The organism is Anabaena catenula FACHB-362, from assembly GCF_014698735.1.
Lineage (GTDB): Bacteria > Cyanobacteriota > Cyanobacteriia > Cyanobacteriales > Nostocaceae > Anabaena > Anabaena variabilis_A.
The window spans coordinates 1-57,671 of the sequence record NZ_JACJTQ010000017.1; the positions used below are offsets into that span (position 1 = coordinate 1).

Genomic DNA, 57,671 nt, shown 5'->3' on the forward strand with positions numbered 1-57,671 from the left:
GGCATCTCTAACGCTTATTTTAGCGTACCAGCCAGCTACCTTTGCATTGGGGCATCTCACTTTTAAAAGCAGTGGCAGTAACACTTTAGCTATTTCCGGAGATGTCTATTAAATCTGATTGTGAATTCTTAGAGTTTAACAACGCGGTCAAATAATTTGGCAAGTGACATCAAAAATCGGGATGACTGGATTCGAACCAGCGGCCCCTTCGTCCCGAACGAAGTGCGCTACCAAGCTGCGCCACATCCCGCTATAAATATGACAAGTTAAATACAGTATACCACAATCACCAAAAAATAACAAATCTTCTATCTTTCACAGGGGTCTTTGCTTGCTAGGATTAGATGTGTAGAACTTCAGTGGTAAGAGTGGATTGTGACTGTAAAACCAGACTGGTTGCGGGTAAAAGCGCCTCAGTGGGAGCGCGTTGGTAACGTTAAAGAAATTTTGCGGGATTTAGCCCTCAATACGGTTTGTGAGGAAGCGTCCTGTCCGAATATTGGTGAGTGCTTTAAGGCTGGTACTGCTACATTTTTGATTATGGGGCCAGCTTGTACCAGGGCTTGTCCTTATTGCGATATTGATTTTGAGAAAAAACCTCAACCATTAGATCCTACCGAGCCGACGCGACTAGCCGAAGCTGTGCGGCGAATGCAACTTAATCATGTGGTGATTACTTCTGTCAATCGTGATGATTTAGCGGATGGTGGTGCATCTCAGTTTGTACAGTGTATTACCGCAGTTCGCAGCGTCTCGCCCAATACTACGATTGAGGTGCTGATTCCTGATTTATGCGGAAATTGGGATGCACTGGAAATCATTCTGAAAGCTGCACCAGAGGTACTCAACCACAACACAGAAACGATACCACGTTTGTATCGTCGGGTACGTCCTCAAGGTAATTATGAGCGAAGCATGGAATTATTAAAGCGAACGCACCAAATTGCTCCCAGCACCTATACCAAATCCGGTATTATGGTGGGCTTAGGTGAAACTGATGCTGAAGTTCGCCAAGTTATGCAAGATTTGCGAGCGGTGAATTGTGATATTTTGACAATTGGGCAATATCTCCAACCTAGTCAAAAACATTTGCAAATATCCGATTTTATCACTCCAGAAAAATTTGCAGATTGGAAAGCATACGGGGAAGAACTAGGTTTTTTACAAATTGTTTCTTCGCCATTGACAAGAAGTTCCTATCATGCGGAGCAGGTTAGGGAATTAATAGAACGCTATCCCCGATAAGGGGGTAGGGGAGCAGGGCGCAGGGGGCAAGGAGCAGGGGGCAGGGGAGCAGGGCGCAGGGCGCAGGGGAGTGTCAATACCTGTTGTCTTTTACCAATGACTAATGACCAATGACTAATGACCAATGACCAATGACTAATTCTAAAATCGAAAATCCAAAATCTGTTGTTATTCTGGGTGCTGGTGCTTGGGGTACAGCCTTAGCAAATTTGGCACAGATAAACGGTCATCAAGTGTGCTTGTGGTCGCGTCAGGGTTCCCAGACTTTAGAAACAGTTTTATCAGATGCCGAAATAATCCTATCTGCTATCTCCATGAAAGGAGTGAGTAGTGTAGCCGCTTTAGTCAAGTCTTTCCCCTTATCTCCAGAGACAATTTTTGTCACAGCCACAAAGGGACTAGAACAGCAAACTACGCGCACACCGTCGCAAATTTGGCAAACAGAATTTCCTCATCATCCAATAGTTGTGCTGTCTGGTCCAAATTTATCTCAAGAGATCGAACAGGAATTACCAGCTGCAACAGTAGTAGCCAGCAAAAATACAGCTGCTGCCCAAATGGTGCAACTGGTATTTTCTTCCAATCGGTTTCGTGTGTATACGAATCCTGACCCCGTGGGTGTAGAACTGGGGGGTACAATCAAGAATGTTATAGCGATCGCGGCTGGGGTATGTGATGGACTGCACCTAGGAACCAATGCTAAAGCGGCTTTAGTCACCCGTGGCTTGACAGAAATGGTTCGCATTGGTAACATCTTTGGTGCAAAGACGGAAACATTTTACGGTTTATCGGGTCTAGGGGATTTGTTAGCCACCTGCAATAGTCCCTTAAGTCGCAATTACCAAGTTGGATACCAGTTAGCTAGTGGCAAAACGCTCACAGAAATTCTCGCCGCTTTACCAGGAACCGCTGAAGGAGTGAACACTTGCCGGGTTTTGATGCAAATATCCCAGCAGCAAAATATCCCTATCCCTATTACTGAACAAGTTTATCGGTTACTTGAGGCTGAGGTGACACCTCGAGAAGCACTGGATGAACTAATGTTACGAGATATCAAGCCAGAATATAACCTATAGAGTTAAAGCTCTTGCCAAGCTACTCTATCAGCATTATTTCGTAACTCATCTCAGGCCATGACCAAATAATCACTAAAAAAAGTGTTAAATCGTCAGGAAATTACCTCCCTAGTCGTGTAAATATAACTATGTACTTTATAAACAGCAAAATTACTAGGAATATGTTTATACCGGGTTATAAAAATAACAGCTGATTTGGCTTGGAAATGTAATGTTAACTCAGTAATTCCTAATTTACAGCCTAGTACCGCTTTGCAGAATTCGTAATTCTTAATTACTGTTCTGTCAAGGCTTTAGACATTTCAAATGCGTGACTGATTGACGCGGCGCTGTAATAGCTGTAGCTCAAAATAGCTATTGGTTAAATCAAAAAACTATAGTTGCCGATCAAGTAAAATGTAGCAAAAATAACCAGTACAAAAATTAGCAAAAAATTGTACTGTAAAAATCAACAATGTTAGTTCATCGTGAATTACGGGAACAATAGCAACAGTTGATTAGCTGACCGTAATTTTAGCTGACCGTAATCTATTGTTACCTGGAGCAATTAAGACATTATGCCAGCAACATCTTTTTACACAGATGCCGCCTACGATTCCCAAAAGTCTAGACCCACATTAGACTCTGATCTAACTATTGATGACAGCAATTTGTCGCTAGATGATCTACAAGATCTGGAAATAGCTGCTGTTGATTCTCATCATGCTGCTAACAACAACCGTAGGAGTACAGACTTAGTACGTCTATATCTTCAAGAAATTGGTCAAGTGCGGTTATTAGGCCGAGATGAAGAAGTTGCAGAAGCCCAAAAAGTACAGCGATATTTGCGGATACGAATAGTGCTTGCTAACGCTGCTAAGGAAGGTGATGCTGTGATTGCCCCCTATCTTCGGTTAATCGAAGTTCAGGAGCGGTTAGCATCTGAATTGGGACATCGTCCGTCTTTAGAAAGGTGGGCGACTACTGCTGGTCTGAACTTAGCAGATCTCAAGCCGACTTTATCAGAAGGTAAACGCCGCTGGGCAGAAATTGCTAAGTTGACGGTGGAAGAACTAGAAAAAGTTCAGTCCCAAGGACTTCAATCTAAAGAACACATGATTAAGGCCAATCTGCGCCTCGTGGTTTCTGTGGCCAAGAAGTATCAAAATCGTGGCTTAGAATTGTTGGATTTAGTCCAAGAAGGCACTCTAGGTTTAGAGCGAGCCGTAGAAAAATTTGACCCCACTAAGGGCTATCGTTTTAGTACCTATGCTTATTGGTGGATTCGGCAGGGAATTACCAGAGCGATCGCCACTTCTAGCCGCACAATCCGCTTACCTGTTCATATTACAGAGAAACTTAACAAAATTAAAAAAGCCCAACGTAAAATTGCTCAAGAAAAAGGTCGCACTCCTACCTTAGAAGACTTAGCAATTGAATTAGATATGACCCCTGCCCAAGTCAGGGAAGTTTTGTTGCGTGTACCTCGATCCGTTTCTTTAGAAACCAAAGTCGGCAAAGATAAAGATACTGAGTTGGGCGAATTGCTGGAGACTGATAGTGTTACTCCAGAAGAGATGTTGATGCGAGAGTCTTTACAAAAAGATTTGCAAAATCTACTAGAAGATTTAACTAGCCGTGAGCGTGATGTCATCCTCATGCGCTTTGGTTTATCCGATGGTCATTCTTACTCATTAGCTGAAATTGGCCGCGCCCTTGACTTATCAAGAGAACGTGTACGGCAAATTGAATCCAAGGCTTTGCAGAAGTTACGCCAACCCAAACGCCGTAACCTGATCCGCGACTATTTAGAGTCTCTAACTTAGTACCCGATACAGAAGGTGAAAAGCTGGTGACATCAGCTTTTGCTACCTTTCTGGATTTAAGTTAATTTTGGCGATTTTCTACTAGAGCAGGTAACTCTTAACTGCTAACAGGCTAGAAAGTCTTTTGGAATATGGTTTTTATTACCAGCTGATATCAATACGCTAACTAGCAACGGCTATCATTATCAAATTTTAACCTTGAGGTTTGAGATTGTCACCGGACAACTGACCAAATAGCAAATATTATCAATAAGCTGTGATTGTTGCAAATCCAGCCGAAAATTTGCTATATTCTCAATTAACAGGCTTTGTTGAGAAAATTTAGTATGACTGTCTACACAACTGGTTCACTCAAGGCAGAACTAAACGACCGAGGCTGGCGTTTAACTCCACAGCGAGAAACAATTCTACACATTTTCCAAGAACTTCCGCAAGGTGAACATTTAAGCGCCGAGGATCTTTATCATCGCTTAGAAACTGACGGTGAAGGTATAAGTCTATCAACTATCTATCGGACTTTGAAGTTGATGGCGAGAATGGGGATTTTACGGGAACTAGAACTGGGTGAAGGGCATAAACATTATGAACTTAACCAGCCCTACCCCCATCATCACCATCACCTCATTTGTGTCAAGTGCAACGCTACTATTGAGTTCAAAAACGAGTCAATTTTAAAAATTGGCACAAAAACAGCCCAAAAAGAAGGGTTTCACCTACTTGACTGTCAACTGACAATTCATGCAGTCTGTCCCAAATGCCAAAGGGCATTAATGCCGCTTTAGCACCGAGGTGGGATAACTAGATAAAAACCCTCTGGGTCTCCGTGTCCGCACTAATTATAAGTATTCAAGCAGACACGATATAATCAGTGAGTTGGGGAATCATCTGCCACGTTTAAGCGAATTTAATGGGAATGAAGCAGTATTACTGGAGGAAATAAAGTTTGTTTCATCAGCTTTTTAACTTTTTGTAACTGGATCAGCTATTTCTGCCGTACTGTGCTAAAAGTTGCCACTGATGATATCACCGGGGCTAACGCCATAGAATTCTTGGGCGCGTTTCATTGCTTTTTTGGTGTCTTCTGCCATGATGCCGTTGATTGGGCCTTTATAAAAACCTTTCTCCTGTAGTCGCATTTGAACTTGCAAGACACTAAAATCGCTTTTGGGTGAAGTTTTGACTAAGTTATGTAACTTAGAGCGAGTAGCAGTTCCAGCAATGCTGTTGGCTTCTAAGTGATGATTTTTTTGAAAGCGACTAACAGCATTTGCTGTGTAGGAACCATAGTAACCATTGGGTTGTCCGTCTAGATATCCAGCTTTGATTAATTGTTCTTGGAGAATTCTGACGGCTTCACCGCGATCGCCTAAACTGAGTTGATCTCGATTAATTTCCTGTTGGGAAGTATCTTCTCCACTTTCTGCATTTACTGGGGGTAATTTGGCCAGTGTAGTCGGTCCAACAACACCGTCAGAGTTTAACTTATAAGCTTTTTGGAATCGCATGACAGCTTCCTCGGTAATCGGACCAAATATGCCACTAGGATTCCCAAAATAAAAACCAGCAATTCGCAAGCGTGCTTGTAAAACTTTCACATTTTCACCTTCATCACCTTTAGTAATGAGGTTAGGATTTTGGCGCTTGTTAGTTGCTGAACGAGGAGTACTGTTTGTGGTTCTTTGCGTCGGTGCTGTAGCTGTTTTAGTTTTTGTACTCCCTGGCTTTTTCTGCCAACTTTCTAATTTTTGCCAAGTTTTAACTTCAACAACACCATTCATCGGTAAACCCACAGCTTTTTGAAACTGTCGGACAGCATCTTCTGTGGGAGAGTCATAGACTTCAGTGATGGGATCTCGATAAAAACCTGCTGTGTTTAACTTTTGTTGCAGATTTTTGACAGAAGGGCCTTGATCGCCTTTTTCTAATGCCAAAACGCTACCAACAGCACTGAAAATAGAGAGAATTAAAACAAGGGGAAGCATATACTTCCAAGCCTTGCTAGAAAGACGTTTCCAGTCTGGTACGGTTGCTGGGTGAAATAGAGAAGCTAATTCACCAAATTCACTATCTTCATAGGCAAAAGCTAGGTGCAAATACGCTATATTTTCCATATTTGTTTCCTACACCACTTTATATTTCTTCAATTGCTGCTTCAGCTTGATGTACTAGGTTTCGCAAATCGTCCAATGTCTGTGTGCTGACATCCTGCCATAAACCGCGCTGATGTGCTTCTAGTAGCCTTTCGGAAATATCACGCAACGCCCAGGGGTTCTTTTCTTGGATGAATTCACAGACAATTGGATCTTGTAAATATGCCTGGACGATGCCCTGATACATATGATCTTCTACACATTGAGCGGTAGCATCGTAGGCAAATAAGAAATCTACCGTCGCGGCCATTTCAAATGCACCTTTATAACCGTGACGCATAACTCCGGCTATCCATTTGGGATTAACTACACGAGAACGATATACCCGCGCAATTTCTGCTTTGAGTTGGCGGACTTTTGGCTGGCTGGGAATGGAATTGTCACCAAAATAGGTTTGGGGATTTTTCCCTTGGAGAGAACGCACCGCTGCGGTTAAGCCACCCTGAAATTGGTAATAATCATCAGAATCGAGTAAGTCGTGTTCCCGATTGTCTTGATTGTGCAACACAATTTGCATTTGCTTCAAGCGTTGCTCAAATGCTGCGGGAGAAGAGGCAGGGGAGCAGGGAGCAGGGAGCAAGGGAGAAGAATTGTCTTCTGTAAACTGACTAGAAGAATAAGCGTAAGAACTCCAATTCATGTAGGCGCGGGCTAAATCTTGATCATCTTGCCAGTTTTGGGAGGCGATTAAGCCTTGGAGTCCTGCACCGTAAGCACCTGGTTTAGAACCAAAGACGCGATATTGCGATCGCTCTTGTGCCGCTTCTAAACTTAAACCCTCTTGAGTCCATAAGTCAGTATCTTGACGAACTGCATCTGCTAAGGGGTTTTCTGCTGCGGGTTCATCTAATGCAGCTACGGCTGTTACAGCTTGGGAAAATAAATCAATCAAGTTGGGAAAAGCATCTCGGAAAAATCCCGAAATTCTTAAAGTTACATCCACACGGGGACGACCCAAAATAGATAAGGGCAAAATTTCAAAATCTACTACTCTTCTGGCTGCACCATCCCAAACAGGTTGAACACCGATTAAAGCCAAAGCCTCGGCCATATCATCACCACCCGTCCGCATGGTAGCAGTTCCCCATAATGATAAACCTAATGTTTTGGGATATTCTCCATGTTCTTGGGTGTAGGTTTCAATTAAGGTTTCGGCTGCGTTTCTGCCGATATCCCAAGCGGTTTCTGTGGGAATGGCGCGAATGTCAACGGCGTAAAAGTTTTTCCCTGTGGGGAGGACTTCTGGCCTGCCGCGTGTGGGTGCGCCGGAAGCAGCACTGGGAATGTATTTTCCATCAAGTCCGCGTAAGAAGTTGGTGATTTCTTCGTCGGTTTTTTGCAGTGCGGGGAGGAGTTTAGATTCTATCCAATCAAGGGTAGTACCGAGTACCGTTAGCGATAGCGGGGCGTTTAGCCCGTACCGAGTATCGAGTGTTGAGTTATTAGTAATAAGTTGTTCTACTAAAAAGGCGGCTTCTTGTTCTAGGAGTTCTACGACATCGCCGATGATGCGGGAAGAGTTTAGTCTCTCGCAGAGGAGGACACTTGCTTGGGCGGGTTTCCCGACTTGTGCAAAGTGTCCGTCGCGCAGAGACGCAGAGAGGGTTTGCGGAGGGGTGAAGGGGGTTGAAAAGTGGTCGGTGAGGGGGTCTATGTCTAAGCCCCATTCTTGGGCTATGGCGCGGGTAATGCCGATAGAATGGCGGTTGGGGAGGCGAGCGATCGCTACTATTAAGTCTCGCAGTTGTGTACCTTGCGGACATTTACCGAAAATGTGTAAGCCGTCGCGGATTTGGGCTTCTTTGAGTTCGCACAAATAGCCATCTAGGGAATTTAAGATTAAGGTTTCAAAGTTGACGATGTCTTTTTCGTCGGTAATTCCTAAATCTTTATAGAGATTTTCTTTGATGACTAGTTCCTGAATGCGATCGCGTATTGTTGGTAAACGGGTAGGATCTAAACTTTCGGCTTCGTAGTATTCATCAATTAAATTTTCTACCTGTTGCAAGGGGCCATATAGTTCAGCACGAGTCATTGGCGGTGTTAGATGGTCAATTATTACCGCCTGGGCGCGACGTTTTGCTTGAGAACCTTCTCCAGGATCGTTGACAATAAATGGGTACAGGTGCGGCATTGCCCCAAAAGCTACTTCGGGATAACAAGTTTTAGATAAGGCAATACTTTTACCAGGTAGCCATTCTAAGTTTCCATGTTTGCCGACATGAGCGATCGCATCAGCCCCAAAACAACTGGAATTTTTTTCCCGTACCCAATAGTAAAAAGCTAAATAAGCGTGAGTTGGTTCTAAATCTGGTGCATGATAATTCAAACTAGGGTCAAGATCATAACCCCGTGAAGGCTGAATACCTACAAATACATTGCCAAATTGAATCCCCGCAATAGGTAAAATCTCCCCCTCCTCTGCGACCTCTGCGCCTCTGCGGTTCGTTTCTCCAAATAACCCCCAACGCTCACTAATACCTTCCTGCACAGCCTCTGGTAAAGTGGCAAAATACTCTTGATATTCTGTTGCCGAAAGACTTTGCTGTACTGCTTTCCAATCTCTTCCTTCTGGATCATTGGTAACGCCAGATGTGAGAAGTTGAATTAATTCATCTCCTGTAGCTGGGATATCTCCCACTTCATAACCAGCTAACTGTAAAGCTTTGAGAATTTCCACACAACTGGCGGGAGTGTCGAGTCCTACGCCATTAGCAAGGCGACCGTTGGTGTTGGGGTAATTTGCTAAAATTAGGGCTATACGGCGTTCTTGGGGTGGTTTAACTCTTAATCGAACCCAATTAGCTGCCAGCTGTACGACAAACTCAATGCGATCGCTTACCGGTTCATAAACTACCACATCGGTTTCTAAGTCATGATTGCGAGTTTGCAAAGTTTTAAAAGACACAGCCCGACTAATAATTCTTCCGTCTACCTCTGGTAATGCCACATTCATCGCCATATCACGGGGTGTCAAACCTTGTGACTGTGACTCCCACTGCTCCACGGAACTAGCGCAGAGAATTACCTGTAAAACTGGTACATCTAATTTTTCCCAAAGTTCGATTTGCGGTGTTTCTGTTTCCAACCGCGCTAGGGAAAAACTGGTGGTATTAAGTAAACAATCAATATGCTGTCCATCTTTCGGCTGAAACAACTCATGCAACTGTTCGCTCACACCAGGTTCACGCAATGAGGATACAAACACTGGCACAGGTTGTAAATTTTTTTCCACCAAAGCCGCACATAAAGCATCAATAACCTTGGTATTTCCCGCCAAATAATGAGCGCGGTAGAACAAAATACCAACTTTAGAAGGTGACAGGTGAGCCAGCGCGGTCTTGGGGGTTTCCCCCATGAGCGACTGGCGAACCCCGAAGGGGTGACAGGTGACAGGTGACAGTGTAGAAGAAGTAGAAGAAAACTCTTCCTCTACTCCCCTGCTTCCTGCACAAGAGCCTCCCCACTCATACATTCCCACACGAGGAACAGGTTGTGGTGGTGGGGGATTAAACGAGGTAGACAAGGCTGTATCAGCGATAAATTGGAGGGCGTTCAGGAAATTTTCTATACCACCTTCCTGAAAGTATTGCCAAATTTGGTTAACAATTTCTAAAGAAATCGTAGATTTAGAGATTAAATCAAGATCAAGTCCGTCGTCTCCTGGCATTACAATAAGGGTTGTACTATTACGTTGCACAATTTCTTGTACCACTTCTAAGCCATAACCCCAGTAGGAACTTCCTCCAATTAAACGGAGAACGATCACTTGGGCTGATTCTAATACTTGTTCAGCATAAGCATCTATACTTATTTGTTGCTGTAGTTGTAATAGGTTGGCTACTCTAATTTGTGGAAATTGGGCAGGTAATTTTGTAACGGCAGCTGCTAGGGTTTGAATGTCGGTATCGGCAGCCGTGATTAACACGAAAGGTGATGGGGTTTGTTCAAGGAAAATTAAGCCTTCCGACTGATTCCATCCCCCTGGTGTGGCACTTATACGATGCATAATTCTCTTTTACCGTTTTACACTGTTGGTTAGTACACAATCAAAACAACTTCTCAATCCAGCATTTAGCCCCTCTCACCACATTTTTGAAAATGCTTATTTCTCCTGATTTGGGCTTTTCTCGAACCTTTCCTTTAAGTGTATTTAATCAGCTTGGAGAATTATTACAGCAAATGGTTCAGGCGGTAGAAAGTGATGCTTTAGTGCTGACAGAAGCTGTACTGGTTCGGATGAAACTGCCTGTAGAGTGGCAAGGGCAAAGGTTTAAGCTGGTGGTTTCTCATGGATTTAATGCACTGTTGGTGGGAACCCAAAAGCCAGGGAAGCAAGAAATTGACTCAGCCCTAAATGCTAGTTTGACATTTAATGAAGAAGCGATCGCTTCTTTTGTCTCGAAATTGGGAGATTTGTTTGGCTGTAACTCCTACACATACCAAAATCTTCAACACTATCGGCAACTTCTTGCTCCTAATGATGTCACGCTCCAAAGTAAATTTACTCTGTTATTGTTAGAATATTTTCTCCCTGATTTCAACCCAGATTTAACAGCACCGGCAAGTTCAATTCCTCCAGAGGATTTTAGTTGTCAGTCGGTGGAAAACGCCTTGAAAAAACAGATTGCTCAGGAACGTCTGTTGAATCAAGTAACAACGCAAATCCGCAAAAGCCTAAATTTGCCAGTAATTATGGCTACGGCAATTACACAAGTACGTGAATTTCTAGAATTAGACCGATTAGTAATTTATAAATTTGAGCCGCTTAAAGTCAAGGCTAAACATACACAAGATTTAGTCCTAAGTTCAGTTAATTCTCAATTTTTAGAACCAGATAACCACAATGGCTGGGGTTGTATAGTTTATGAAGCACTGGCTAAAGACAATATTACCTCAGTATTAAATTATCAAGAAAAAGACTGCCTGACGCGCATTTCTCACTGTTGGGAAAAGTATCGTCAAGGTTTTATCTTAGCTGTTGATGATGTCGAAAAAACCTATGCACTGGAAGAGTGTTTATTAAATTTTTTAAGGACAAAACAAATTCGGGCAAAATTGGCAGCCCCGATTATGTTTGAAGAAAAACTTTGGGGGTTATTGATTGCTCACCAGTGTCATGTTCCCCGTGAGTGGCAGGAAAGCGAAAAAAACTTGTTAAATTCAATTGCAGAACAATTAGCGATCGCTATTCATCAAACTGAGCTAATGCACTCTCTGCAAGACGCTACGCGAATACTCACACAAGAAAAACAAACTCTGGAACAACGAGTTATTGAACGAACAATGGCATTGCGGGAGGCACTACTAGCTGCTGAAGCTGCAAGTCGTCTCAGAAGTGAATTTCTGGCTACAATCAGCCATGAATTGTTGACACCTTTAACTTATGTGATTGGGATGTCTTCGACATTATTACGTTGGCCTTTGGGTGAGTTAAGTCAACGACAACGGAATTATTTACAAACTATCCATGATAGTGGCGAACATTTATTAGAAATGATTAATGACATCCTCGATTTATCGCAAATTGAGGCTGGTAAAACAGTATTAAATATTTCTGAATTTTCTTTAATAAAAATAGCCGAGAATACCATAGAATGCTTATTAGAAAAAGCAACCAGCGAAAAAGTCACTCTTAAACTCGATTTACAAATTAACCCTTTGCACGATCATTTCACAGCCGATTCGGGAAGAATAGAACAAATTCTTTGGAATTTATTAACTAATGCGATCAAGTTTACCCCAGAAAGTGGCAGCGTCACTTTGCGTTTGTGGGTTGAAGATGACACTGCTATCTTTCAAATAGAAGATACTGGAATTGGCATACCAGAAGATCAATTACCACTACTATTTGAGAAATTTCAGCAACTGGATACACCCTATCGTCGTCGTTACGAAGGCACAGGAGTTGGTTTAGCTTTAACTAAACAACTTGTAGAACTTCATCGGGGTCGAATTGAAGTAGAATCTACTGTAGGTATGGGTTCAATTTTTACGGTTTGGATACCAAATCAATTAAAATAATTCGTAATTCGTAATAGAGCCTAAGGCTCCCGTAAGGGATAAGTAATTAAGTTCTATAATGGATATTTTATAGCAATTCCCATTCAAGTGAGGTGCAGAAAGAATTAACCGCAGATGGACGCAGATAAACACAGATAAACACAGATAATTTTGTACTTCATTAGACTAGGAAACGCTATAGACTCGGCCTCACATAATTCCTGCTTGTTAATTGGCTATTGAATTAAACTTCCAGAATTTGTTAAACAATTAAAAATCAAAAATGACTAATTTACAAAAAGGATTAATTGTTTCCTGTCAAGCACCTGTAGATTCTCCATTACATGATGCTTATGTGATTGCTGCAATGGCACAAGCTGCTGTTAATAATGGTGCTGTTGGCGTGAGAATTGATACGCCAAATCATATTCAAGCTGTTAGAGAAAAGGTACAAGTACCAATTATTGGACTTTGGAAACAAGTAATAACTGGTTCTGATGTTTACATTACACCACAGTTTCACCATGCTGTTGCTGTGGCACAAGCAGGTGCAGATATTATTGCTATAGATGCAACTACCAGAAATCGTCCTGGTGATGAAAAATTAATTGATATTATTAACCGTATTCATCAAGAATTGGGTAAACCAGTTATGGCAGATGTGGATACATTTGCAGCAGCAAAATTAGCGGTTGATGCTGGTGCTGATATCGTGGGAACTACTCTTTTTGGCTATACCGCAGAAACTAAAAACTTCTCTCCTCCTGGTTGGGAATTACTCAGACAGATAGTAGAAAATTTAGATACTTTTGTAATTTGTGAAGGCGGTATTTCTTCACCAGAAATGGCAAGAAAAGCTTTAGATTTAGGTGCTAATGCTGTTGTTGTTGGTGGGGCAATTACTGGCATTGATTTATTAGTTAAAGCTTATAAATCAGCACTATAAGCTATTTCCATATAATAGAAATCAACCCATATTTGGCATGACAGGAACTAAAAAATTATATTCAGTTAACCGATTTCATCTCTATTTCATCTAGGGTTGTCATATTTAGAGATGAACCGTATTTGGCTATTAATGATGGTTACTTACTCTCCAAAACTAACCCTAAAAACCAGCTTACCAACATCACCGCTATTTAAAACGGTGACAGAAGCGTTAGGTAAAGTTCCCATTGTTCGGTTAAATCGAATTCACCCCAGTTGTCAACATCATCATCTCTATTTAAAACTAGAATCTTGTAATCCCGGTGGGAGTATTAAAGAAAAAAATGCCGCTTATTTGGTGAATGAAGCCGAAAAACAAGGTTTATTGCTGCCAGGAGGTACAATTGTTGAATCTAGTTCTGGTAACTTTGGGATTGGGTTAGCAATTGTGGGTGCAACCAAGGGTTACAGGGTGATGATTGTCATTGATGCTAAAACCCCTGTAACAATGCGAAGAATGCTTACTGCTTATGGTGCAGAACTTGTCGAAGTCCCTCTGAGTGCTGCTGATGCTCAAGGTTCGATGCAGGTAGCAAGAATGACAAAAGCTCAGGAATTAGCTACAAATATTGCTGGTGCTTGGTATCCTTGTCAACATAAAAATCCCAGTAATACTGATGCCCATGCCCTGTGGACTGCGCGGGAAATTGAAGCTGCTTTTGGTGGTGCGCCAGATGCTATAGCGATTGGAGTCAGTACAGCCGGACAATTAGGCGGTATCAGTCGCTATTTTAAAAGGTATTATCCCCAAACGAGAATTATTGGTGTTGATGTAGCTGGATCAGCAATTTTTGGTACACCCAGACACCCCTATAAGATGACTGGACTGGGTTTATCCTTCGTTCCCCCCAATTTTGACCCGCAAGTGTTAGACGCTGCTTATAGCGTTGATGATGCTTTAGCGTTTTCGGTTTGTCATGCTTTGGCTAAACAGGAAGGAATGCTTTTAGGTGCTTCCACTGGTGCAATTGTAGCCGCAGCGTTAGCGGATGCCCAAAGATTTACTAAGCCTCAAACCATGTTACTGCTTAATCCTGATCGGGGCGATCGCTATCTGGAAACAGTTTACAATGCTGATTGGTTAACAGAGCAAGAAATAACCATCCTCCAAAATACCAATTTAACGGCAGCAATTGCTAATCTTCTACCTGTACCACTTGATATTGTCGGTAGGAGTCAAGAGTGAAATTACAAGAACCTCAATCTCAACCAATTAGTTTAGGGACTTTATGGCGGGAATTTTTGCCTTTATCCCTGAGTGATGTGACTATGGCTTGTGGTGATCCGATGATGACTACTACATTAGCTCATCTTCCTGATGCTCAAATTAACCTTGCGGCGGTAGGTATTGCTAAATCTTTGGCGATATTTTTTGAAAGTCCCATTATTATGATTCTGCACGCTGCTAACGCTTTAGCTGGTTCTCAAGATTCACGCAAAGCATTGTGGCGGTTTACATTATTGGTAGGTGGAGGACTAACTTTTCTCTTGAGTTTGTTGGGACTACCCATTATATTTAACTTTGTGGGTGTGAGTCTGTTGGGCATACCATCAGCAATGTTAGTTACAGTTAGTCAAGTATTATTACTAATGGGTGGTTGGCCGTTTGCGATCGCTTGGCGGCGTTATTTTCAAGGATTATTAATTTATCATGGTCAGTCTCGCGCTGTTGCTAAAGCCAGTATTTTCAGGTTATTCACATTAGCAATAGTTCTGACAGCCGGATTTTTATTACAAAGATCTGGGGGTATAATTGCCGGATTTGCCCTTATAAGTGGGGTGATCGTCGAAGCTATTGCTGTAACAATTTTTGCTCGTCGTAGTGGGGCAACTTTACCACCACAAATAGAACAACCTAACTTACCCCGCAATTTAGCACAGGTGTGGAAATTCTATTTACCCTTAGCTAATTCTATGATGGTGGTTTGGGGAGGAAGGGCGATATTAATTAGCATTCTAGCCCGCGCCCAAGATGCCACAATTGCCATTGCTGCTTGGTCTGCGGCTTGGGGGTTAGTTCTGGTAATTGCCAATTCTACCCGCATGGTACAGCAAATGGTGATTAAATATCGTCATCAAGTAAGCGATCAACAACTACTGACTTTTGCTATCAGTGTGGGTGCAGCTTGTTCTACCTTATTGTTATTGATGAGTTTAACACCGATAGGCGATCAGATTGTACAAAGTTTTATCGGTAATGATCTCACCCTTGCTAAAAGCATTAAACCAGTTCTTTTAATCTGTACAATTGTGCCATTATTTGTAGCTTTGCAAAATGCAACTCAGGGGTTTTTAGTCAGTGAAAATCGCACAGGTCATGTAAATCTATCTACTTGGTTAGGAACAGGAACTTTATTAATAATTGCTAGTTTTGCTATTAATAAAGGTATGAATGGCGCAACATCCGCCGCTATTGCTATGATTACATCTATGTTGGTAGAAATTATTTGTTTACTTTGGAAACGAGTAGCAAAATCATAGTAAATGTACTGCTATGATCTACATGACTTTGCACTTCTAATTTGCCTTTGTGAGTTTGGAAAATAGCTAAACCTAATCTCGAACCACCCGTATTAATAGAAGGATCTGCATTAATCATTTTCATCTTCAACTAATAACAACAGCATAATTACATAATTAAAAATTGTTTTTTGATCTAGTCAGTAGTTTACAAATTCTCAATATATCGAATTTCATCGTTTAAAAATTAGCATTTGATTACCAACAACTGGACTACGTGCTACAAGCTTATCTTGAAAATCAATAATTTCTAAATGACTGAAATCTAGTTCTTGAGAACGTTGAAATATATCCGCTGCTAGTTTATCTTGTTGGGATTTTTCCAGATCATACCAAACATCACTAATCTTGATAGTTAAATCACTGGTACGGAAATTAGCTTGAATAGATTTTATCAGTTTAGAAGAAATGTTTTCACTTGCGCTACGTGTTAAAGGAATACTAATTTCTGAAAACTGATTTTCAATAGCCGCAATTAAAGCTTGCTCTGGTGTTAATTCTATAATTGGTGTTGGTGTTGGTGTGGGTTCTGGTTCTGGTTCTTCCGTGGGTGCGGGTTCTGGTTCTGGAATTATTGTGGGTTCGGGAATTGGTTCGGGAATAGTGGTAGGAATTGGTTCTGGGGAAGCAGTTACAGTTGGTATGGGTGCGGGAACTTCCTCAACTGAGGGAAGAGTTGCTACTTCAACAGGTTTAGAAGTAAATAAAAATGCAGTTGTTCCTACTATTCCCACAGTAATTACCGCAAAAATTCCTGTCAAAACTGTATCTGACAAATTATTTGATATATTTGATGGTAAAAATAAACGAAATGTCCTTAAAAATCCATCCCACCCGGACAGTATCCTTTGTAAAAAATTGGGCTTCTTCTCCGCAGTTAGAGTCTGTTCAGTCTCCAGATTTTCCACAGTGGTTTCTAAAACCCCAATCGTTCCCCTCAAAATTTGGATAATTGTTGTCTTCCAAATTGGCTGATTTATCTGGTATTCTTGTTGAGAAGGCTGAGTTTTTGCTTCATTCCTTTGTTTTCTTCGGTTGTCTTGTGACATGGAACTTTCCCTCAAATTAGTGAATCAAAACACACAAAAAATTTTTTGACTATAATCGTTTATTGTGCCATTTATGGGATTTCTTGATTTATGAAACTCAACCGTCGTCAATTTTTATTTTTAAGTGGAATAACTAGTATTACTTCTGGATTTCTTACTTGGAAGTTAGGAAATCAAAATTCTGAAAATATTCTGGCAGAATCAGTAATTGCTGCTACCCCAGATAAAAAAGATTTATTATTACGTTTTGTATCTGTGGCTGATACTGGTACTGGTGCTAGAGGACAGTATTCTGTAGCTAAAGCCATGAATTCTTATCACCAGAAAAATCCATATAATGTAGTAGTTTTAGCTGGTGATAACATTTATAACAACGGCGAAATTGAGAAAATAAATGCAGTTTTTGAACGTCCTTATCAACCTTTGCTGAAAAAAGGTGTGAAATTTCATGCTTGTTTAGGTAATCATGATATTCGCACTGATAATGGTGTTCCCCAAGTGAAATATGCTGGCTTTAATATGAAGGGACGTTATTATACGTTTAGTCAAGATAAAGTTCAGTTTTTTGCTTTAGATACTAATGGTAATGCTGATTGGAAAAATCAGCTAGTTTGGTTAGAGAAAGAATTAAGTTTGAGTAAAGCTGATTGGAAAGTTGTGTTTGGTCATCATCCGATTTATTCATCTGGTCAGTATGGGAGTAATTCAAATTTTATCAAAATTTTTACTCCTCTGTTTGAAAAATACAATGTTCAACTTTATATCAATGGTCATGAACATAATTATGAACGCACTCGTTCTATTAATGGAACTACCTATTTAATTTGTGGTGCTGGTGCGGGTAATCGTCCTATTAGCCGTTCTGAGTTGACTGAATATTCGACTAGTAATTTGAGTTTTGCGGCTTATGATGTGTATGCAGATAGAATTGAGGTGAGTGGTATTGGTGTTGATAATCGTGTTTTTGATCGGGGTGTGATTAAGTTGAGGAGTGTTTAGATATGGAGGTTTTTTCTCACGCAGAGGCGCAGAGGCACGGAGAGGAGGAATGATTGAGATGTGTTTAGGAAATTAATGGGGTTGAAGTTATGAGAGTTAAGCAGCTTAAAATGCAATCTTTTCGCGGTATTGGTGATTTGACGTTGGATTTTGATGAAAAAGAACCAACGGTGCTTGTTGGTATTAATGGCGTGGGTAAATCGAGTATTCTGGATTGTCTTGCTATTTTGTTGTCACATATGATAAGGGAAATTTTATATTTTTCAGAATCTAACTCTTCCCGAAAAGGAACTTACAAAACTATCCGGAAAAGTGATTATTCATTTTTGGGAAACAACAATGAATCTAAAAAAGCTATTCCCGGAGAACCAGAACTTGAAAATCGGTTTTTTAATGAACAAGATATTACAAACGGATCTGAAAAAACCAATAATCAGATTGAAATTTTACTGGAATCAAAAATATTTGAAATTGGTCTTTCAAAAAATAAAGAAATTAATGATAAAGAAAATCATCATGAAAATACAGATTTAAATTTTTTTAAAGATATAAAATATCGATGGAAAAAAAATCCTGAATCTAACATACCTTTAGCAGTTTATTATTCGGTAAACCGTGCTTTTGTTAATGTGGATTTAGAAATTATTGATATTAGTTCATTCAAACAAATTGATGCTTATGATCAAGCATTTAATGGTATAAAAATAGGGTTTCATAGATTTTTTCAATGGTTTAGGTCTGTAGAGGATCTAGAAAGCGAAATGTTACGAGATAACCGTGACTATCGAGATAAGCAATTAGAAGCTGTAAAAAGAGCTATATCTTCATTAATTCCCGAATTTTCTAATTTGCGTGTACGTCGTTCTCCAACTCTCAGAATGACTTTACAGAAAAATGGTGAAGAACTCATAATTAATCAATTATCTGATGGTGAAAAATGCTTATTAGCAATGGTGGGTGATTTAGCCAGACGTTTAGCAATTGCTAACCCAGGTTTAGAAGATCCACTTCAAGGTTATGGTGTTGTTTTAATTGATGAAATTGAACTACATTTACACCCAAAATGGCAAAGAGAAATTATTCCGGCTTTAACCAGAACATTTCCAAATTGTCAATTTATTGTTACCACTCATTCACCCCAGGTAATTAGTGAAGTAAAACCTGAAGGAATTTATGTTTTAAAGAAAACAGATAATGGTGTTATTGCTGTGCGTCCTGAAAGTTCTTATGGTAGAGATAGCAACCAAATTCTAGAAGACATAATGGGTGTTACCAAACGTCCAAAAGAATTTCAAGATAGTCTACATCAGTTATTTCAATTAATTGAGGAGGGAAATCTTGATGCTGCTAGGCAATTATCTCAACAGATTGCTGATATCATGGGAGAAAGTGAGCCAGAATTAGTAAAAGCTCGTGTATCTATTAAAAGAAAAGAGATTTTAAAACGGTGAAATATATCAATAAAAGTGAGGAACCAAAAAGTTTTACTGCTTGGAAACAACTAGAAAACAATGACTGGAAACCTAGCTGGAATAATTTTAGTAAACCTCAAAAAACTGACGTGCATAATTCATTGTTACAAGAACAAGGTCATATTTGCTGTTACTGTGGAAGGTTAATTAATATTGATAGTAGCCATATTGAACATTTGCAGCCAAGAACAACTTATCCTAAATTATCTCTATATTATACAAATTTACTTGCATCATGCCAAAAAGATACTGTACCCAAACAACCTTTACATTGTGGTAAGAAAAAAGATAAATGGTATGATGATAAATTAATGGTTTCACCACTAGATATTAATTGTAGTGATTTTTTTAGATATACAGAAGATGGACAAATTTTATCAACAGAAAACCCAGAAAAAATACTTGCCGCTAAAACAACTATTGATAAACTTGACCTCAATATTGATAAGTTGCAAAAAATGCGTCGTGGAGCAATAGAAGCAATTTTAGAAGGTTTAGAATATCTTACAGATGATGAGAGAGAACTACTACTCCAAGGCTTTAGTCAACCTAATGAAAATGGTCATAATGAAGAGTTTTGCGCTGCAATAGTATATATCCTTAAACAATATATTTAATTCTTAACTGATAATTCTATGATTCTTGAAGCTGCGATGCTTAATGTTAAACCGGGAATGGAGTCTGATTTTGAATCTACTTTCAAAAAGGCTTCTTCTATTATTTCATCAATGCATGGATATTTATCCCATGAACTTCATAAATGTATAGAAGTCAAAGGCAAATATTTATTACTTGTTAAATGGGAAACTTTAGAAGCTCATACTGTGGGATTTAGATGTTCTGCTGAGTATCAAGATTGGAAGAAACTTCTCCATCATTTTTATGACCCATTTCCTACTGTTGAACATTTTGAGGAAATTTAGAGTCAATATCATGATCAAGTTTATAATATCGTCCTAGTTTCAAAAAGCATCTATCTGTTGAAATTGAATATTTTTAACTCCAAAAATTTCTCAAAAAGCAAATAAACGACAAATATATCAGTAATTATTCTATAATTCAAATAAAGAAGCGTGAACAATATTCCTCTATTTCCGTCTTTGTTTAAAATAAACCTACAAGCAAAATTCAGGGTTTGCAATTAAGATAATGAATGTTTTACTTATATATCCTCTGTTTCCAAAAAGTTTTTGGTCTTTTGAAAAAACACTGGCTTTGTTAGATAGGAAGGCGATGTTACCACCTTTGGGCTTGGTGACAGTAGCTGCTATTTTACCCCAAGAATGGAATTTTAAGCTGGTAGACCGGAATATTCGCCAAATCACAGAAGCAGAATGGGCTTGGGCGGATTTGGTGATTTTGTCAGCAATGATTGTCCAAAAAGAGGATTTACTCGCACAAATTCAGGAAGCAAAACGACGCGGTAAGCGGGTGGCTGTGGGTGGCCCTTATCCGACGGCGTTACCCAACGAAGTCACAGATGTGGGTGCAGATTATTTGATTTTGGATGAGGGAGAAATTACGCTACCTTTATTTATAGATGCAATTTCCCGTGGTGAGTCTTCAGGGATGTTTCGTTCTGGTGGTGAAAAACCAGATGTCAGCACCACTCCTATTCCTCGTTTTGATTTGCTGGAGTTTGATGCTTATGCGGAAATGTCGGTACAATTTTCCCGTGGCTGTCCCTTCCAGTGTGAATTCTGCGATATTATTGTCCTCTATGGTCGCAAACCCCGCACCAAAACACCGTCTCAACTCCTCGCCGAACTTGATTATCTCTACGAATTAGGTTGGCGACGCAGTATTTTTATGGTAGATGATAACTTCATCGGTAATAAGCGCAACGTCAAATTATTCTTGAAAGAACTAGAACCTTGGATGGTTGCACATCACTATCCTTTCTCCTTTGCAACAGAAGCTTCCGTTGATTTAGCCCAAGATCAAGAATTGATGGATGCAATGGTAAGGTGTAATTTCGGGTCTGTTTTCTTGGGTATTGAAACCCCGGACGAAGAAAGCCTCGCTTTTACTCAAAAATTCCAAAATACAAGAGATTCCCTCAGCGAAGCGGTATATAAGATTACGCGCTCAGGGTTGCGAGTTATGGCAGGTTTTATCATTGGATTTGATGGCGAAAAAACAGGCGCTGGGGCGAGAATTGTGAAGTTTGTGGAACAGACATCAATTCCCACCGCTTTATTTAGTATGCTCCAAGCCCTTCCTGATACCGCATTGTGGCATAGATTGGAAAAGGAAAACCGACTCCGCAGTAAATCTGCCAATATCAATCAAACCACATTGATGAATTTTGTCCCCACCCGGCCTTTAGCAGAAATCGCCAGCGAATATGTAGAAGCGTTTTGGGAACTTTACGAACCATCACGGTTTTTAGATCGTGCTTACCGACACTACCGCATTTTAGGCGAAGCAACCTATCCGAAAAAGGGCAAAGGTGCGAAAAAGCCATTGAATTGGAAGGTATTACGGGCGTTTTTGACTATTTGCTGGCGACAAGGTTTATTACGTAATACCCGTTGGCAATTCTGGCGTAATCTGTGGAATATGTACAAGCATAATCCAGGTGGTATCAGTAGTTATTTAGCTGTTTGCGCTCAAATTGAGCATTTCTTGGAATATCGTCAGATTGTGCGCGATGAAATTGAGGCTCAAGTGGCTGAGTTTTTAGCAGCAGAGGCTCAGGTAAAGCTGGAAGAGGAAAGAGCGCAAGTGTTAGTTTAGGTAAATCTTGCCGCAGTTAGAATAACCACCGTAGTATTCATTCTGCGGCTAATAGCGACTTTTCACACTGTCATCTGTCCCCTGCTATATAGCATTTCCTAGTCTAATGAAGTACAAAAATATCTGCGTTTATCTGCGTCCATCTGCGTTTAATTATTACAGCTTGTACCTCATTTGAATGGTAATTGCTATATAGGGCTTGCTGAATAAATGTAAAATCTAGATAAATCAAGGGATTCAGGGGTAAAAAAGGTTAAGTTGGTGCAAGGAATAGACATTTTACCCATCAAAAACTTATCACTTTTCCGCCAAAGCAACTATTCAAAAGCTGCTTCTAATTCTTCCTCCTGACTCCTGACTCCTGACTCCTGACTCCTAACCCCTAACGGAAAGACTTTTTCAGCAAACCCTATATAACTAATTCATTCCACTCTTTGCAATTGTGCTACTCTGGGGTCAATAATTTTCTGTCCTAAACTAGCGAATTTAATCGCCACAGATATCTTATTTCCTGCTCCAAAAACGTGGGTGATTTCCCCAATTCCAAAGGATTTATGTAATACTCTTTCTCCTACTTGCCAATTTTTTGTAGTGTTTTGGTTGCTAGTTTTTGCAGGTGTCGTTTTAGTAAAAGAGCGACTAACTTGGTTTTGAGTAGTCAATAATTCTGTTGGTAATTCGTCGAGAAATTGCGATCGCATTGCGGGTTCTCTGGAACCATACAACCGTCGTTCTCTCGCGTGGGATAAAAACAAACGTTCTTGAGCGCGAGTGATACCCACGTAACACAGACGGCGTTCTTCTTCCAATAATGACGGATCTTGTAGAGAACGATAACCAGGAAATAATCCCTGTTCTAACCCTACTAAAAATACTACCGGAAATTCTAAGCCTTTGGAAGCGTGTAATGTCATTAAGGAAACTACTGTTTTTCCTTCCTTTAAATTATCTAAATCAGAACTCAGGGCTGCACTTTGTAAAAATGCCTGTAAAGAAATATCTTCTCCTTCATTTTCTTCTTGAAATTGTAATGCAGCATTGTAAAGTTCCTGAACGTTTTTGACTCTATCACTAGCTTCATCTGTACCTTGATTTAGCAAGTCTTGGATGTAACCAGAATCTTCTAATACTCCTTGAACAATCTCAGTAACTGGAACTTGGGAAATTTGTTCTTGCCATTTTTGAATCAATTTACCAAAGCTATTCACAGATTTTGCAGAACGTCCAGCTAAGGTATTTACTGATGTTTCATCGCTTAATATTTCCCACAAAGTTGTCCCTAGTTGCTGGGAAGCATTCATCAAAGCATCAATAGTAGCTTTACCAATACCGCGACGAGGGGTATTAATAACTCTTAATAAACTCACTGTGTCGGCTGGATTATTAATTGCTCTTAAATAAGCGACAACATCTTTGATTTCTTTACGGTCATAAAACTTCATTCCTCCTACTACTGTATAAGGAATTTGATATTTAACTAACAAGTCTTCAAAAGGTCTAGATTGAGCATTAGTGCGATAAAGTATGGCAAAACTACCCCAATTTAATTCAGGATTTTGATGTTCTAATGTACGGATTTGATTAATAACAAATGCAGCCTCTGCCATTTCTTCATCGGCTTTATGGAAATATATTTTTTCGCCTGTATCTCTTGTGGCTTTAAGAATTTTATCAATCCGTTGGGTATTGTTTTCAATCAGTTCGTTAGCAGCTTGGAGAATATTTTCACAAGAGCGATAGTTTTCTTCTAACTTCACCATTGAGCGGGTATCATCATCTGCTAAACCATCACCAAAGTTTTCTTGAAACTCTAATAAAATAGTGAAATCTGCCATTCTAAAACTATAAATTGACTGGTCAGCATCACCCACAACAAACACTGAGCGATTTTGCCAGTTCCATTCATGTTTACGCTCTTCACCGTTTGTTACCAAAAGCTGAATTAAATCGTATTGAGTGCGGTTTGTATCTTGATATTCATCGACAAGAATATGGCAGAATTTACGATGCCAATAACCTAATACTTGTTCATTTTGCTGAAATAATCTCGTAGGAACGAGGATTAAATCATCAAAATCGAGGGCGTTATTTTGGGATAACTTATCTTGATAGCGATTGTAAACGTCAGCGATTACCCGTCCGCGATAGTTTGGTTGTTCACGCTCAAATTCTTGGGGTGAAAAACCTTGGTTTTTAGCGTTACTAATCGCGTAACGTACAGATTTGGGTTCAAACTTTTTACTATCGAGATTTAAATCTTTAGTCACTATTTCTTTGATGAGACTTTGCACATCGGATTCATCAAAGATAGAAAAGTTTTTATTCCAACGTCTGCCTTTTTCGTCTTGGTATTTTTCGATATCAAAGCGGAGGATGCGAGAAAATAAACTGTGGAAAGTGCCACACCACATATCTTTGATATAGGTGCGGTAAACCTTTGATTTTAGCTGTGTTTGTTCATATTCTGGTAATAAATCTAACTTTTTACCGTATTGGTTAATTGCTAATTGTTCCGCAAATAGCCTTTGAATTCTATCCTTCATTTCCCGTGCGGCTTTGTTGGTGAAAGTCACAGCCAGGATATTTTCAGGATTTACACGGTGTTTGATAATCAAATTCGCAATCCGATAAGTCAGCGCACGGGTTTTACCGGAACCAGCACCAGCTACCACTAATAATGGTCCGCAGTAATGTTCGACAGCTTGACGTTGACTGGGATTGAGGTGACTGAGGAAATCAATACTTGTTGTCATAGAGATGAAAGCGCGATCTTTGAGACTTATACCCCAAAGTATATTGGCTGAAGGGGTAACATCAATTTTAAAACATCCTCTCAAGACATTGTCCGATGAAAAATTAGTCAATAAAGTATGCTTAGTTGTTTTTTAGACTAAATTGAGCAAGATGAAAACATCACAGCTGTTCTCAAAAAGTCCATGTCTGCAAATTTCTGTATTCTCTTGAAAGACTGTAGCTAAAGAATTCCTGGAAAAACTTGGGAAAAAATTTGGCGAGCTACTGTATATCTGATATTATCCTATGAGAGTAATATCTAAGTATTTTTTCAGAGATCGCTTTTGATAGGGTGACAAGCAGTATTTTTGATTTAGTTGCATAAACTGCGAGGTTATTGAATGCTGGCTGGATTGCTTTTTACATCGTTAGTGCTGATTTTTCTGGTTTTTGACAATCCTGAACGAGATTGGCGCAGTTCTGTGTTACCAGCGGGAGTTGTCTGGGGAGTATTAGTCACATTTTTTACCGAATTCTTAAGTTTGTTGCAAATCATCACATTTGGCTGGGTATTAGCCTTGTGGTTATTGACTAATATTGCTCTGGGGTGGATTTATTATCGACTAATTAAAACAGGAAAAAGAAGACTCTATCTCCCTCAAATTCCCAAAATAACTCCTGTCACCCTAGTTTTACTATCAGGGGTAACTTTTATCATCGCTGCTGTCAGTGTAATTGCTATTGTTGCTCCGCCAAATAACTGGGACTCAATGACTTATCACATGGCGCGGGTAGTTCATTGGATACAAAATCGCCACCTTGCTCACTATCCTACCTACTACTCAGCCCAGTTAGTTCACCCACCGTTTGCTGAGTTAGTAATTTTACATTTACAGATTCTCAGTGGTGGGGATAGGTTCGCCAATTTAGTACAAACCTTCAGTATGATTGGCAGCATAATCGGTGTATCACTAATTGCCAAGCAGCTAGGGGCAGATAAACGTGGACAAATTTTGGCTAGTGTTTTCTGCGCTACTTTACCGATGGGGATTCTTCAAGCTTCTAGCACTCAAAATGATTATGCAGTTTGTTTTTGGGTAGTTTGTTTAGCCCATTATATTTTATTAACTTTACCCTATAGAAATCCGCCTCTAAACTTAATTCTAGGTATTGGTGCTAGTTGCGGACTGGCTGTTTTTACCAAGAGTTCTGGTTATATTTATGCTTTTCCTTTTATGGTTTGGTTTTTCCTCTGGTATGTCAATCAGATGCGCTGGAAAATGTGGAAGCCAATCTCTATTATTAGTGTATTTTTCTTAAGCTTGAATGTTGCTCATTATTTACGTAATTATGGTTTATACGGAAATCCTCTCTCAACAGCAGAATATTCCCTACACTACAAACCAGAAATATATAGTCTACCTACTTGGATTTCTAATATTATCAGAAACCTGTCTCTTCATGCTGATATAGTTAGGCATTTAGGACTGCAAGGTATAATTGAGCCAACTACAGGTAAAGTCACCAAATTAATTACCATAATTCATGGTTTTTTGGGTTTAGATATTAATGATCCACGCAGCACATACCCTCTGAACTCTTATACGGGTGTTCCCGGTCTTTCTTTGGATGAAAACGTAGCTGGAAACCCTCTACATTTATTACTAATTTTCTTAGCTATAGGTATATTTATTTTCTATAAAAAACTTAGAAATAATAGAGAGGTAATGATTTATCTTTTATGTTTAATTTTTAGCTTCTCACTAATTTGTTGGATGCTCAAACTCCAGCCATATCAAAGTCGGCATCATCTGGCGCTATTTGTTTTGTTTTCAGCTTTTGTTGGTCTAATTTTTTGTCAAACTTGGAATCGCCATTTTATTACAGCCTTAGCAGTGATTCTCTTAGTAACATCCATGCAATTTGTGTTTATTAATAAATTTCGCCCAATTGCAACAGACAAGAACATTTTTAATAGTACCAGAAATGAAATATATTTTATCCAAAGACCTCAGCTAATCAAACCTTATTTTGAGGCAGTCGATTTTATGAAAACTACAAGCTGTAATGATATAGGGTTATCTTTAGGAACAGAAAAAGTACCTTATGGTCGCCATTGGGAATATCCTTTTTGGATTTTATTAAATGAAAATCAAAGTCGAGTATATAAATTTAAACATATTTTAAATCCTGAGAATTTCTATGCCCTAAGATCTGAAATGTATCCTTATAAAGATTTTAAACCTTGTGCCATTATTGCGGTGAGAAGAGACAAAGAACCTCCAGTTGCAACTATGAATTTTGAAAATAACAAATATGTAAAAAAATGGTCATCACAACCAATTACTATTCTCATGGCTCAGTAGATTTGTTGAAAACTAGGAATCTCTATTTATGCTGAATTGGAAAACTGGTTTTGCCTTACTGATGGCCGTATGTCTGATAGCCACTGGAATAGTAGGATATTTTCTGGGGGGAATTGATCCAAATCTGATTCAGTCCTGGTTAAAAGCAGCAGGTATTTGGGCCCCAGTTACTTACATAGTTATCTATGTGGTAGCTACGATTTTAATTATGCCTTCAACAGCATTAAATCTGACTGGGGGAGCAATTTTTGGACCTTGGATGGGGACATTTTGGACAAGTATTGGGGCGATTATTGCCGCCATCGCCGCCTTTTTATTTGCGCGAACAATAGGACGTGAAATAGTTTCTCAGCGACTAGCAGGACGTTGGCAAGCCCTAGATGCCGAAGTCCAGCAAGGAGGAATATTTTATATGTTTGCAATTCGTCTGATGCCAATTATGCCCTATGGACTAGTAAATTTTGCAGCGGGTTTGACATCAATCAGTTTCAAAGATTACTTGATTGGTACAACTTTGGGAACAGTACCAGGAATCTTGCCCTTTGTCATGTTGGGTAGTTCTGGCTTAAAGGCTATCCGTACCGGCGATGTTTTGCCATTAGTTAGTGCTTTGGCATTGATTGGAATGCTTGTTGGAGGTTCTACTTGGTATCGTCGGCGGCGCTCTTTTCCATTTCGTAAAAAACGTTAGTTAATACATATAGCTCAACTATGCTACCTAAATATTCTTTTCTCGTCCCGATCTACAACGAAGAAGAAACCATTTACGAAATGTATCGCCGCATTTCCCTGGTGATGGATCAGATGGATAGTTCAGTAGAATTATGTTTGATTAATGATGGTAGTCGCGATCGCTCTCTACAAATGATGCGCGAATTGCACCAAAAAGATTCCCGTGTAGTTTACTTGAGTCTGGCACGGAATTTTGGCCATCAAATTGCCGTAACAGCAGGTTTGAATTTTGTTCGTGGACAGATAGTTGTCATCTTAGATGCCGATTTACAAGATCCACCAGAGTTGATTCCGGAAATGGTAGAACTATGGCGGCAGGGATATGAAATTATCTACGCTCAACGGACAAAACGCCGTCAAGAAGGTTGGTTTAAACGCTTTACAGCTTATGCTTTTTATCGCCTCTTGAAAAATCTTGCAGATGTGGATATTCCTACCGATACCGGAGATTTTTGCCTATTGGATCGCAAAGTTGTCGATATACTCAATGCTATGCCAGAAAGAAACCGCTACATTCGCGGATTACGATCATGGGTAGGTTTTAATCAAACCGCCATTCGCTTTGAAAGAGATCCCCGTTTTGCCGGTGATGTTAAATATACATTTCGCAAATCCTTCGCACTGGCAATTAACGGACTAGTTTCTTTCTCCAAAGTACCCTTGCGGCTTTCCACCTATGTAGGATTATTAGCGGCTATAGTTGCCATATTTATGTGTTTACTGGTGTTGTACTGGCGTATTTTTGTCCCCAATTCTCCTTTAACTGGAATCACTATTGTTCTTATTGCTTTCTTCTTCTTAGGTGCAGTGCAACTCATTAGTATTGGGATCTTAGGTGAATATATCGGGCGTATTTATGAAGAGGTTAAACAAAGACCACTTTATACTCTCTCAGAAGTAGCAGGTTTTAATGATCAATATCAGGAGACTCAACAACAAATTCGTGTAGCAGAATAAGAGTTACCTTATTCTTCAAATTGGTTTTCCAGAACGCCAACGTCTAATTAAAACCAGTATTCTAGAAAAGAAAAGTTTCAAAAAAGCGCTTCGGCTGTGCCAATCACTGTATTTACCGAATAAATACCACATACCTGATGGAGAAAGCCATAAACCCTGACAATTTTCTAAGTGTCTGGCTAACTCAACTCCATCAAGAGGATCTGCTAGAGCATCTATCAGTTCTAAGCTAGGAGGTAATGTGTTCGGACAGGTAGATGAATCACTATGGGCGTTTGCCCAAATTGGTTCCCCACCTTGGTTGTATGTTTTAGCTTCAGGATGTCCGAATCCTATATTCTTTACTAAAGATACCATTGGTGTTATGTGTATGTATCCCTGATGTAGCGCCGCTAAAGTGAGAGTAATAACCCAATCTTGTTTGTTTTCTGTTTCTATAAAAAATTGATTAATAATTGTATATTTTGTCTGTTTGGTGGCAGGAATTTTATAAAAATTACCAAAAGGGTTATAACCTTGGGGATGATTAGCAAGATTTAAGTTTTGCCAGCGATCTGCCCAGGTTGCTAAACCCAAAGCAAATACTCGTCTTGATACCATAAAATCTGCTGTGATCATTTCCCGTATTTCACTGGGAAAATTGGCGTAGGCTGTGATTGAAAATACTTGAGGGCAGTGACGATAAGCTTCTAATAGCCGACACATCCTATCGTAAAAATAAGGATTGGGAATAGTATCGTCTTCTAAGTAAATGATAGCAGGATAATGGGATAAAGCCTCTGTGATTGCATAGATAGCGTGTGCATCACAACCTAAATTATGTTGCTGGTTAATAATTTTAACAGGAATAGTCTGAGAAAATTCTGTTAATAAATTAATGCACTCTGCAATGAGAGGCTGATCTTTAGCATTACGTGGTCCATCAATAAAAGCCAAAATCTGCGATGGACGCAAAGTTTGTTGAGCTATAGCCGGAAGAAATTGTTGGAGAAGATCGGGACGGGTAAAGGCGAGGAGAACAATTGGTGGTAATTCCTGAGGGAGTGATATTTCTTCTAATAACACAGGTAGTTTTTGGTCTGGGTTGATGCTAGAAATTACTTTTTTATTTTTACTATTAATTTCATTTATATTCATAATTTTTAGGGTTTTATTTTAATGTTTATTCTCGGAATAATTATGTCTAAAAAATACCTCATAAGGTAAGAAAAACCTTTTCAGAAAAGCAGGTTTTAAAATCGGAGAAGAGTGCATATCTATAGGTGTATACTGAGAATGATAGGCGGCAATTGCCTGTTTTTTCTTATCTATAATAGGATTAATTGATAGATGGTAAGCACTTGATAACTCATGTAGTTGCAAATCACGAAAAAGACGAGAATGCCAGAGAATCCAAATGGGGTACTCTAATAGCTCTACTTCAAGTCCTGAGAGAATAATTGCCTCTTGAACTAATTCGTAAGTTGCTTCATGGTCTTTAGTCCGGTCTTTGCGATGTGGAACATAGACCTCTTGTGGTTGGAAAGACTGCAAGATTTGTGCTAATTTAGCAATAATCTTTTGGCGCTCAGTTTCATTTAAAAATAGAAGCTTACTATCAGGATTATCAAGAAAGTGAATTTGCGAAGCATCAACACCTAATATACTTAAAGCTGTCAGTGCTTCATCTCTACGAACGGGAACTATTTCCCCAGATTTAAAATTAGGATGCCAGGAATGAGAAGCAGCACCATCTGTTACAAAAACAACTTGTACTGGAATCTTCTGTTCTCGCTTTAATCCAATTACACCACCACAGCCAAGAACTTCATCATCCTGGTGTGGTGAAATTATCATCGCAGATTTCTGGGTAATTTCCATTGGTTTGCTACCAAAATGTAGTAGCCAACGGAACTGTAACATACTCAGAAAGTCTTGCTGAAATTCTGGCAGTTTACGATTGTATAGCCACAAAATTTTGTTTTGCACCCGATCAGAAAACTGCTTGATGTTCAGCATTTTTAATTTCCTTACTATTATTGGTTAATAGGAATAATTAATAGTTTTTTAATATTGCTAATTTTCCCGATTTTATAGAAGAAAGCATTGCATCAATAAAAATTCATCTATGTGACTCCTCTTGAATTTTTGAAATAGGCGTATCATTGACTACTAAAATTTGCCTAGATAAGGCCTGGACTTACTAACAATAATTAAGATTTTTCAGAAGTGATTTGTGATAACTATATGTAGCAAATTTATCATAGAATCAATTCTTTGTCTAGATATTGCAAAGCTAATAAAAACCAAGCGTTGCTAAATTTAGGTATAAAATTTTCTTTCTATAGTTATTAAAATTCTTCCCTTTGCTGCGATCGCATCTTGAAACCCCGAAACCATTTTGGTGTCATAGCCTCCACTAATTTTTCCCTACACCCTTCTTGTTGACCGGAAGAAGCAGGGGGAAAGGGAGCTTTCTAGCGGGGGGAACAAGCCCTTTCCCTCTGGGTGGAGCGGAGCGGAACATGGGTACAAGCCCCGTCCTTCTAGGACGCTTATACGGGGCAGAGTCCAAGCTCAGTCCCGGTCTTCCCCCTTGCCCCCTGCCCCCTGCCCCTTTTCCTCTTCGTGACCTGCTTATTCCTGAAGTGTCAAGGGTAGACGAATAGTAAATGTAGAACCAACACCAAGCTGACTATTGACAATAATTTCACCCCCCATCATCTGGCAAAAATGACGGCTAATTGCTAATCCCAAGCCAGTGCCACCATATTTTTTCGTAGTTGAGGTATCCCCTTGTATAAAGGGTTGAAACAACTGCTGCTCTTGACTAGGTGATAGTCCAATACCTGTATCACTGACAGTAAAACTAATCACACCTAAAGCAGTTTCTTTCAGAAGGTTTGTTTTCTCATTCTTAACAGTCAGCGTTACTTTACCGTTAGTGGTAAACTTGGCAGCATTACTGAGTAAGTTTAATAATACCTGTCGCATCCTTGTCTGATCAGCGTACATAATCCCTAGTGGTTCATCGCAATCTATGACTAAGGTGTTACCATTTTTTTCGATAGCTGGTTTAACTGTGTGAACAACATTGTTAATCAAAGTTATGATTTCAAACGTCTCTGGGTAGAGAGTCATTTTCCCCGCTTCAATTTTCGACAAGTCGAGGATATCGTTAATTAGTTCTAGTAAATGTCTCCCAGCCGAATTAATAGTTTCTAAATCAGCGATAAAGTCCGCAGATACACCAATATCACCAGCGTCATCTTGTAACAATTGGCTTAAACCAATGACTGCATTTAGCGGTGTGCGTAACTCATGGCTGACATTTGCCAGAAACTGACTTTTGGCTTTACTTGCAGCTTCCGCTAATTCTTTTGCTTGTTGTAGTTGTTTAGTTCGCTCAGATACTCTCTCAATTAAGCGATTTAGAGATTTAGCAAGTAAGCCAATTTCATCATCAGTGGTGATAGGAGCGCGTAAATCAAAATTAGATTTTCTGGCCACCTGTTCAGCTACTTGAGTTACTGTGATTACAGGTTCTGCGATCGCTCGACTAGTACGCCATGCCACAACAGCAGCTATAGCCACTGATACCAGCATACTGACTATGACAATTAATCTCTCCACAAATCTAGCTTGCTCTACATCTCTCTGTCGCTCCTGCGCTTGCATTTGAGCAGTGCGGAGAATATTAGTCAATTTTTCTGACAAATTCTCTAGCTGCATGGCTGTTTCACCACGCATAATTGTCAGTAACTGCTCTCTGGCTGAGGTAATTTGTTGTGGCTTTACCTCTTGAGCCTCAAGTTGCTGCAAAACAACATCAATTTGATTAATATAGGATTTTAAGTTAATTGAGTAATCATGCAATAAATTCTCTAAAGTTGCACTGGTTGCGGCTAATGTCTGAGGCTTACTATTTATATAGCCAGCAATGTTTTGCTCTAATTTCTGAGCTTGAGAAACAGAATAGAGAAATGCAGCCTTTTTCTTACGTAGTCGTTGTGTATCTTCCAAAACAGCTACTAAGTTAGAGCTATGCAATTGCGCCCCAACTACCGCATTTTTATAATTATTTAGTAATTGTCCTTGCTCATTGGCTTGATTAAATTGTCTGACTTCTCTTCCCCGGTAATAGTTGGCCAGTACCAATCCAGTCAGGGAGCCAAAAAAGCCAATGCCAATAGCGACAAAGTATCCATAGCCAATTTTTTGATGGATGCGCCAAGAACTGGCCTTGAGTTTCCCACGGGAGGGAAATTCTATAGTCGGTAATTCATCTGTTATTGGCTCTTCAGTTGACACTTTTTTGCTTTGTAAACTTTTGTCAACAAGGGTGGGCTTTTGATTTAGCATCCTTGCAATCTCTTTACTAACATCTTCTTGCACTATTCTTACGAAAGTAGGGTGGGCATTACTCACCTTAGGCAATTATTAGGTTTTTGAGTTGGAATTTTAGCAATAAGATGATGGTGCAAGATAAGAGTTCATCAATCCGAAAATATCACCAATCAAGTCTAGCCTGTATCATCATTGCTAATCTCATGAAGATTGACTTTATTTGGTTTCATAACAGGACTAAATCATTTTCATCTATTTTATAGAATAAACTTATATTTTGAATTTACTTATGGGGAATTGATCGCGCAGTTACCTTTGTTAAGAATTTCTTTCTCTAGTGTTGAACAAATTTTTCCAGCTAAAATGAAGTACATACCATAAAAATACATTTATGTCTAGTCTCTATGAACAGACAATCAAATTGTTACATATTAGTATCAATATGAATAAGTTAATTGACGAATGCGGCTGAAGATAGCTTTAATATCAGATAAAATCAGCGTTTAGACTTGTATGAGTGAGAGGTGGACTGATTTTTGCATGATTTGTGCTTCGATGAGCAAATTACATGGCATGGGATAATCACAACCTGAGAATTCCAGTTAATTTACAAAACAGAACTCAGAAAGCTGATGTTAATACATCCTGTTGCCTCTTGACTTCTATCCTCATACTGACGTTCTACCCTGTAGTTGATGCAGTAGAGGTAATGGGGCAATTATGGTTATAGGACACTAAAACCCCTTTGTAAGCTCAATCCAATCGTGGTGATGCTAGGATCAATTACCTACTCAACAACCTTATGGTTGGAATTGTGCAGATAAAAACTCAACTGTCAAAATTATGGAAGTGAAAATGCAAGAACCGGAATACACAGAAACCAAGTCAAAAGAAACAACAATCCCAGATATCAACAGCCAAACAGGAAGTATTACCAAACTACAGCCTCCTGTACAGTCTCAAGAGCAATGGCTGAAATATGGACAACAAGTTTCTGGCTTTTTAGGCACATTGCCTGACTATGTGGGCAATTTCTTTAATCAATACAAGCAGCCTGTAGTTACGCTGGGATTATTGATCACGACAATTGTGGCAGTTAAGGTACTATTGGCTGTTCTAGATTCTCTCAATGATATTCCTTTGGTAGCACCTACCTTTGAGTTGATTGGTATTGGTTATTCTGGCTGGTTTGTTTATCGCTATTTACTCAAAGCTTCAACTCGGCAAGAGTTAACTAGTGAAATTACAACTCTCAAAACACAAGTTGTTGGCCAAGAAACTTCAGAATCTTAACCAATAGATATAGGAGTAAAAAAGAATGTAGAGACGTTCCATGGAATGTCTCTACAAGGTTTCTAGATAATGCATATTTAAAGAAAGCTCAATCTTGAATCCAAACTTCAAAATTGCACTGTATTTTGAATTTTTAAGACCCCCGCAAGGGGGTTGATTATTTTAAAGCACTCTTAAGATGCTAGGAATACTATCTATTGCTTCCAAGGTTTCAATTTCAGCTAAAGCTTGCCTAAAGTCTCCTTCTCGCACATCGTGGGTAACAACCACAATCTCTGCGAGTTGTGCCTGAAAACCAGTTTGGACAACAGACTCTAAGCTTACGCCATATTTACCAAAGCAAGTACCCAATTTACCAATTACACTTGGTTGGTCTTTTGTTAAAAATCGAGCATAAAATCGGGTTACAAGTTCAGAAATTGGCGCAATTTGCAGGTAATTTTCATGTCTACAAGCTAACAGGGGATTTGATTTGGGGGTATTAGTTTTCAGAGTAGCGACAAGATTCAAGATATCAGAACAGACAGCACTAGCCGTAGCACCCGCACCTGCACCAGGCCCAAAAAACATCACCTGGCCAATGGGTTCTCCTTCGACAAGAATGGCATTATAAACACCGTTAATACTAGCTAAAGGATGAGTTTGCGGCACTAGGGTAGGATGAACTCTGACTGATAGCTGAGAGTGATCACTAGTTTGATGTTTGGCAATTGCTAATAATTTAATCACAAATCCCAATTTGGCAGCGTAGCTAATATCTGTCTTGCTGACTTGACGGATTCCCTCACAATAGACCTCTTGGAGGTTGATGCGGCCATCAAAGCCTAAAGATGCCAAGATGGCAATTTTATCTGCGGCATCTAAGCCATCAATATCAGCTGTGGGATCAGCTTCAGCATAACCCAAGCGTTGAGCATCAGCTAAAACATCATTGAAGTCGCTACCCTCTGTTTGCATCCTGGTGAGGATGTAGTTAGTTGTGCCGTTGACAATACCAGTGATGCCATGAATGCGGTTAACACTTAAAGATTGCTTGAGGGGTTGAATTACGGGAATACCACCACCAACAGCGGCTTCTAGCATCACATAGACCCCAGCTTGATTGGCTGCGGTAAATATTTCTGCGCCAAAGCGGGAAATTGCGGCTTTATTGGCTGTGACTACGTGCTTACCATTTTTAATAGCGGTGAGGATGAGTGTTCTTGCTGGTTCCAATCCCCCCATAACTTCAACAATTATATCTATCTCTGGATTATTGACAATTGCTTCTAAATCAGTTGTTATTACGCCTGTAGGCAATTCTACTTGACGGGGTTGATCAAGCGATCGCACTCCCACTCGATATATTTCTATCTCTTTTAATAGTGGGTGACGACCTGCTGTATCTTGCAACAGTTGTACAGTACCCGTTCCCACAGTCCCTAAACCTAATATTCCTAGTTTTACACCCACAGATTTTGCATCCAAACTATATATAAAAAACAATTGTAGGCGGGGCATCACCCTACCTACAAACTTAGAGTTTAAAACTCGGAACTAATGACCAATGACCAATGACCAATGACCAAATTAGTACGTTTCTACGTGCCAGCGGTGTGCTTTCTTGAGATCCTTTTGGTAACTACTCCAAGTCACACCTTCCTTAGCAGCAGCAGCAGTCAAAGCTGCATCAATACCATCTTCCATACCGCGTAAACCGCAGATGTAAGTGTGGGTCTTTTCATTTTTAATCAATTGCCACAGTTCATCAGCGTGTTCTGCTACACGGTCTTGGATATACATTCTGCCACCTTCGGGGTTTTTCTGTTCCCGGCTGATAGCATAGGTGAGGCGGAAGTTTTCTGGATACTTTTGTTGCATTTCTTCCAGTTCTTCCTTGTAAAGAATGTTGGGAGATGTGGGTACTCCAAACAACAACCAAGAGAATCCCTTAAATTGGTATTCTGGGTTAGCTGCTTTTTCATTATCCTTAAACATCCGCCACAGATAAGCCCGCATAGGAGCGATACCTGTTCCTGTTGCTAACATGATTACATTAGCTTCAGGATCTTCAGGTAACAACATTTCTTTACCTACAGGCCCTGTGATTTTTACATCATCACCTGGTTTAAGCTGAGTCAGATAAGTAGAGCAAACACCATAGATTGTTTCGCCACTTTCTGGGTGTTTGTACTCTAATTGGCGAACACATAGTGAGATTGTTTTATCATCTACATCATCGCCATGACGAGTTGAAGCAATCGAGTAAAGTCTGAGTTTTTCAGGCTTACCGTTTTTGTCAACACCTGGGGGAATAATACCGATACTTTGACCTTCGATATACTTTAAATTGCCAGTAGAAAGGTCAAACTTCAGGTGCTGAACAATACCAATTCCGCCTTCCTTAACTAATGGTTCATTGGAGATACACTTACCAATAAACGGAGCGTTAGGACGGTAAGTGTTTACAGGAACATCAGCGTGTTTGGCTTTCCCTTGAGTCATGGTGTTGCCTTTTTTTTCCTTAGCAGGTGATTTAGCGAAGCCTTTGACTTCACTATTAGTATTCACAGGTGTGGCTTTACCATTTTCCTCACTGTTAGCATTCACTGGCGTGACTAACTCGCTTACTTCACTGTTAGCGCTCACTGGTGTGACTAACTCGCTGACTTCGCTGTTAGCACTTTCCACAGCAGCTTTACCATTAACTGGTTCTAGAACTGTTATAGGGTGAATACTAACAATTTTGCCGCCTAGACGAGTGATCCGTCGCATTTCTTGATTCATGCGGTTGTAAGGCACTCTGATGAACACACTGCCACTTTTACGAATTGGGTAGTTTGTTTGATCAGTTTCTTCGTTCTGACGCAGACCAACCACTTCGTAAACGAAGACGCGGCTACCTGATTCTATACTGGCAGCACCCTCAACAGCACCTTGATTGTACATTCGTTCTACCACTCCGATATTTACTTAACCGTTTATCAAAAAAATCATTCCCATCCTATGCCAGCTTTAGTTTACCGGATTTTCGTTGCACAAAACTGGCCGACTGGGAAAACGGCATCATTGTCATGATACCTTGCTAAGTACACTCGGCTAAGACATATAGGTATGGTAAAGAACACACCTGTTCACCTTCTAAAGTAGAGGATAAGTCTTAGACAGAATGTTAATAGTGAATCAATTTAATCTTTTTTTCGTGAACTATATACTTCTTTTGGGAAGTTAGCTCACTGCAACAACAGATGTTATGACCGACCAATATAACAAGTTTTACGTGCTGTGAAAAATATGTCAACCTCTATCCGTAGGTTGATTTGACGGCTGATTCTTGAATGCTGATCACTAAATTATGCGATCGCCTGCCTAAAAACTGAACTTTAGGCTAAGAGACTTCCAAATAAAAAATATCCCAATCCCAATCCCTACCCTATCTTCGGAGCTTATGCCTACGGCACACTACGTGTTAGCGTAGCTACTTTGCAAGGGACACGCTTTAACGACACGCTTTTAGGGCAGGGGAGCGATTTTGCAGGGGGGAAGAAAAGTCGTTTTGATTCTGTAAAATCGGATAATTTATTTTTTGGAGTTCTCTTAACTGTCTTAACTGTCTTTGCATTCTTATGAAAATTTTGAGATGTTCAGGTCGTGAAGTGCAAAGAAACACGCTTTAATCGGTTTTTGCTCAAGCATTTATAAACTACCCTGCCCTACTTCGTTGAGGGTGGGGTTTTTAAATTTTAGTTTGATGCTCAAAACAATTGACTTATTCATACTCTACCAAGTAGATTTTGTATCAGTAAACACTTTTGGTTCATAACCTATGGTATTAAAACAAAATAAAATAAGAAGAAAAAGAGGAGTTATACTAACCCCCAAAGGATTAAAACAATTACAAGAAGCGATTATATCTTGCGAGATAATTGAAAATCAAGGCTATCGCTTAACTCTAGACAAACTATCACAACGAACTAATATTTCCGCTAGAACTATCAGCCGATTGTGGTCTTTAAGTCAAGCAGTAGATCAAAAAACTCTTAAATTATGTTTTAATGCCTTTAATTTAGAATTGCATGAAGAAGATTATATCTTTTTGCAAGAAGAGAATGAAACAGAAATATTAGATATCTTATCAGAAGATTCACATATAATAGAAAAAAAATATTGGACATATCCAGATAGACCAGTACCGCTGGATTCTCCTTTATATATTGAACGTCCGCCTATAGAAGAACAGGTTTATAGAGAAGTTACTCAACCTGGTTGTGTAATTCGAATTCGTTCCCCCAGACAGATGGGTAAAACCTCTTTGGTACTGCGTTTATTAGCCTTTGCCAAGCAACAAGGTTATTGTACTGTTACAATAAATTGCTGGCAAATTGATGACAACTGTATAAATGATTTAAATAAGCTGTTGCGTTGTCTTTGCCAACAAATTGCCATACAATTAGGAACTGATATCAACCTTGATGATCAATGGGATGATGAGATTGGTTGTAAGTTGAGTTGTAGTTTGTACTTACAAAACTATTTACTGAAGCAGAGTGAAAGTCCAATAGTTTTAGCGTTGAGTGAAGTAGATCGCTTTTTTGAATATCCTCACATTGGCCGGGAGTTTTTTGCTTTGTTGCGTTCTTGGTGCGATGAAGCTCGACAAAATCAGCACTGGAAAAAATTGAGGTTAGTAGTAGTTTACTCTACAGAACAGTATATTTCTTTAGATATTCACCGTTCCCCATTTAATATTGGATTGCCTATCCGTCTAAAAGAATTTACCCAGCAACAGATAGAAGAATTAGCTAGAAGATACGGACTAGAATGGAATACCAGCAAAGAATCTACCCAGTTGATGTCTTTGGTAGGAGGTCATCCGGCATTAATTCAACTAGCTTTGTTTTCTCTTTGCTCTGGGACAATCACTTTAACAGAGTTGATAGATGAAGCGATCGCGAATGGAGGCATTTACCGTTATCATTTATGGCAACATTGGGTAAAACTGGAAGCTAATCCTACCCTGCGCCAGATTTATACTGAGCTAGTAGCAGCAAAGCAACCTATGATTCTTAATCCTGTAGATGCTTATAAGCTCGAAAGTTTAGGATTAATTACCTTTGAAGGCGATCGCATCTTACCGCGTTGTGAACTCTACCGCACTTATTTTGCCAAGCAACTATCTAATATTGTTTAAATTGCATCATTAGTCCCTTTAAGTGTCTTAACTGTCCTTGCATTTTCACTAAAAACACCAGAAGATATTCGCAAGCAAGATTTAAAGCAACTTCAGCCACTCAGATTCAGCAGATATAAATAGACTGCTGCAATAGTATTTTGCCTCAAACTCATATCTTGTGGCGAATTATTATGCTGAATTAGTTTTGCTGGAGAAAAAATCATCTCTGTCATTATCTCAAAGAGTATTCACCTGTGATTACTGTGGGTTTGATTGTGATAGAGATGTAAATGCTGCTCGTAACTTGAGTCAAGAAGCGGTCAGGTTGACCGTATTAGCCTGTGGACTAGATCGTGCCGACACGAATAGGATGAAGCAGGAAGAAAAAGCTGGCTCTTGTTAGCATTAGTTAGCTTTTTTGTATCGGATTGGACTTTGGACAAAAAAGAGTTGTTCGCGGGTAATTTACACGAATATAAAATGATTAATCTTGTTTATAGTTTTCCGCCTATTTGATTAAATCTGCTGACCCTACTAAGCTGTTACGCAGCTAAATTTAATAAACCGCATTACCTTTATTTTTAATTTTGCGCTCCCATTTAATAATCAAACCTCATTCATTTAGTGACTGCCAGATAAAAAAATATCCCATTGCTGTGTAAGCAGAGGAGGAAAAATTTTATCACCGTCTTCCCTTTCAAAATTAGATAATTTATTTTTTGGAGTTCCCTTAGCAATTTATTTAACAATTTTTCTATATGAATACTATTGGCTGACTGCTGAACGAGAATAGCGTCTCGAAAACAAGGCATTAGCTGATAGCTGAATGCTTACGTAATTTTTGAAAAATATCCTACACAAAAAATTTGATTCTTTTCTATTCCCTATTTTCTGCTGTAACTAAAAACCTCTTCCCTTGGTTTATAATAATGCTTCTACAAACTGCCTTTCAGCAAGCCCTAAATATTCACATTGATCTACTTATCTGATATGAAATATCAAGTTGGGGGTAGTCTGCCTACTGATGATCCTAGCTACGTAATTCGTCAGGCAGACGAACAACTCTATGGCAGCTTAAAGGACAGCGATTTTTGTTACGTCTTCAACTCTCGTCAAATGGGTAAATCATCTCTGTTACATCGCGTAAAATATCATCTGACGAATGAAGGTCATAGCTGTATATATATAGATATAACCCGCTTGGGTAGTGAAGATACAACAACTGAACAATGGTACAAAGGCATTATTATTAGTCTTTTTTACGACTTAAATTTAGCTGAAAAAGTTAATTTTAAAGACTGGTGGGAAGTGCAAGTAGGTCTTTCGCCTGTACAGAAACTACATAATTTTGTAGAAGAAATATTGCTGTCTCATGTCCCAAACCAGCGTATATTTATATTTATAGATGAAATTGATAGTTTGTTGAGTTTGAGTTTTCCAATCAGTGATTTTTTTGCTTGGATTCGTCATTGCTATAACCAACGCGCACACGACCCAAAATTCCAACGCTTAGGGTTTGCAGTATTTGGGGTAGCCAGTCCATCTGATTTAATCACTGATAAGCGGCGCACACCCTTTAACATCGGTACGGCCATCCAGTTGTCTGGTTTTACCCTGGAGGAAGCGACTCCATTACTAAAAGGATTAGAAAGCGTAGTCAGTCAACCGCAAGCAGTATTACAGAAAATTATTGACTGGACTGGTGGACAACCTTTTTTAACGCAAAAACTTTGTCAGTTAGTTGTGCAGACCGCATGGGAAACACCTCAAAAAAAAATTGAGTTACCACCAGCTACAGCAGGGTATTGGGTAGAACAACTGGTAAAAAAGCAGATTATTCAACACTGGGAAACAAAAGATGAACCCGAACACCTGCGTACCATTCGCGATCGCCTCCTCTTCGACGAACAACGAGCCGGTAGGTTGTTAGGGATTTATCAGCAGATGTTGCAAACTGAGGCTGGTAATCCACTTGTAGCCAGCGATGATAGTCAAGAACAAAAAGAACTTTTGTTGTCTGGTTTAGTGGAGAGACACCAAGGTTATCTCAAAATTAAAAATCCCATTTATCGGAATGTTTTTAATGAGCTATGGGTAATCAGACAGTTAGACAATTTGCGTCCTTACTCGCAAATCTTTAATGCTTGGGTAGCATCCCGTTATCAAGATGAGTCACGGTTACTACGAGGACAGGCTCTCAAAGATGCTCAAAGTTGGTCGCTCGGTAAAAGTTTGAGTGATTTGGATTATAAATTTTTTGCTGCTAGTCAAAAATATGAACAGCGCGAAATCCAAACAGCATTAGAAGCGGAAAGAGCTAAAGAAATAGAAGCAAGACTAGCACAAGAGAAAAAAACTGCTAAGTTGCAGGGAACTCTCCTAACTTTAATGTGTATTAAGTTGCTAATTTCTATTACTTTGGGATGCGGAATTTACATTTTGTATCGCCAATCCCAGAAAAGCGAAACTGAAGCCAAAAACAGTGAAATTCGCGCACTCGTATCTTCTTCTGAGGGAATGTTCGCCTCAAATCGCAGATTAGATGCTCTCGTAGAAGCAATTAAAGCCAAACAGAGACTAAAAAAACTAGAAAAACCAAATGCCAATATTGAGCATCAGGTGAATAATGTATTACAGCAAGCGGTTTATGGTGCAGATGAATACAATCGGTTTTCTGGTCATACAGCAGCTGTGATGGCAGTAGATGTCAGTCCTAATAGTTCTTTGGTTGCTTCCGCCAGTATAGATAAAACCATCAGACTATGGCGACGTGATGGTACAGAAGTGGCAACTCTTAAAGGTCATCAAGGAGCAGTTAGATCTGTTAAATTTAGTCCTGATGGCCAGTTACTAGCATCGGCAAGTGAAGATGCTACGATTAAACTCTGGAAACGGAAAGGTACAGACAGCCAATGGCACATTTCTAAAACATTTAAAGGTCACACTGCTTCCGTCTGGGGAGTCGCCTTTAGTCCTGATGGTCAGTTTCTAGCCTCTGCTGGTTGGGACAGAACGGTAAGGTTTTGGCAGCAAGATGGTAAACTCTTAAAAACATTTGCAGGTTACAAATGGGGATTTTGGGGAGTTGCTTTTAGTCCCGATGGTCAAACCGTTGCAGCTGCAAATCTAGATGGGACGGTAAAACTTTGGCAACCAGACACTACAGGCTGGCAGAACCCCAAACCCCTACAAATTCTCCAAGGTCATACAGCTTGGGTTGAGGGAGTCGCCTTTAGTCCTGATAGTCAGATATTAGCCTCAGCCGGTGAAGATAAAACTGTGAAACTTTGGCGGCGAAACAGTAAAGATGGCAGTTATCGCCTTGATAAAACTCTCTCTGGTCATAGTGCTGGGATTGCGGGAGTAGCATTTAGTCCCGATGGTCAGACTGTTGTCTCTGCCAGTCTCGACAAAACTATGAAACTTTGGAACATTGATGGTACAGAACTGAAGACGCTAAGAGGACATAATGCCTCTGTTTGGGGAGCGAGTTTCAGTCCTGATAGCAGCTTTATTGCTTCGGGGGGTGCAGAAAATCTTGTCAGACTCTGGCAAAGTCAAAATCCATTCCAAAAGAGTGTAATTGCCCATAGTGGAGGAATGTGGTCAATAGCTATTACCGGCGACAGTTCCACCATTGGCACAACCAGTCACGAAAACGTTGCCAAATTTTGGAGTCGTCAAGGCAAATTACTGAAAACTTTGACTGAAAAAAGTGTCATCTTCGAGGTTTCATTCAGTGACGATGGCAAGTTAGTTGCTCTTTTTGCTGACGATGCTATAGTAAAAATCCGGCGGCGAGATGGGACTAATGTTGCTAGTTACAAAGATACCCACGGCAAAATCACAGGTGCGGTTTTAAGTCCTGATGGTCAAGCGATCGCGATCGCTAATGTTGAGAAGATTGCTCAGATATGGAAACGCGATCAGCCTAAATCGCAGGTTATGAAAGGACATCAAGCCGAAGTGTGGCAAGTTGTCTTTAGTCCCGACGGTAAAATGGTGGCGACCGCCAGTGCTGATGGTACTGCGAAACTGTGGACACTGGAGGGTAAGTTGCTCACAACCCTCGTTGGACATTCTGCGTCTGTATGGAGAGTTGCCTTTAGTCCCAACAGTAAAATAGTAGCTACTGGCAGCGGTGACAATACCGTGAAGTTGTGGACGGTGAATGGCAAGTTATTGCAAACATTCAAAGGTCATACAGCTGCGGTTTGGGGGGTAGGGTTTAGCCCCGATGGTAAAATAATTGCTTCTGGTAGCGTGGATGCTACCGTCAAGCTTTGGAAACTGGATGGTACAGAAATAACCACCCTCAGAGGTCATACCGCCGCCATTAGAAAAATTGCTGTCAGCCGCGACGGTACTTTTTTAGCTTCTGGGGGTGATGATAACACACTAATTATCTGGAATTTGCCGCGCATTCTTAAACTCAATGCACTAGCTGATGGTTGCTCTCTTGTGCAGGATTATTTGAGAACTAATACCGCAGTAGAAGAAGGAGATGCCTTGGGCGGTAACCTACACCCTTTATGCCACTAAAATACCTTCTTCTCAACAAGACCTTCGCAAAAAAAGAGTATGAAGAGAGAGGGGTGCGATTCGTTGTTAGCTGAATCACGGTAATCAGCCCGTACATAAGCTAACCAACCCAATCCAAGCATGGAAAAGGTTGAACTCTCGGTCTGATATGGGTGAAAGTCCCATCTACCAGACTCAGGTATGACTCCCTATCTGCCCATGATGACCCGACTCGGTTTCGGGAGGTCAAAGCTGGAAGGCGCAATCAGACATCCGTTGTGAGGTGACACTGGTGCTAACGGGGAGTTCCCACGGTGAAACAGAGCCTAGAAAAGCAACTTACTTCAGAGCAGGACACAACATCAAAACCTGACTTCACTGGAGTCAATTCCCGCCGCATCTCCCTCTAATAGCGGCAAGAGTCCAGGGAATCCAGTGGTTGAAGTGGCTACACCTAACGGAACTAACAATCTAACCGAGGGAACGAAGAAAAACGGGTTGAGGGTCTAAGGGCGGTCGAACCCTATAAGTAGGCTGGACGAGCAGCGGAACTCCTTCAATTCGGGTAGGACAGACCGTAATTGGTCTGAGGTGTTCAGAATACACAAATTGGAGCAGAGCATGATTAGACACAGAGACAACTCTAGTGAATCCTGGAAGACGTTGCCTTGGAAGAAATTCCGCCGTAACCTATTTCGCCTACAAAGACGCGTGTATAAAGCGGTTCAAGTTGGAGACAAGCGCAAAGCAAAGTCCCTACAAAAGCTGATTCTGAAATCAACCGCAGCGAGATTACTGGCTATCCGTCAAGTAACACAGCTAAATGCACAGGAATTAGACAGCAGGAATAGACGGGAAAACCGCGCTCTCATTCGAGCAAAGGTTTCAACTGAGTGAAAAGCTCAGAACCGAATGCAACGACTGGAAACACCAGAGACTGCGTGAAATACCCGATGCCCAATGCCCAATGCCCAGCCCAAACACCTGATTTCTCGCGTCCCCTGCTAGAGGTAAAAATTTTATCTTTTCTTTATAGTATTATTACTTATTGACAGAAGTAGCATTATATCTAAGTTTAGAGCTATGAATAACTCAAAAAGTCAAAAATTTGATTGGTACACTAAAATATTATTCCTGACAGCAAATCTTGTTACAAAATGCATCTTTCTGTTAAAATCTAATATATCACTAAGATTAAATACTTACCAGCCAAGATATCAGGATAGTTTAACAAGTAACAAAGATAACTGTGTTGCTTACTAGTCTGGTATGCTATTCCCGTGCTGGATAGCAAGAACGCAGGATCACACCATTGGGGTAAACTCCTGGATTCAAAAAAAATCTGCTGTGTGAAAAAAAAATATTGATTGACACATCTTTTTTAGTATTTAGAGGAGATTTATGACAAGTAAGCCGGAACGCGTGGTACTGATAGGAGTAGCAGGAGACTCCGGGTGCGGTAAATCTACGTTTTTGCGTCGGTTAATCGATTTATTTGGTGAAGATTTCATGACAGTTATCTGTTTGGATGACTATCATTGCCTGGATCGTAAACAACGCAAAGAAACGGGGATAACTGCACTTGACCCCAGGGCGAACAATTTTGACCTCATGTATGAGCAAATTAAAGCGCTCAAAGAAGGTCAAGCGATTGATAAGCCGATTTACAACCACGAAACCGGCATGATCGATCCTCCAGAACGGATTGAGCCAAACCACATCATAGTAGTGGAGGGGTTACATCCTTTATATGATGAGCGCGTGCGATCGCTGCTCGATTTCAGCGTCTATTTTGACATCAGCGATGAAGTGAAAATTGCCTGGAAGATTCAACGCGATATGGCAGAACGAGGCCATCGCTACGAAGATGTTCTCGCACAAATTAACTCTCGTAAACCGGACTTTGAAAAGTTTATCGAACCACAACGAGAATTTGCCGATGTGGTTTTGCAAGTATTGCCGACAAACTTGATCAAAAACGATACCGAGCGTAAAGTGTTACGAGTACGTATGCTGCAACGGGAAGGTAAGGAAGGCTTTGAGCCAACCTACCTCTTTGATGAAGGTTCAACAATTCAGTGGACTCCCTGCGGACGGAAACTGACTTGCTCCTACCCTGGAATGCAACTATACTATGGTTCCGATGTCTACTACGGTCGTTACGTCACCGTGTTAGAAGTAGACGGTCAATTTGACAATTTAGAAGAAGTAATTTACATCGAAACTCATTTGAGCAATACATCCACCACATACCAAGGTGAGATGACTCACTTGTTACTCCAACACCGAGAATATCCTGGTTCCAACAACGGTACTGGTTTATTCCAAGTGCTGACAGGCTTGAAAATGCGTGCTGCTTATGAGCGATTGACATCTAAAGAAGCAAAGTTAGCGGTTCAAGTCTAAAGCAAGCTGTGTTTGTGAATACAAAAAGGGGGACATCTTATGGGTGTACCCCTTTTTTTGCGTAACCTCATATTGTGTTCTGTTAAAGACTTATAATTAGGGAACCGCGCGGAAAGTTTTTTTGATAAGTAATTAAGCGAACACGAGATCATGAGTTTGCAGATGAACAGCGAAATTCTATCAGTAAGTGTGTAAATATTGTTATTATTTCATAAATTAGTAGCTGAACTAAATACTCATTCTTTAGTCAGTGAGCAAAATTAGTCAAGGAGGAATTTCCTTTGTCTCGACGCTATCTATTTACCTCCGAGTCAGTCACCGAAGGCCATCCCGATAAAATCTGTGATCAAATTTCGGATACTATTCTGGATGCTTTATTAACACAAGACCCCAGTAGCCGGGTTGCAGCCGAAGTAGTTGTTAATACGGGCTTAGTACTAATTACTGGAGAAATTACTACCAAAGCCAATGTCAATTTTGTCAATTTAGCCCGGAAGAAGATCGCGGAAATTGGCTACACTGATGCAGTCAACGGCTTTTCTGCTAATAGCGCCAGTGTATTGGTAGCTTTAGATGAACAGTCTCCTGATATTGCTCAAGGTGTAAATACTGCTCAAGAAACCCGCACTGAGGATAGTGAAGAACTATTCGACAAAATCGGCGCTGGTGATCAAGGTATCATGTTTGGTTTTGCTTGCAACGAAACACCAGAATTGATGCCCTTGCCTATTAGTTTAGCTCACCGCATTGCCCGGAGATTGGCAGCAGTGAGAAAAACAGGTGATTTACCATACCTGCGTCCTGACGGAAAAACGCAAGTTACCGTAGTCTATGAAGATGGAAAACCTGTAGGTATAGACACAATCTTGATTTCTACCCAGCATACACCTAATATTGGGGATATTACGGATGAGGCAGGGGTACAAGCCAAGATTAAAGAAGACCTGTGGTCAGCAGTAGTGGAACCTGTGTTTGGTGATATTGACGTTAAGCCAGATCAGGGTACACGTTTTCTCGTTAACCCTACAGGTAAATTTGTCATAGGTGGACCACAAGGTGATTCTGGTCTCACAGGACGAAAAATTATTGTCGATACCTATGGTGGTTATTCACGACATGGTGGTGGTGCTTTCTCTGGTAAAGACCCCACAAAGGTAGACCGTTCCGCTGCTTATGCTGCTCGCTATGCGGCGAAAAATATTGTGGCTGCTGGGTTAGCAGAAAAATGTGAAGTCCAGTTAAGTTATGCCATTGGTGTAGCGCGACCGGTCAGCATTTTTGTGGATACCTTTGGTACGGGCAAAGTGGATGATGAAATTTTACTGGAATTAGTCAAAGAGTACTTTGAACTGCGACCAGCTGGCATTATCCATGCTTTCAATTTACGCAACCTACCAAGTGAACGAGGCGGACGTTTTTATCAGGACATCGCGGCTTACGGTCACTTGGGACGTAGTGATTTGGATTTACCTTGGGAACGTACTGACAAGGTGGATTTATTGAAGCAAGCCGCTAATAAGTTACTTTCAGAAGTTGTTGCTCAGGCATTAACTTAAAATGTGATGACTTGAGGTGATAGGTAATGTGAATCTCTGACCTCATCTTCATCACCATTGATATTAGAAAACCTCTGCTTTTATATCAAGCAGAGGTTTTTTTAGTAGTGATGATTGCTTTTCTAGCAGCTAGTACCGCTTTCTGGGAATTAAAAATCAAAAAAGCAGATTACACAAGCTTTTTAGGAATTTTTAATGGTAGCTTTATTTCCGCTACATTGTACTAGCTACCAGGAAGCAGAACCTGGAAAATATGATTGAGTTTTGACTCTGTGAACGCTTATCAAGCGGATGGTGCAGAACTTAAACCCTGTGATGAAACTGATAACTGTTAACTGTTAATCCCAGTCAGGAATTTTAGCGTCTTCTCCACCAATACCGATGCCAGTATTGTATATTTCTGCATCAGTGATAGTTAAGTTATTCATTGATGCTTGATAGACGTTGGAATCATTAATAGTCGCACTGGTGAGATTTGCACCATTGAGATTGGCTTGCTTCAAATTCACGTTAGTGACAAAAGCTGATGTTAAATTAGCACCGGCTAAATTTGCTCCAGTGAGGTCAGCACCTTCAAGGTTAGCATCTGTTAAGTTAGCTCCTTGGAGATTTGCTCCTCGTAAATCTGCACCAATTAAATGAGCGCCACTGAGGTTTACTCTTGATAAATTGCACTTGATGCATTCCCCAGTTGACAATAGCTTCTGTAAATCTTGCGTATTCCCAGCTTGAACTGAGTTAGCTAAAAATAGGGGAGCGACTAAGGCTATAACTGCTAATAGCTGGCGTTTCATAATTTTTTCCCCCTTTTGGTATGGAGTAGCATCCGTTCTTTCCCTCACTACTTTATTATCTCACTAAATGGCTGAGGGATGCTGATTTACTTCACAATATAGATGTGATGTTTTAGAAATTGGCTATTAAGGCTAAAACTATGATTGGGCTTAGGTTTGAGCTATGTTTAATTCCTGATTTTAGGTAAATTACCTCTATTAAATTTAGTGTTAAATATTTTTAAGTTGATTTACATAGCATAGTTTAGCCTGAGTAGTAAATGAGTATTTTATCCTATGAAAAAGCTTTTTTATTTAAGAGTTAGTACTATTTTTTTGCAGCAGAAATTCTTGCATATACTCTGTAACTAATTCTGGCTGTTCTTGCTGTACCCAATGACCAGAATTAGGAATATATTTGATTTGTAAATTCCTAACATATTCTTGTGTTCCATAGGTTAGTTCTTTACCCAGTGCGGTGTCATGTTCTCCCCAAATCATCAAGGTGGGGACTTCGAGAATACTCCAATTTTTATTTGGTTTTAACTGAGAAAATAAGTTGCGATAATAGTTCAACATAGCTGTGAGTGCGCCACGTTTAGCAGCAGCATCTTTGTAAGCTTCAATATCTGCTGTGGTGAAGGCATTTTTATTGAAAGCTGTACCTTGAATAACTTTAGCTATGGCTTCATAGTCTGAGGTTTGGAGGAGTAGTTCGGGAATCAAAGGGAATTGAAATAAGAAAATGTAGTAGCTGCGTAATAGTTGCTGGGGAGTACTTAAGCCTTGGGAAAATTTGGCGGGATGGGGGAGGTTGAGTATAATTAGTTTTTCTACCATATCTGGGTGAGCGTAGGCAAAATTCCAAGCGATCGCACCACCCCAATCGTGAGCAACTAAAATACAACTTTCGTATCCTAATCCCCGAACTACTCCCTCAATATCTTTGACAAATTCATCCATGACATAAGCTGATTTTGCTTGGGGTTTATCACTATCGTTATAGCCACGTAAATCAACAGCAACAACTTGATAATTTTGAGAGAATTCGGGAATTTGATGTCGCCAAGAATACCAAAACTCAGGAAAACCATGTAGCATTAACATTAAGGGGCTTTCGCCTTGAGTAACGTAGTGCAGTTGGATTCCGTTGGTGGTTATATAGGCGTGTGTCCAAGAATTTTCGATTATAGACATAGAATTTAACTAATTTTGTGCAAATTACTGTAAAAGCAATTATACGGAGTATTTTTTAGAGAAACATCTATTAAAAGTTAGGGTGTAAATGAGTAAAGTATAAATCTGTGGTGTCTAGAAAAATTCTTAAGGTATAGAATCAATGGTTAAATTACAAATTGAACAGATAATTGCAATTCTCAAACAGGATTTACCCACATTGCTTGAGTCAGATATTTCTTATGATATATATACACAGGATATCTTTTTTCGTGACCCAGTAAATAAATTTAAGGGTAAGTTTAATTATCGGATTATTTTTTGGACTTTGCGGTTTCACGCGCAGTTATTTTTTACGGAAATTGATTTTGATTTAGATGATGTTTCTCAGTCTGCGGAAGATGCGATTTTAGCGAAGTGGACTGTACGCGGGGTTTTGCGTGTTCCTTGGAAAGCGCGGTTGTTTTTTAATGGGTATTCGACTTATAAGTTGAATGATGAGGGTTTAATTTATGAGCATATTGATACTTGGGATAGGGAACCGGGGGAGATTTTAAAGCAGTTTTTTAGGAAGGGGGAGTGATTTGGTGTTTTTTGTTATTGATGAATTTTGCGTTGGTGTTGAGGGTGGGTGGTGATTAAACCACGAAGGCGCGAAGGGCGCGAAGCGTCTCCGACAGGAGAAGGAAAGGAAGAGAGGAAGAAGAAAGGCTATGTCTAGCTAAGACGGGAGATTTCTATACGCTAGATTTAGGGAATGTTCACTTGTGTTCTTTCGGCTATTTTATAAGCTAGTTTTTTAAAATCCTCATAAACATTTCTCACTACCTTAGTATGAGCGCCAATAGCACCATCAGCAGGTTTTAAGTAAAACATAGGTTTATGAGCTTCTTGAGCCATTGGCATCAAACTTTGGTAGTTTTTAAGTAAGGCTAAACAATTTGGATCATTTTCAATAGAAATTAGATTTTCACCAGGCTGATCTAAAACATCTTCTCTATAAACCGTGGGAATACGAGCTATCCAACGTTCATAAGCTTTGACTGGACGATCTAATCTTACTGAATGCTGTAAAACAATATAACCAACAGGTTGCATTGTTCCTTGGGGAAGTTGTAAATCTTTTGCTAAACTCTTTTTACCTGAAGAATTTGTTTTAGATAATCTTTCTTGCCACTCTCCACGCCAAGTTCTTAATGTAGGTCCAAGGTTACGCAAGCCTTGGAGAGAAAATAAATCTGGTGCAAGCGGAACAACAACATAGTCAGCGGCAATTAATGCTGCACGATTTATTGCTCCTAAATTAGGTCCCAAATCCATCAATATTACATTTGCTTCATGTTTAACGGCTGTTTGTTGGAGAATTCTCCAAAAAGCAGAGATTACTCGGAAAGCTCTTTCCTGACCACCTCCACCAAGACAATTAGGCCATTGTGCTGAAAGCTCATCTTCAAAACCAGAAAGTGCTAAATCTCCAACTAAAAGAGCTAAGTTTTCAGATTCTTGGATATATTCTAAATGTGGATTATCAATATCACCAATACCTTTTAACAAAGGTTGTACGCAATCAAATACAGTTTTTGGTTCACTATTTCCTAACCAAATTTGTTCCAATCTTTCCTCATCTAAGAAAGCAGTAGTAAGGTTAGCTTGGGGGTCTAGATCAGCAGCAACTACTCGCAATCCCAAATCTTGATACATCCATGCCAAGTGATAAACCAAAGAAGTTTTACCAACTCCTCCCTTGTTATTAAAGAAAGCAATAATCTTTGCACTCATGATTTTCTCTTCAGTGTTACCAAAACATGGGTATCTTCTACAGTAAATTCTAGAGGTGGATTACCATTTTTCAGAAGTTGCTGACGAGCAAGTTCAATTCCTAAACCAAATCTTTGGACATAACCAAGATTTTTCATTGCTTCAGCCAGGTGAGGATTGCGATAGTCAGTTATGCCTGGTTGACCAAAGTTTTGCCGATTTACTTGACCAAAAGGTCCACCAGGATTTTGAATTTCGATCCGGTCATTAAACCATGTAATTCTGACTGGTGCATTTGTCCCTTCATAGGTACGATGCATGACTGCATTTCTTCCTAATTGTTGTAAAGCAACTATTGGATAATCAGGTTTTTGTAACTCAATTGGTTGGGCTGTAATATCTGTTGCTACTGAGATATTAACTTGAAAAATTTCGTCTAGCATTCGCAACAAATCTGGAAGAGCGCCACCAATTTCTTTTTGGTCTTTAATCGGGTCTGTTAACTCAGTACCATCAATGCGGAGAAATTGAATATAGGCACAGGGAACAAATTGTCTAGGGTCATTACCAATAACTAATACACCCAAAATAGTTGGTTTAGGCAACGCATCAATTGTTGCAAACCGCATTGATTTGAGTTGTTGTTCAACTGAACGTTGATTTTCTTGCAAAACATCATTTGCTAAAGATGAGGGTAAATAAACTCGACGAAAAATTTCTAAATCGAGATCATCTAAACTAGCTGATGTTAAAGGTCGTAAATCAAAAGGTAAATCTTTTGAACGTCTTTTTTCAGCTAAACGACGTTCTTCTTCTGCTGTTGCAGTAGCTCTGCGGGGACCAACTCTAATCCAAACTCGTCCCTTAAAACGGACAGGTGGGGCATCGGATGGTTCTACAATTACTACTGCTAGTTCACATCCACCAATATTGCGTTTTTGGACAATCGTTGATGGAAAAGGTAAGATGTTGCCATCATCTCGCATACCTGAAAGTGTCAGCAGAAGTTGATCATCTATGGAAAGGTTGGCACAAGTTCCATTATCATTAACCCCAATAAATAAAACTCCTGGTTGTTGATGGTTCGGTAAATCATTAGCGAATGCACAAATCGCTTCACAAAGTTTACCTCTATCGGATATTGAAGCTTTACGTTCCACACGGTCTGATTCCATGTCATTGAGGAGAAATTGTAAATCCTGATCATTCATTTATCTTCTCCTTCTCTATTACCTATTATTAATAGTAATTGTATTTGTCGGCTACTGCGATTCAGATACCTTATTTAATTCTCTCCTCCAAAATCAAATCCATAGCTCCCCGAATCACCTCATTCTGATTTACCAAACCCCCTAATTCATCTGCTGCATATCTCCCTTCAAAAGCCTCCAAAGCCGCTTTTCTTAAAGCCGACTCATAGGCATCTTGCAAAGTTTCCCATAACTCATCTTCCGTTAAATAACAACCCTTACCCTTCGGGCGTTGATTAGTGCGTTGAATTTGCTTAACAGAATTAAAAATAGAAGTTTCCCAAGACCTAGTAGAGCGTTTTTCAGCCGCTTGTTTAATCAAGTGTAATAAAACAATCATCCCATAACTAAAAATCTTATTTAACTTATCCGACTTACTCATTTCCTCCAACTCTTCCACCAATTCCAAAGCTTCAGAAACTTTCCCCTCATGCAATAATTCCTTTAACATTAATAACTCTTCCATATTTCCTTTCTCCTCTCTGTGCCTCTGCGCGACGGACACTTTGCTCTCTTCGAGACGCTTCGCGAACAAGTCGGGAAACCCGCCCACGCAAGTGTCCTCCTCTGCGTGAGAAAAAAATCTACTTCATTGCCGGATATTGCTTCAACACCTGCTGTAAATACTGCCCAGTATAAGATCGCTGATTCTTCGCTACATCTTCTGGCGTTCCTACTGCAATTATTTCTCCTCCTTTATCTCCACCTTCTGGCCCCAAATCTATTACCCAGTCAGAACAACGAATTACATCTAAATTATGTTCAATGACTAAAATCGAATTTCCTTTATCCACCAATCTTTGTAAAACATCTAATAATTTGTGGACATCATAAAAAGACAAACCTGTGGTTGGTTCATCTATTAAATAAAGTGTCTTCCCTGTGGCACGTCGAGATAATTCGGTTGCTAATTTCACTCGTTGCGCTTCTCCACCAGATAATGTTGTGGCTGGTTGTCCTAACTGTACATAACCTAAACCGACATCAACTAAAGTTTGTAATCTCGTCACTGCTTTGGGAATGTTTTGACAAAATTCTAATGCTTCTTCAACTGTCATGTTGAGAACATCAGAAATTGATTTATCCTTATATTTCACTTGTAAGGTTTCCCGGTTGTATCTCGCACCTTTACAAATTTCACACTGCACGTAAACGTCAGGGAGAAAGTTCATTTCAATGACATTCACACCTTGTCCGCTACAAGCTTCACAACGTCCACCTTTAACGTTGAAAGAAAATTGTCCAGGTTTATAACCTCTGGTTTTGGCTTCGATTGTTTGGGAAAAGACATCGCGGATAATATCGAAAACCCCTGTGTAAGTTGCGGGGTTAGAACGGGGAGTTCTGCCAATGGGTGATTGGTCGATAACGATCGCTTTATCAACGGAATTTAAACCCTTGATTTCATCGATATCTTTGGGTAAAGGAGCTTTTTTTAGTAAATGATGTTGTAAAGCTGGATAAAGTAATTCGTTAATTAAAGTAGATTTTCCCGAACCAGAAACACCAGTGACAGAGACAAGTTTCCCCAAGGGAATTTCGACATCGATATTTTGTAAGTTGTTGCGACGAGCATTTCTAATAGTTAAAGTCCGTCCGTTTCCTTCCCTTCTTTGGGCTGGTGTACTGATGACTCTTCTTCCTGATAGGTAAGCACCGGTTAAAGAATCTTCGGCATTGAGTAAGTTCTCTAAACTTCCTTGAGAAATAATATTTCCCCCGTGAATTCCGGCACCGGGACCGATATCAACTATATAATTAGCTGCGCGAATAGTTTCTTCGTCATGTTCAACGACTATTAAGGTATTTCCTAAATCGCGTAATTTGGTTAAGGTTTTCAGCAACCTGCCGTTATCTCTTTGATGTAAACCAATGCTGGGTTCATCTAAAACGTAAAGAACTCCTGTTAGTCCGGAACCGATTTGTGTAGCTAGACGAATGCGTTGAGCTTCTCCACCTGATAATGTCATGGCAGGACGATCTAAGGTGAGATAATCTAAGCCGACATCTAATAAAAATTGTAATCTGGCTTTAACTTCTCTGAGAACTAAATCAGCAATTTGCGTTTGCCGCGGACTCAAGTTTAAATTTTCTACTCTTTCCCGACATTGGCGAATGGAAACGCTAGTAAAATCTAAAATTCCATATTGTCCTAACTTTACTGCTAAAGCTTCCGGTTTTAACCTTTTTCCCTTACATATTTCACAGGGTTGATCAATTAAATATTCTTCTAACTTCTGTTTAACTAACTCGGTTCCGCCTTCATATTGCCGTTGCAAAATGGGAATTACACCTTTGAAAATCTGCTTTTTCCCTTCTGGGGTTTTTTTGTCTTCTTCCCCATACAAGACAATTTTTTGCTGTTCCGGTGTCAACTTACCCCATTGTGTCTGCAACTCAAACCCATAAGTCTGTCCCAGACTATAAAGCAACTCTAAATAATAGGAGTTTTCTTTTTCTGACCAAGGGGCAATTGCCGCATACATCGGTGCATCTGGGTTAGGTACTACCAATTCCTGGGAAAATCTTTTTAAGGTGCCGATACCGTGACAATGGGGACAAGCACCATAAGGTGAATTAAAAGAAAACAAACGTGGTGATAATTCTTCCATTACCGCACCATGTTCTGGACAAGCAAAGTTTTCAGAAAACACCATTTCTACAGGTGATTCTTGTTCCGAAATACCTTGATTTTCTCCTGGGGTTACTATATACTTACTATCAGACCGCTCCAGCGCTACCTTATCAATTGTGTCATTTAATACTTCAATTATAGCAATGCCGTGTGATTGCTTAAGACAGGTAGAAAGAGAATCGACTAAACGCTCTTGTATTCCAGCTTTTTTAACTAAACGGTCAATAACCAGTTCTATAGTATGTGTGATATTTTTATCTAATTCGATGGAATCTGATAGCTCTCGCACCTCTCCATTTACCCTCAGCCTTACAAATCCTTGGGCTGCTAAACTGGATATGAGTTTGCGGTGAGTCCCCTTTTTACCCCGGACAACAGGAGCGAGAATTTGGAACCGGGTGCGATCGCTCAATTCCATAATCCGATCGCACATCTGGTCAATGGTTTGGGGAGCAATACAGCGATCGCACATCGGACAATGAGGTTCACCAGCCCGACCAAACAACAACCGCAGATAATCATAAATTTCCGTCACCGTCCCCACAGTAGAACGAGGATTATGGGAAGTTGATTTTTGGTCAATGGAAATTGCCGGACTTAAACCTTCAATTGCTTCCACATCCGGTTTATCCAACTGTCCCAAAAATTGCCTGGCATAGGCGCTGAGAGATTCCACATAACGCCGCTGTCCTTCCGCGAAAATGGTATCAAACGCCAAAGAAGATTTACCGGAACCAGACACGCCAGTAAAGACAATCAAGCGATCGCGTGGCAACTCCAAATCAATATTTTTCAGATTATGCTGCCTAGCACCCCGAATGCGAATAGTATTCTGGCTGTCGTTTGGGTATGGAAGACTACCGTTTAAAGATGCTGCTAGATTTTCTGACATATTGACAGGCTGAAGGAATGTTGCACAGTGAAACAGTTCTTAATAATACTATCTTTGCTCAGGTTATGCTAGAAAAGTATGTCTCTCATAATTAGACAAAATTAAATTCATTCGTGGAGACAGGGAATAGGGAACAGAAAGACTATGTGTGTAATAGATTCTCTCTAAGTACATATTTCCTGAATTGGCTAGATAATTACAGAAAATCTTGCTGAGGATAGATTTATGGTTTCGCAAATCCCAGCACCAGCCCAGCCAGGGGTCATCCGATTGTAGATTGTGGATTTTGGATTGACTCCAAGGATAAATCCGGGGGCTGGAAGATTTTGGATTGTGGATTTCCGATTGATTCCACTCCCCAATGGCAAATTTTGTAAGTCCGCGTTTAAAAGTTATCTTTATTTTAGGTGAGGAAACTTTACCAGTTTATCATCCTGATGGTACACCTTTTTTAACCTTCGCAGAAATTGCCCAATAGGTCAAACCAGGAAAACAAGCTAGTACCGCTTTTGCAGAATTCACAATCGTGCCGACCGCAGGACACGTTTACAAAATTTTAAAAGCAGATTAAACAAGCTTTTCTGTCATTGTTATAAGAATTACGAATTACTTCTGTCTTTCACTACTAGTTAATTCCTCTGCATTGAGAAAATTTTGTATTTCTATTGAATTAGCAGCATCACCAGGTTGAGAAACCATCAAAGTTATTGCCAACACAGCTAATATTATTGCTAAAGTTACCAAACCTAATATAACTATCTTTTTTTTCAGTTGCATTGCGGCAACTAAATAATCTATCTTTTTCCTAGAACCAATTACCAGAATTGGTTTAAGTGCTTGTAAAGCAACAGAGGCATTAGCATAACGACGCTTGCGGTTAGGTTGCACCATTTTCTTTAACCATAACCTAAACTGTGGACTTATCTGGGGAAGTAAATTCTGAAAATTAAAGCGATAGTTATCATCAATTAATTTACCGATATCCACAGAACGAGTATTTGTGAATAAGCAAATGAGAGTTGCACCTAAACTATATAAATCGGAAGCTGCTGTCAACTCATGACCACATTGTTCTTCTGGAGGCATAAAACCGGGAGTAC

39 protein-coding genes, 1 tRNA gene and 1 pseudogene (1 of these 41 running past the window's edge) are annotated in these 57,671 nt (G+C 39.9%); 24 read left to right on the forward strand and 17 right to left on the reverse strand.

Annotated elements, in window-relative coordinates; translation table 11 throughout:
- Nucleotides 1-176 precede the first annotated feature (176 nt).
- Nucleotides 177-250, reverse strand: a tRNA-Pro gene (locus tag H6G68_RS12580).
- A gap of 125 nt (nucleotides 251-375) precedes the next feature.
- On the opposite strand from H6G68_RS12580, the gene lipA reads away from it, so the two are divergent.
- The 4 genes from lipA to H6G68_RS12600 all read left to right on the forward strand — a co-directional run bounded on the left by lipA (nucleotide 376) and on the right by H6G68_RS12600 (nucleotide 4,908).
- Nucleotides 376-1,245: a lipoyl synthase gene (gene lipA / locus H6G68_RS12585; protein ID WP_190906960.1), complete on the forward strand. Its 870-nt coding sequence runs from the start codon at nucleotides 376-378 to the stop codon at nucleotides 1,243-1,245.
- A gap of 131 nt (nucleotides 1,246-1,376) precedes the next feature.
- Nucleotides 1,377-2,321, forward strand: coding sequence for an NAD(P)H-dependent glycerol-3-phosphate dehydrogenase (locus tag H6G68_RS12590; RefSeq protein ID WP_190906961.1), 945 nt, complete (start codon nucleotides 1,377-1,379; stop codon nucleotides 2,319-2,321).
- Nucleotides 2,322-2,878: 557 nt separating this feature from the next.
- A complete protein-coding gene (gene sigC, locus H6G68_RS12595; protein ID WP_190906962.1) occupies nucleotides 2,879-4,126 on the forward strand; it encodes an RNA polymerase sigma factor SigC in 1,248 nt (415 codons plus the stop codon).
- A gap of 326 nt (nucleotides 4,127-4,452) precedes the next feature.
- Complete coding sequence (locus H6G68_RS12600) at nucleotides 4,453-4,908, forward strand: Fur family transcriptional regulator (RefSeq protein ID WP_127054657.1); 456 nt, start codon at nucleotides 4,453-4,455, stop codon at nucleotides 4,906-4,908.
- Nucleotides 4,909-5,127: 219 nt separating this feature from the next.
- On the opposite strand, the gene H6G68_RS12605 is transcribed toward H6G68_RS12600, so the two are convergent.
- Complete coding sequence (locus H6G68_RS12605) at nucleotides 5,128-6,237, reverse strand: peptidoglycan-binding domain-containing protein (protein ID WP_190906963.1); 1,110 nt, start codon at nucleotides 6,235-6,237, stop codon at nucleotides 5,128-5,130.
- A gap of 19 nt (nucleotides 6,238-6,256) precedes the next feature.
- Nucleotides 6,257-10,285: a cobaltochelatase subunit CobN gene (cobN, locus tag H6G68_RS12610; RefSeq protein WP_190906964.1), complete on the reverse strand. Its 4,029-nt coding sequence runs from the start codon at nucleotides 10,283-10,285 to the stop codon at nucleotides 6,257-6,259.
- A 92-nt stretch (nucleotides 10,286-10,377) separates the two neighbouring features.
- Between cobN and H6G68_RS12615 the strand changes: the two genes are divergently transcribed.
- The 4 genes from H6G68_RS12615 (at nucleotide 10,378) to H6G68_RS12630 (ending at nucleotide 15,747) form a co-directional block, all read left to right on the forward strand.
- Nucleotides 10,378-12,300 (forward strand): GAF domain-containing sensor histidine kinase, encoded by a 1,923-nt coding sequence (locus tag H6G68_RS12615; RefSeq protein WP_190906965.1) that lies wholly within the window; start codon nucleotides 10,378-10,380, stop codon nucleotides 12,298-12,300.
- A gap of 262 nt (nucleotides 12,301-12,562) precedes the next feature.
- The gene (locus tag H6G68_RS12620) at nucleotides 12,563-13,225 is read left to right on the forward strand and encodes an N-acetylmannosamine-6-phosphate 2-epimerase (RefSeq protein ID WP_190906966.1); all 663 of its coding nucleotides are present in this window, start codon (nucleotides 12,563-12,565) and stop codon (nucleotides 13,223-13,225) included.
- A 111-nt stretch (nucleotides 13,226-13,336) separates the two neighbouring features.
- Nucleotides 13,337-14,452, forward strand: a complete 1,116-nt coding sequence (locus H6G68_RS12625) for a PLP-dependent cysteine synthase family protein (RefSeq protein ID WP_242045246.1) — start codon at nucleotides 13,337-13,339, stop codon at nucleotides 14,450-14,452.
- The gene (locus H6G68_RS12630) at nucleotides 14,449-15,747 is read left to right on the forward strand and encodes a hypothetical protein (protein ID WP_190906967.1); all 1,299 of its coding nucleotides are present in this window, start codon (nucleotides 14,449-14,451) and stop codon (nucleotides 15,745-15,747) included. The genes H6G68_RS12625 and H6G68_RS12630 overlap by 4 nt, the downstream gene beginning before the upstream one ends.
- A 212-nt stretch (nucleotides 15,748-15,959) precedes the next feature.
- Here the strand turns inward: H6G68_RS12630 and H6G68_RS12635 are convergent, their stop codons facing one another.
- Nucleotides 15,960-16,835 (reverse strand): hypothetical protein, encoded by an 876-nt coding sequence (locus tag H6G68_RS12635; RefSeq protein WP_190906968.1) that lies wholly within the window; start codon nucleotides 16,833-16,835, stop codon nucleotides 15,960-15,962.
- 90 nt (nucleotides 16,836-16,925) lie between these two features.
- Between H6G68_RS12635 and H6G68_RS12640 the strand changes: the two genes are divergently transcribed.
- From H6G68_RS12640 to H6G68_RS12660, 5 genes are all read left to right on the forward strand, one after another.
- Entirely contained in the window at nucleotides 16,926-17,834 is a 909-nt protein-coding gene (locus H6G68_RS12640; protein WP_190906969.1) for a metallophosphoesterase family protein, read from the forward strand.
- Between the two features lie 89 nt (nucleotides 17,835-17,923).
- Entirely contained in the window at nucleotides 17,924-19,285 is a 1,362-nt protein-coding gene (locus H6G68_RS12645) for an AAA family ATPase (protein ID WP_190906970.1), read from the forward strand.
- Nucleotides 19,282-19,923 (forward strand): retron system putative HNH endonuclease, encoded by a 642-nt coding sequence (locus tag H6G68_RS12650; RefSeq protein ID WP_190906971.1) that lies wholly within the window; start codon nucleotides 19,282-19,284, stop codon nucleotides 19,921-19,923. Before H6G68_RS12645 ends, H6G68_RS12650 begins: the two co-directional genes overlap by 4 nt.
- Nucleotides 19,924-19,941: 18 nt before the next feature.
- A complete protein-coding gene (locus H6G68_RS12655) occupies nucleotides 19,942-20,229 on the forward strand; it encodes an antibiotic biosynthesis monooxygenase family protein (protein WP_190906972.1) in 288 nt (95 codons plus the stop codon).
- 226 nt (nucleotides 20,230-20,455) lie between these two features.
- Complete coding sequence (locus H6G68_RS12660) at nucleotides 20,456-22,045, forward strand: B12-binding domain-containing radical SAM protein (protein ID WP_190906973.1); 1,590 nt, start codon at nucleotides 20,456-20,458, stop codon at nucleotides 22,043-22,045.
- A gap of 422 nt (nucleotides 22,046-22,467) precedes the next feature.
- On the opposite strand, the gene pcrA is transcribed toward H6G68_RS12660, so the two are convergent.
- The gene (gene pcrA, locus H6G68_RS12665; RefSeq protein ID WP_190906974.1) at nucleotides 22,468-24,798 is read right to left on the reverse strand and encodes a DNA helicase PcrA; all 2,331 of its coding nucleotides are present in this window, start codon (nucleotides 24,796-24,798) and stop codon (nucleotides 22,468-22,470) included.
- Nucleotides 24,799-25,179: 381 nt separating this feature from the next.
- Here pcrA and H6G68_RS12670 point away from each other — a divergent pair, with 381 nt between their 5' ends.
- The 3 genes from H6G68_RS12670 to H6G68_RS12680 are packed head-to-tail and all read left to right on the forward strand — an operon-like array spanning nucleotide 25,180 to nucleotide 28,833.
- The gene (locus H6G68_RS12670; protein ID WP_190906975.1) at nucleotides 25,180-27,144 is read left to right on the forward strand and encodes an ArnT family glycosyltransferase; all 1,965 of its coding nucleotides are present in this window, start codon (nucleotides 25,180-25,182) and stop codon (nucleotides 27,142-27,144) included.
- Between the two features lie 28 nt (nucleotides 27,145-27,172).
- A complete protein-coding gene (locus tag H6G68_RS12675) occupies nucleotides 27,173-27,835 on the forward strand; it encodes a TVP38/TMEM64 family protein (RefSeq protein WP_190906976.1) in 663 nt (220 codons plus the stop codon).
- A 20-nt stretch (nucleotides 27,836-27,855) separates the two neighbouring features.
- On the forward strand, nucleotides 27,856-28,833 hold the full coding sequence (locus tag H6G68_RS12680) for a glycosyltransferase family 2 protein (protein WP_190906977.1): 978 nt from the start codon (nucleotides 27,856-27,858) through the stop codon (nucleotides 28,831-28,833).
- A gap of 15 nt (nucleotides 28,834-28,848) precedes the next feature.
- On the opposite strand, the gene H6G68_RS12685 is transcribed toward H6G68_RS12680, so the two are convergent.
- The 3 genes from H6G68_RS12685 to H6G68_RS12695 form a co-directional block, all read right to left on the reverse strand.
- A complete protein-coding gene (locus H6G68_RS12685; RefSeq protein WP_199332585.1) occupies nucleotides 28,849-29,970 on the reverse strand; it encodes a glycosyltransferase family 2 protein in 1,122 nt (373 codons plus the stop codon).
- 18 nt (nucleotides 29,971-29,988) lie between these two features.
- Nucleotides 29,989-30,831: a PIG-L deacetylase family protein gene (locus H6G68_RS12690; protein ID WP_190906978.1), complete on the reverse strand. Its 843-nt coding sequence runs from the start codon at nucleotides 30,829-30,831 to the stop codon at nucleotides 29,989-29,991.
- A 618-nt stretch (nucleotides 30,832-31,449) separates the two neighbouring features.
- Nucleotides 31,450-33,174 carry a sensor histidine kinase gene (locus H6G68_RS12695; protein WP_190906979.1) on the reverse strand — a complete coding sequence of 575 codons (1,725 nt, stop codon included), beginning with the start codon at nucleotides 33,172-33,174 and terminating at the stop codon, nucleotides 31,450-31,452.
- Nucleotides 33,175-34,014: 840 nt separating this feature from the next.
- Here H6G68_RS12695 and H6G68_RS12700 point away from each other — a divergent pair.
- Nucleotides 34,015-34,452 (forward strand): CAAD domain-containing protein, encoded by a 438-nt coding sequence (locus H6G68_RS12700; RefSeq protein ID WP_127054731.1) that lies wholly within the window; start codon nucleotides 34,015-34,017, stop codon nucleotides 34,450-34,452.
- Between the two features lie 162 nt (nucleotides 34,453-34,614).
- Here H6G68_RS12700 and H6G68_RS12705 read toward each other — a convergent pair whose 3' ends face one another.
- Together H6G68_RS12705 and petH are read right to left on the reverse strand one after the other, a co-directional pair.
- On the reverse strand, nucleotides 34,615-35,904 hold the full coding sequence (locus tag H6G68_RS12705; protein WP_190907042.1) for a homoserine dehydrogenase: 1,290 nt from the start codon (nucleotides 35,902-35,904) through the stop codon (nucleotides 34,615-34,617).
- Between the two features lie 117 nt (nucleotides 35,905-36,021).
- Nucleotides 36,022-37,380, reverse strand: a complete 1,359-nt coding sequence (gene petH / locus H6G68_RS12710) for a ferredoxin--NADP reductase (RefSeq protein ID WP_190906980.1) — start codon at nucleotides 37,378-37,380, stop codon at nucleotides 36,022-36,024.
- Nucleotides 37,381-38,257: 877 nt separating this feature from the next.
- Between petH and H6G68_RS12715 the strand changes: the two genes are divergently transcribed.
- From H6G68_RS12715 to metK, 6 genes and pseudogenes are all read left to right on the forward strand, one after another.
- Nucleotides 38,258-39,622, forward strand: a complete 1,365-nt coding sequence (locus H6G68_RS12715) for an AAA-like domain-containing protein (protein ID WP_190906981.1) — start codon at nucleotides 38,258-38,260, stop codon at nucleotides 39,620-39,622.
- Nucleotides 39,623-39,782: 160 nt separating this feature from the next.
- The gene (locus tag H6G68_RS12720; protein ID WP_339327857.1) at nucleotides 39,783-40,007 is read left to right on the forward strand and encodes a zinc ribbon domain-containing protein; all 225 of its coding nucleotides are present in this window, start codon (nucleotides 39,783-39,785) and stop codon (nucleotides 40,005-40,007) included.
- Nucleotides 40,008-40,594: 587 nt separating this feature from the next.
- The gene (locus H6G68_RS12725; RefSeq protein WP_190906982.1) at nucleotides 40,595-44,146 is read left to right on the forward strand and encodes a WD40 domain-containing protein; all 3,552 of its coding nucleotides are present in this window, start codon (nucleotides 40,595-40,597) and stop codon (nucleotides 44,144-44,146) included.
- Nucleotides 44,147-44,746: 600 nt separating this feature from the next.
- A pseudogene (locus tag H6G68_RS12730) lies at nucleotides 44,747-45,077 on the forward strand (reverse transcriptase N-terminal domain-containing protein); the annotation flags it as partial.
- Nucleotides 45,078-45,526: 449 nt separating this feature from the next.
- Nucleotides 45,527-46,531, forward strand: a complete 1,005-nt coding sequence (locus H6G68_RS12735) for a phosphoribulokinase (protein ID WP_190906983.1) — start codon at nucleotides 45,527-45,529, stop codon at nucleotides 46,529-46,531.
- A 281-nt stretch (nucleotides 46,532-46,812) separates the two neighbouring features.
- On the forward strand, nucleotides 46,813-48,087 hold the full coding sequence (gene metK / locus H6G68_RS12740; RefSeq protein ID WP_190906984.1) for a methionine adenosyltransferase: 1,275 nt from the start codon (nucleotides 46,813-46,815) through the stop codon (nucleotides 48,085-48,087).
- 338 nt (nucleotides 48,088-48,425) lie between these two features.
- Here metK and H6G68_RS12745 read toward each other — a convergent pair whose 3' ends face one another.
- On the reverse strand, nucleotides 48,426-48,881 hold the full coding sequence (locus H6G68_RS12745) for a pentapeptide repeat-containing protein (protein WP_190906985.1): 456 nt from the start codon (nucleotides 48,879-48,881) through the stop codon (nucleotides 48,426-48,428).
- A 294-nt stretch (nucleotides 48,882-49,175) separates the two neighbouring features.
- Nucleotides 49,176-50,057, reverse strand: coding sequence for an alpha/beta fold hydrolase (locus H6G68_RS12750; RefSeq protein ID WP_190906986.1), 882 nt, complete (start codon nucleotides 50,055-50,057; stop codon nucleotides 49,176-49,178).
- Between the two features lie 142 nt (nucleotides 50,058-50,199).
- Between H6G68_RS12750 and H6G68_RS12755 the strand changes: the two genes are divergently transcribed.
- A complete protein-coding gene (locus H6G68_RS12755) occupies nucleotides 50,200-50,619 on the forward strand; it encodes a C6orf136 family protein (RefSeq protein WP_190906987.1) in 420 nt (139 codons plus the stop codon).
- 167 nt (nucleotides 50,620-50,786) lie between these two features.
- Here the strand turns inward: H6G68_RS12755 and H6G68_RS12760 are convergent, their stop codons facing one another.
- From H6G68_RS12760 to H6G68_RS12780, 5 genes are all read right to left on the reverse strand, one after another.
- Complete coding sequence (locus H6G68_RS12760; protein ID WP_190906988.1) at nucleotides 50,787-51,815, reverse strand: ParA family protein; 1,029 nt, start codon at nucleotides 51,813-51,815, stop codon at nucleotides 50,787-50,789.
- Nucleotides 51,812-53,005 (reverse strand): ATP-binding protein, encoded by a 1,194-nt coding sequence (locus H6G68_RS12765; RefSeq protein ID WP_190906989.1) that lies wholly within the window; start codon nucleotides 53,003-53,005, stop codon nucleotides 51,812-51,814. Before H6G68_RS12765 ends, H6G68_RS12760 begins: the two co-directional genes overlap by 4 nt.
- Nucleotides 53,006-53,075: 70 nt before the next feature.
- Entirely contained in the window at nucleotides 53,076-53,510 is a 435-nt protein-coding gene (locus H6G68_RS12770; RefSeq protein ID WP_190906990.1) for a DUF29 family protein, read from the reverse strand.
- A 118-nt stretch (nucleotides 53,511-53,628) separates the two neighbouring features.
- Complete coding sequence (gene uvrA / locus H6G68_RS12775) at nucleotides 53,629-56,571, reverse strand: excinuclease ABC subunit UvrA (RefSeq protein ID WP_190906991.1); 2,943 nt, start codon at nucleotides 56,569-56,571, stop codon at nucleotides 53,629-53,631.
- Nucleotides 56,572-57,177: 606 nt separating this feature from the next.
- Nucleotides 57,178-57,671, reverse strand: the 3' portion of a protein-coding gene (locus H6G68_RS12780; protein WP_339327859.1) for a serine/threonine protein kinase. The gene runs 559 nt beyond the window's last position; 494 of the gene's 1,053 nt are visible here — the last part of the coding sequence; the start codon falls outside the window, past its right edge; its stop codon occupies nucleotides 57,178-57,180.

What these genes read in the sequence shown, in the direction of transcription:
- H6G68_RS12590 (WP_190906961.1), top strand. Translation starts at nt 1,377, where the DNA reads ATGACTAATTCTAAAATCGAAAATCCAAAATCTGTTGTTATTCTGGGT.
- sigC (WP_190906962.1), top strand. Translation starts at nt 2,879, where the DNA reads ATGCCAGCAACATCTTTTTACACAGATGCCGCCTACGATTCCCAAAAG.
- H6G68_RS12600 (WP_127054657.1), top strand. Translation starts at nt 4,453, where the DNA reads ATGACTGTCTACACAACTGGTTCACTCAAGGCAGAACTAAACGACCGA.
- H6G68_RS12605 (WP_190906963.1), bottom strand. Translation starts at nt 6,237, where the DNA reads ATGGAAAATATAGCGTATTTGCACCTAGCTTTTGCCTATGAAGATAGT.
- cobN (WP_190906964.1), bottom strand. Translation starts at nt 10,285, where the DNA reads ATGCATCGTATAAGTGCCACACCAGGGGGATGGAATCAGTCGGAAGGC.
- H6G68_RS12615 (WP_190906965.1), top strand. Translation starts at nt 10,378, where the DNA reads ATGCTTATTTCTCCTGATTTGGGCTTTTCTCGAACCTTTCCTTTAAGT.
- H6G68_RS12620 (WP_190906966.1), top strand. Translation starts at nt 12,563, where the DNA reads ATGACTAATTTACAAAAAGGATTAATTGTTTCCTGTCAAGCACCTGTA.
- H6G68_RS12625 (WP_242045246.1), top strand. Translation starts at nt 13,337, where the DNA reads ATGAACCGTATTTGGCTATTAATGATGGTTACTTACTCTCCAAAACTA.
- H6G68_RS12635 (WP_190906968.1), bottom strand. Translation starts at nt 16,835, where the DNA reads ATGTCACAAGACAACCGAAGAAAACAAAGGAATGAAGCAAAAACTCAG.
- H6G68_RS12640 (WP_190906969.1), top strand. Translation starts at nt 16,926, where the DNA reads ATGAAACTCAACCGTCGTCAATTTTTATTTTTAAGTGGAATAACTAGT.
- H6G68_RS12645 (WP_190906970.1), top strand. Translation starts at nt 17,924, where the DNA reads ATGAGAGTTAAGCAGCTTAAAATGCAATCTTTTCGCGGTATTGGTGAT.
- H6G68_RS12655 (WP_190906972.1), top strand. Translation starts at nt 19,942, where the DNA reads ATGATTCTTGAAGCTGCGATGCTTAATGTTAAACCGGGAATGGAGTCT.
- H6G68_RS12660 (WP_190906973.1), top strand. Translation starts at nt 20,456, where the DNA reads ATGAATGTTTTACTTATATATCCTCTGTTTCCAAAAAGTTTTTGGTCT.
- pcrA (WP_190906974.1), bottom strand. Translation starts at nt 24,798, where the DNA reads ATGACAACAAGTATTGATTTCCTCAGTCACCTCAATCCCAGTCAACGT.
- H6G68_RS12670 (WP_190906975.1), top strand. Translation starts at nt 25,180, where the DNA reads ATGCTGGCTGGATTGCTTTTTACATCGTTAGTGCTGATTTTTCTGGTT.
- H6G68_RS12675 (WP_190906976.1), top strand. Translation starts at nt 27,173, where the DNA reads ATGCTGAATTGGAAAACTGGTTTTGCCTTACTGATGGCCGTATGTCTG.
- H6G68_RS12680 (WP_190906977.1), top strand. Translation starts at nt 27,856, where the DNA reads ATGCTACCTAAATATTCTTTTCTCGTCCCGATCTACAACGAAGAAGAA.
- H6G68_RS12685 (WP_199332585.1), bottom strand. Translation starts at nt 29,970, where the DNA reads ATGAATATAAATGAAATTAATAGTAAAAATAAAAAAGTAATTTCTAGC.
- H6G68_RS12690 (WP_190906978.1), bottom strand. Translation starts at nt 30,831, where the DNA reads ATGCTGAACATCAAGCAGTTTTCTGATCGGGTGCAAAACAAAATTTTG.
- H6G68_RS12695 (WP_190906979.1), bottom strand. Translation starts at nt 33,174, where the DNA reads ATGCTAAATCAAAAGCCCACCCTTGTTGACAAAAGTTTACAAAGCAAA.
- H6G68_RS12700 (WP_127054731.1), top strand. Translation starts at nt 34,015, where the DNA reads ATGCAAGAACCGGAATACACAGAAACCAAGTCAAAAGAAACAACAATC.
- petH (WP_190906980.1), bottom strand. Translation starts at nt 37,380, where the DNA reads ATGTACAATCAAGGTGCTGTTGAGGGTGCTGCCAGTATAGAATCAGGT.
- H6G68_RS12715 (WP_190906981.1), top strand. Translation starts at nt 38,258, where the DNA reads ATGGTATTAAAACAAAATAAAATAAGAAGAAAAAGAGGAGTTATACTA.
- H6G68_RS12725 (WP_190906982.1), top strand. Translation starts at nt 40,595, where the DNA reads ATGAAATATCAAGTTGGGGGTAGTCTGCCTACTGATGATCCTAGCTAC.
- H6G68_RS12735 (WP_190906983.1), top strand. Translation starts at nt 45,527, where the DNA reads ATGACAAGTAAGCCGGAACGCGTGGTACTGATAGGAGTAGCAGGAGAC.
- H6G68_RS12745 (WP_190906985.1), bottom strand. Translation starts at nt 48,881, where the DNA reads ATGAAACGCCAGCTATTAGCAGTTATAGCCTTAGTCGCTCCCCTATTT.
- H6G68_RS12750 (WP_190906986.1), bottom strand. Translation starts at nt 50,057, where the DNA reads ATGTCTATAATCGAAAATTCTTGGACACACGCCTATATAACCACCAAC.
- H6G68_RS12755 (WP_190906987.1), top strand. Translation starts at nt 50,200, where the DNA reads ATGGTTAAATTACAAATTGAACAGATAATTGCAATTCTCAAACAGGAT.
- H6G68_RS12760 (WP_190906988.1), bottom strand. Translation starts at nt 51,815, where the DNA reads ATGAGTGCAAAGATTATTGCTTTCTTTAATAACAAGGGAGGAGTTGGT.
- H6G68_RS12765 (WP_190906989.1), bottom strand. Translation starts at nt 53,005, where the DNA reads ATGAATGATCAGGATTTACAATTTCTCCTCAATGACATGGAATCAGAC.
- H6G68_RS12770 (WP_190906990.1), bottom strand. Translation starts at nt 53,510, where the DNA reads ATGGAAGAGTTATTAATGTTAAAGGAATTATTGCATGAGGGGAAAGTT.
- uvrA (WP_190906991.1), bottom strand. Translation starts at nt 56,571, where the DNA reads ATGTCAGAAAATCTAGCAGCATCTTTAAACGGTAGTCTTCCATACCCA.